Annotated in this window: 49 protein-coding genes and 2 pseudogenes (2 of these 51 only partly in view); 23 read left to right on the top strand and 28 right to left on the bottom strand. The window is 73.6% G+C overall.

Annotated elements, in window-relative coordinates:
* Both NX801_RS30730 and NX801_RS08695 read left to right on the top strand, forming a co-directional pair.
* Positions 1–1065: the 3' portion of a DUF6801 domain-containing protein gene (locus NX801_RS30730; protein WP_309505805.1), read on the top strand. Its footprint begins 339 nt before the window's first position; 1065 of the gene's 1404 nt are visible here — the last part of the coding sequence; its start codon lies beyond the left edge, outside the window; it ends in the stop codon at positions 1063–1065.
* 155 nt (positions 1066–1220) lie between these two features.
* Entirely contained in the window at positions 1221–2390 is a 1170-nt protein-coding gene (locus tag NX801_RS08695; protein ID WP_258786624.1) for a DUF6801 domain-containing protein, read from the top strand.
* A 111-nt stretch (positions 2391–2501) separates the two neighbouring features.
* Here NX801_RS08695 and NX801_RS08690 read toward each other — a convergent pair whose 3' ends face one another.
* From NX801_RS08690 to NX801_RS08610, 17 genes are all read right to left on the bottom strand, one after another.
* Complete coding sequence (locus NX801_RS08690; RefSeq protein ID WP_258786623.1) at positions 2502–3695, bottom strand: HTTM domain-containing protein; 1194 nt, start codon at positions 3693–3695, stop codon at positions 2502–2504.
* Positions 3692–4420: a DUF5819 family protein gene (locus NX801_RS08685; protein ID WP_258786622.1), complete on the bottom strand. Its 729-nt coding sequence runs from the start codon at positions 4418–4420 to the stop codon at positions 3692–3694. Before NX801_RS08685 ends, NX801_RS08690 begins: the two co-directional genes overlap by 4 nt.
* Before the next feature lie 328 nt (positions 4421–4748).
* Entirely contained in the window at positions 4749–5351 is a 603-nt protein-coding gene (locus tag NX801_RS08680; RefSeq protein ID WP_258786621.1) for a hypothetical protein, read from the bottom strand.
* Positions 5352–5422: 71 nt separating this feature from the next.
* Complete coding sequence (locus NX801_RS08675; RefSeq protein ID WP_258786620.1) at positions 5423–6160, bottom strand: hypothetical protein; 738 nt, start codon at positions 6158–6160, stop codon at positions 5423–5425.
* 10 nt (positions 6161–6170) lie between these two features.
* Positions 6171–6773 (bottom strand): nuclear transport factor 2 family protein, encoded by a 603-nt coding sequence (locus tag NX801_RS08670; protein ID WP_258786619.1) that lies wholly within the window; start codon positions 6771–6773, stop codon positions 6171–6173.
* Between the two features lie 13 nt (positions 6774–6786).
* Positions 6787–7353: a hypothetical protein gene (locus tag NX801_RS08665; RefSeq protein ID WP_258786618.1), complete on the bottom strand. Its 567-nt coding sequence runs from the start codon at positions 7351–7353 to the stop codon at positions 6787–6789.
* Positions 7350–7865 carry a hypothetical protein gene (locus NX801_RS08660; protein ID WP_258786616.1) on the bottom strand — a complete coding sequence of 172 codons (516 nt, stop codon included), beginning with the start codon at positions 7863–7865 and terminating at the stop codon, positions 7350–7352. The genes NX801_RS08665 and NX801_RS08660 overlap by 4 nt, the downstream gene beginning before the upstream one ends.
* Positions 7862–9094, bottom strand: a complete 1233-nt coding sequence (locus NX801_RS08655) for an MCE family protein (protein WP_258786615.1) — start codon at positions 9092–9094, stop codon at positions 7862–7864. The genes NX801_RS08660 and NX801_RS08655 overlap by 4 nt, the downstream gene beginning before the upstream one ends.
* Positions 9091–10344, bottom strand: coding sequence for an MlaD family protein (locus NX801_RS08650; protein WP_258786614.1), 1254 nt, complete (start codon positions 10342–10344; stop codon positions 9091–9093). Before NX801_RS08650 ends, NX801_RS08655 begins: the two co-directional genes overlap by 4 nt.
* Positions 10341–11375 carry an MCE family protein gene (locus NX801_RS08645; protein ID WP_258786613.1) on the bottom strand — a complete coding sequence of 345 codons (1035 nt, stop codon included), beginning with the start codon at positions 11373–11375 and terminating at the stop codon, positions 10341–10343. Before NX801_RS08645 ends, NX801_RS08650 begins: the two co-directional genes overlap by 4 nt.
* Positions 11376–11388: 13 nt before the next feature.
* Positions 11389–12336: an MCE family protein gene (locus NX801_RS08640; RefSeq protein ID WP_258786738.1), complete on the bottom strand. Its 948-nt coding sequence runs from the start codon at positions 12334–12336 to the stop codon at positions 11389–11391.
* A 161-nt stretch (positions 12337–12497) separates the two neighbouring features.
* A complete protein-coding gene (locus tag NX801_RS08635; protein WP_258786612.1) occupies positions 12498–13529 on the bottom strand; it encodes an MCE family protein in 1032 nt (343 codons plus the stop codon).
* The gene (locus NX801_RS08630) at positions 13526–14755 is read right to left on the bottom strand and encodes an MCE family protein (RefSeq protein ID WP_258786611.1); all 1230 of its coding nucleotides are present in this window, start codon (positions 14753–14755) and stop codon (positions 13526–13528) included. Before NX801_RS08630 ends, NX801_RS08635 begins: the two co-directional genes overlap by 4 nt.
* A gap of 92 nt (positions 14756–14847) precedes the next feature.
* Positions 14848–15678 (bottom strand): MlaE family ABC transporter permease, encoded by an 831-nt coding sequence (locus NX801_RS08625; RefSeq protein WP_258786610.1) that lies wholly within the window; start codon positions 15676–15678, stop codon positions 14848–14850.
* 3 nt (positions 15679–15681) lie between these two features.
* The gene (locus NX801_RS08620; RefSeq protein WP_258786609.1) at positions 15682–16542 is read right to left on the bottom strand and encodes an MlaE family ABC transporter permease; all 861 of its coding nucleotides are present in this window, start codon (positions 16540–16542) and stop codon (positions 15682–15684) included.
* A complete protein-coding gene (locus NX801_RS08615) occupies positions 16539–17648 on the bottom strand; it encodes an ABC transporter ATP-binding protein (RefSeq protein WP_258786608.1) in 1110 nt (369 codons plus the stop codon). The genes NX801_RS08620 and NX801_RS08615 overlap by 4 nt, the downstream gene beginning before the upstream one ends.
* A gap of 62 nt (positions 17649–17710) precedes the next feature.
* The gene (locus NX801_RS08610; RefSeq protein WP_258786607.1) at positions 17711–19231 is read right to left on the bottom strand and encodes a DUF6801 domain-containing protein; all 1521 of its coding nucleotides are present in this window, start codon (positions 19229–19231) and stop codon (positions 17711–17713) included.
* An 823-nt stretch (positions 19232–20054) separates the two neighbouring features.
* On the opposite strand from NX801_RS08610, the gene NX801_RS08605 reads away from it, so the two are divergent.
* Positions 20055–21290 carry a PucR-like N-terminal domain-containing protein gene (locus NX801_RS08605; protein WP_258786606.1) on the top strand — a complete coding sequence of 412 codons (1236 nt, stop codon included), beginning with the start codon at positions 20055–20057 and terminating at the stop codon, positions 21288–21290.
* Positions 21291–21361: 71 nt separating this feature from the next.
* Here the strand turns inward: NX801_RS08605 and NX801_RS08600 are convergent, their stop codons facing one another.
* On the bottom strand, positions 21362–24250 hold the full coding sequence (locus NX801_RS08600; protein ID WP_258786605.1) for a helix-turn-helix transcriptional regulator: 2889 nt from the start codon (positions 24248–24250) through the stop codon (positions 21362–21364).
* A gap of 400 nt (positions 24251–24650) precedes the next feature.
* On the opposite strand from NX801_RS08600, the gene NX801_RS08595 reads away from it, so the two are divergent.
* Positions 24651–25865 (top strand): S1 family peptidase, encoded by a 1215-nt coding sequence (locus tag NX801_RS08595; protein ID WP_258786604.1) that lies wholly within the window; start codon positions 24651–24653, stop codon positions 25863–25865.
* A gap of 122 nt (positions 25866–25987) precedes the next feature.
* Here the strand turns inward: NX801_RS08595 and NX801_RS08590 are convergent, their stop codons facing one another.
* From NX801_RS08590 to NX801_RS08580, 3 genes and pseudogenes are all read right to left on the bottom strand, one after another.
* Positions 25988–27184: a peptidase C39 family protein gene (locus NX801_RS08590; protein ID WP_428986105.1), complete on the bottom strand. Its 1197-nt coding sequence runs from the start codon at positions 27182–27184 to the stop codon at positions 25988–25990.
* Positions 27185–27462: 278 nt separating this feature from the next.
* Positions 27463–28008, bottom strand: a pseudogene (locus NX801_RS08585) (iron chelate uptake ABC transporter family permease subunit); the annotation flags it as partial.
* A gap of 440 nt (positions 28009–28448) precedes the next feature.
* Complete coding sequence (locus NX801_RS08580) at positions 28449–28871, bottom strand: YjbQ family protein (protein ID WP_258786602.1); 423 nt, start codon at positions 28869–28871, stop codon at positions 28449–28451.
* 368 nt (positions 28872–29239) lie between these two features.
* Between NX801_RS08580 and NX801_RS08575 the strand changes: the two genes are divergently transcribed.
* The 5 genes from NX801_RS08575 (at position 29240) to NX801_RS08555 (ending at position 34508) form a co-directional block, all read left to right on the top strand.
* Positions 29240–30112 (top strand): ABC transporter permease, encoded by an 873-nt coding sequence (locus NX801_RS08575; protein WP_258786601.1) that lies wholly within the window; start codon positions 29240–29242, stop codon positions 30110–30112.
* On the top strand, positions 30085–30861 hold the full coding sequence (locus NX801_RS08570; protein ID WP_428986102.1) for an ABC transporter ATP-binding protein: 777 nt from the start codon (positions 30085–30087) through the stop codon (positions 30859–30861). Before NX801_RS08575 ends, NX801_RS08570 begins: the two co-directional genes overlap by 28 nt.
* Before the next feature lie 125 nt (positions 30862–30986).
* A complete protein-coding gene (locus NX801_RS08565; protein WP_428986104.1) occupies positions 30987–31997 on the top strand; it encodes an ABC transporter substrate-binding protein in 1011 nt (336 codons plus the stop codon).
* The gene (locus tag NX801_RS08560) at positions 31994–33211 is read left to right on the top strand and encodes an LLM class flavin-dependent oxidoreductase (RefSeq protein WP_258786598.1); all 1218 of its coding nucleotides are present in this window, start codon (positions 31994–31996) and stop codon (positions 33209–33211) included. Before NX801_RS08565 ends, NX801_RS08560 begins: the two co-directional genes overlap by 4 nt.
* A gap of 211 nt (positions 33212–33422) precedes the next feature.
* Complete coding sequence (locus NX801_RS08555; RefSeq protein ID WP_258786736.1) at positions 33423–34508, top strand: NAD(P)/FAD-dependent oxidoreductase; 1086 nt, start codon at positions 33423–33425, stop codon at positions 34506–34508.
* Between the two features lie 43 nt (positions 34509–34551).
* On the opposite strand, the gene NX801_RS08550 is transcribed toward NX801_RS08555, so the two are convergent.
* On the bottom strand, positions 34552–36369 hold the full coding sequence (locus NX801_RS08550; protein ID WP_258786596.1) for an ABC transporter ATP-binding protein: 1818 nt from the start codon (positions 36367–36369) through the stop codon (positions 34552–34554).
* Positions 36370–36682: 313 nt separating this feature from the next.
* On the opposite strand from NX801_RS08550, the gene NX801_RS08545 reads away from it, so the two are divergent.
* The 3 genes and pseudogenes from NX801_RS08545 to NX801_RS08535 all read left to right on the top strand — a co-directional run bounded on the left by NX801_RS08545 (position 36683) and on the right by NX801_RS08535 (position 39436).
* A complete protein-coding gene (locus NX801_RS08545) occupies positions 36683–37183 on the top strand; it encodes a MarR family winged helix-turn-helix transcriptional regulator (protein ID WP_428986101.1) in 501 nt (166 codons plus the stop codon).
* 221 nt (positions 37184–37404) lie between these two features.
* Positions 37405–37683, top strand: a pseudogene (locus NX801_RS08540) (hypothetical protein); the annotation flags it as partial.
* Positions 37684–37969: 286 nt separating this feature from the next.
* On the top strand, positions 37970–39436 hold the full coding sequence (locus NX801_RS08535; RefSeq protein ID WP_258786595.1) for a Gfo/Idh/MocA family protein: 1467 nt from the start codon (positions 37970–37972) through the stop codon (positions 39434–39436).
* Positions 39437–39657: 221 nt separating this feature from the next.
* Here the strand turns inward: NX801_RS08535 and NX801_RS08530 are convergent, their stop codons facing one another.
* Positions 39658–40449, bottom strand: a complete 792-nt coding sequence (locus NX801_RS08530; RefSeq protein ID WP_258786593.1) for a metal-dependent hydrolase — start codon at positions 40447–40449, stop codon at positions 39658–39660.
* Positions 40450–40826: 377 nt separating this feature from the next.
* On the opposite strand from NX801_RS08530, the gene NX801_RS08525 reads away from it, so the two are divergent.
* Both NX801_RS08525 and NX801_RS08520 read left to right on the top strand, forming a co-directional pair.
* Entirely contained in the window at positions 40827–43340 is a 2514-nt protein-coding gene (locus NX801_RS08525; RefSeq protein ID WP_258786592.1) for a DEAD/DEAH box helicase, read from the top strand.
* A 232-nt stretch (positions 43341–43572) separates the two neighbouring features.
* Positions 43573–44442 (top strand): acyl-CoA thioesterase, encoded by an 870-nt coding sequence (locus NX801_RS08520; RefSeq protein ID WP_258786591.1) that lies wholly within the window; start codon positions 43573–43575, stop codon positions 44440–44442.
* Positions 44443–44475: 33 nt separating this feature from the next.
* Here NX801_RS08520 and NX801_RS08515 read toward each other — a convergent pair whose 3' ends face one another.
* Positions 44476–44733, bottom strand: coding sequence for a DUF6011 domain-containing protein (locus tag NX801_RS08515; RefSeq protein WP_428986100.1), 258 nt, complete (start codon positions 44731–44733; stop codon positions 44476–44478).
* 99 nt (positions 44734–44832) lie between these two features.
* On the opposite strand from NX801_RS08515, the gene NX801_RS08510 reads away from it, so the two are divergent.
* Complete coding sequence (locus tag NX801_RS08510; protein ID WP_258786590.1) at positions 44833–45318, top strand: glutathione peroxidase; 486 nt, start codon at positions 44833–44835, stop codon at positions 45316–45318.
* Positions 45319–45339: 21 nt separating this feature from the next.
* Positions 45340–45492 carry a hypothetical protein gene (locus NX801_RS08505; protein ID WP_258786589.1) on the top strand — a complete coding sequence of 51 codons (153 nt, stop codon included), beginning with the start codon at positions 45340–45342 and terminating at the stop codon, positions 45490–45492.
* A 99-nt stretch (positions 45493–45591) separates the two neighbouring features.
* Here the strand turns inward: NX801_RS08505 and NX801_RS08500 are convergent, their stop codons facing one another.
* Complete coding sequence (locus NX801_RS08500; protein WP_258786588.1) at positions 45592–46815, bottom strand: acyl-CoA dehydrogenase family protein; 1224 nt, start codon at positions 46813–46815, stop codon at positions 45592–45594.
* 159 nt (positions 46816–46974) lie between these two features.
* On the opposite strand from NX801_RS08500, the gene NX801_RS08495 reads away from it, so the two are divergent.
* A complete protein-coding gene (locus NX801_RS08495; RefSeq protein ID WP_258786587.1) occupies positions 46975–47667 on the top strand; it encodes a TetR/AcrR family transcriptional regulator in 693 nt (230 codons plus the stop codon).
* 281 nt (positions 47668–47948) lie between these two features.
* Here NX801_RS08495 and def read toward each other — a convergent pair whose 3' ends face one another.
* On the bottom strand, positions 47949–48578 hold the full coding sequence (gene def / locus NX801_RS08490) for a peptide deformylase (RefSeq protein WP_258786586.1): 630 nt from the start codon (positions 48576–48578) through the stop codon (positions 47949–47951).
* Positions 48579–48692: 114 nt separating this feature from the next.
* On the opposite strand from def, the gene NX801_RS08485 reads away from it, so the two are divergent.
* The 5 genes from NX801_RS08485 (at position 48693) to NX801_RS08465 (ending at position 53519) form a co-directional block, all read left to right on the top strand.
* The gene (locus NX801_RS08485; RefSeq protein WP_258786585.1) at positions 48693–49931 is read left to right on the top strand and encodes a MurT ligase domain-containing protein; all 1239 of its coding nucleotides are present in this window, start codon (positions 48693–48695) and stop codon (positions 49929–49931) included.
* Positions 49932–49950: 19 nt separating this feature from the next.
* Entirely contained in the window at positions 49951–50679 is a 729-nt protein-coding gene (locus NX801_RS08480; RefSeq protein ID WP_258786583.1) for a type 1 glutamine amidotransferase, read from the top strand.
* A gap of 250 nt (positions 50680–50929) precedes the next feature.
* On the top strand, positions 50930–51955 hold the full coding sequence (locus tag NX801_RS08475; RefSeq protein ID WP_258786581.1) for a 6-phosphofructokinase: 1026 nt from the start codon (positions 50930–50932) through the stop codon (positions 51953–51955).
* Between the two features lie 224 nt (positions 51956–52179).
* Positions 52180–53133 carry a cytochrome c oxidase assembly protein gene (locus tag NX801_RS08470; protein WP_258786580.1) on the top strand — a complete coding sequence of 318 codons (954 nt, stop codon included), beginning with the start codon at positions 52180–52182 and terminating at the stop codon, positions 53131–53133.
* Between the two features lie 230 nt (positions 53134–53363).
* A complete protein-coding gene (locus NX801_RS08465; protein ID WP_258786579.1) occupies positions 53364–53519 on the top strand; it encodes a hypothetical protein in 156 nt (51 codons plus the stop codon).
* 17 nt (positions 53520–53536) lie between these two features.
* Here the strand turns inward: NX801_RS08465 and NX801_RS08460 are convergent, their stop codons facing one another.
* Positions 53537–53959, bottom strand: a complete 423-nt coding sequence (locus NX801_RS08460) for a subtilase-type protease inhibitor (RefSeq protein ID WP_258786578.1) — start codon at positions 53957–53959, stop codon at positions 53537–53539.
* A gap of 476 nt (positions 53960–54435) precedes the next feature.
* On the opposite strand from NX801_RS08460, the gene NX801_RS08455 reads away from it, so the two are divergent.
* Positions 54436–55089 carry a response regulator transcription factor gene (locus NX801_RS08455; RefSeq protein WP_258786576.1) on the top strand — a complete coding sequence of 218 codons (654 nt, stop codon included), beginning with the start codon at positions 54436–54438 and terminating at the stop codon, positions 55087–55089.
* Positions 55090–55167: 78 nt separating this feature from the next.
* Here NX801_RS08455 and NX801_RS08450 read toward each other — a convergent pair whose 3' ends face one another.
* Positions 55168–57011, bottom strand: the 3' portion of a protein-coding gene (locus NX801_RS08450; RefSeq protein WP_428986099.1) for an ATP-binding cassette domain-containing protein. The gene runs 166 nt beyond the window's last position; 1844 of the gene's 2010 nt are visible here — the last part of the coding sequence; its start codon lies beyond the right edge, outside the window — the gene reads right to left on this strand; its stop codon occupies positions 55168–55170.

Raw genomic sequence — 57011 nt, 5'->3', positions numbered from 1 at the left:
GTGAACACCCCGTCGGGCCCGCTCACCGGGATCAAGGTGGAGAACACCTTCGGGAAGACCAACATCCCGAGCCCGGCCGCCGCGTTCACGGTCAGCGCGGCGGGCAGGTCCCCGTCCCTGACGTTCGACAAGGCCGGGGACGGCGACATCCAGGTCAACGGCATCGACCTGCACGGCCTCGTCGCGCGGGACGCCTCCGGCAAGCCGGTCCAACTGGTCAGCGGTCAGGACTCGTTCGACGCGAAGTGCACCCTCACGTCGACGGACAAGGTACTCGCCAGGTTCAAGGTGACGGACGGCGGTTCCACCACCAACCCCACGGGCTCGACCACCAACCCCACCGGATCGACCACCAACCCCACCGGGTCCACCACCAACCCCACGGGCTCCACCACCAACCCCACGGGCTCCACCACCAACCCCACGGGCTCCACCACCAACCCGACCGGATCCACCACCAACCCCACGGGCTCCACCACCAACCCCACCGGCACCACCACCAACCCCACCGGATCCACCACCAACCCCACCGGATCCACCACCGGTCCGGGCGGTCCCGTCCATCTGAGCTACGGCCTCACCGGCAACTCCGCCATCAAGGCGCCCAACGGCACCGTGCCGCTGACCGGCGGGATCGAGGCGGACTACGACATCGACAAGGGCTCGTACGACGCGGACCTGACGCTCAACCCCACCTCCGGCAACTTCGCCATCCTGGGGTTCCTCCCCGTGACCTCGAAGGTCGCCTTCGAGCAGGTCGGCAAGACCACCGGCACCCTGAACACCGCCGGTGACCTCACCACCAAGTCCCGGATGTACGTGAAGCTGCCGAGCGTCTCCGTCTTCGGGCTGCCCATCGGCGGCGGTGACACCTGCAAGACCACCACCCCCGCCGACATCGACCTGAAGTCCGACGGCCCCTTCAAGCCCCTGGAGGGCGGCAAGCTGAAGGGCACGTACACCCTGCCCGCGCTCCAGGGCTGCGGTGGGCTGAACGACATCATCAGCGCCTTCACCGCGGGCCCCGGCAACACGATCGACCTCGCGCTCGCCAAGAAGAGCTGAGCCACGGCACCGCGCACGGTCCCACCCACGACGGCCCCCCGCCCCTGGCGCCGGGGGCCGTCCCCCGTCGCCGTCGCCCGGACCCCGCGTCCCTCCCCTCCCCAGCCCTCCCCTCCCTTGTCGTCCCGCGTGCAGATCCCCCCAGAGAGGCAGCCATGCACATGCGTAAGACCGCGGCCGGACAGACCGCCGTGAGCGGGTTCGCAGCAGCCGGCGCCCTGGCCGGCCTCCTCACGTTCGCCGGCGCCGCCCCGGCCGGCGCGGTGCCGGTGCCGGTGCATCTCAGGCAGACGTACAGCTGTGTCTTCCCCCTCCTCGAAGCCGATCCCGTCACCGTGGACATCTCCACCGAGATGCCCGACACGATTCCGGTGGACACGTCCACCGGCGTCCTGAGGATCCGCTCGGTCTCCACGGTGAGCGCGCGGGCCGCCGAGGGGCTCACCACGGTCGGCGGGGTCACCGTGGAAGGCACCGCGACGGCGGCCGTCACCGTGCGCACCCCCGACGGACCGCTCAGCCTGACGGTCGACAACACCCTGCACAAGACCCGTCTCCCCGACTCGCCCGGACCGTTCACCGTCGACGCGGACGGCCAGACCCCGCCGCTGTCCTTCGGTTCGCCGGGCACCGTGAGCATCGAGGTGACCGGGCTCCAGCTGAGGCTGACGCCACGGGACGCCCAAGGGAACAAGACCGCCATCGACACGTTCGAGTCGGTCTGCACCCTCGATCCGCCCGACCAGAACACGACGCTGCACACGATCAGAGTCGTCCCCGCCACCTCACCGACCGCCCCGCCGACGACCCCGCCCCCCACACCGTTCACCCGCGTCTACTCCGCCGACGGCTCCACCCTGCTCAAGGCGACGGCCGGCGGCGCGCCGGTACGGGGCACGTACAACGCCACGTACACACCCAAGGACGGCAAGGCAGGCAGCACCCGGGGCGAGCTGCGGCTGGACTCCACCGGCGGTCCCCTCACCCTGCTGGGCTTCCTGCCGGCCACCGCCACCTACCGCTTCACCCCGGAGGACAAGGCCTCCGGCTCCTACTCCGACACCGCGGGCGAGACACTGCGCCAGCCGACGACCATGACGGTGCCGCAGGTGACGCTGTTCGGGCTGCCCGTCGGCGGCGGTGAGAGCTGCCGCACGACCGGTCCCTTCGACCTGTCGCTCGCCTCGACGGCCGCCGGCCCCACTCGCTTCAAGGGCACCTACACCCTGCCGCCTCTGACGGGCTGCGGCCTGTTCAACGACGCGATCAGCGCGGCGGTCAGCGGGCCGGACAACACGATGGACCTGACCCTGAAGCAGGGGTGAGCGGCAAGCGGTCCGGTGTACGCGCCGTGGGGCGGGCCCTGTCCGACAGGGCCCGCCCCACGCCTTTCCCGCAGCTGTCCCACGACTCTCCCGCGGCTGTCCCGGGCCGGTTCAGGTCTTGGCCGGTACGCCCCCGGGGTCGCGCCACGGCGGCCCGGACTCACCGGCCGCTTCACCCGCCGGCCGGCGCGGCACCGCCGGCCGGGCCCGGCGCACCGCCCGCCGGCCGTACTCCGCGGCGCCCAGCAGAAAGCCGGTGGGCAGGAAGACCAGGTCCGCCACGATCATCGACAGCGAGAAGTAGAACAGCCCCATCAGCACCCCGATGCCGATGTGCTCGGCGAACATCAGGGCCAGCATGACATTCTTCAGGCGCCGGTTGAACACCCCGAAGGGAAAGGCCACTTGCAGGACGACCGTGCCGTAGGAGAGCGCCAGGACGAGCAGGGCGTGCGAGGTGATCAGCTGGGTGAGGGACGGGAAGGGCGTCAGCCAGTCCAGCCCGAGCCCCCAGTACACCCCGGAGCCGTCCTGCCACTGACGGCCCTGGATCTTGTACCAGCCCGCCGTCGCGTAGACCAGACACACCTGGATCATCAGCATGACGACGGCGGCGTTGTGGACGATGTCCCCGATCAGGTCCAGTGTGCCGCGCGTCCCCTCGTGCCGGTCCCCGATCGCGCGCACCGCGTGCGCCAGCCAGTACAGCCACAGGACGAGCGACCAGCCGCCCGTCAGGATCGCGCCGAGGGTGAGGTACGCCAGCACGAGGCCGCACAGGGCCCAGAGCACCGGGCCGGTCCGGTCGCGGCGGACCGGCCGCCCCGCGCGCCGGGCGTCGAGGGACCACACCCGGCCGGGCCGCATGAACACCAGGTAGACCGCGGTGAGCCGGAAGACGGTGTCACCGGCGTTGAGGACCCATTCGTTGCGGTGGTCGAGCGAGAGGACACAGATCAGGAAGAGGAATGACATGGTGCGGGTGCGCCAGCCCACCAGCAGCGCCGCGGCGACGGCGACGGACAGTGCGTAGAACGCCTCGAACCACAGCTCACCGGGCCACCAGAGCAGCACGCTGAAGGCGTGGGACTCCTCCAGCTGGCGCTGGGCGAGCTGCCAGCTCCAGGCGGCGTCCGGGCCCCAGAGCCGCCCGCGCCGGGGGAATTCGTGCAGCAACAGGATCAGCCAGGTCAGCGCCATGCCGATCCGCACGGCCGCTGCCTGGTACCTCCAGCGGTACGGATCGCAGGCCCAGTCGAGGGCCCGGCGGACCGGTGCGTCCGCGAGGCCGGGTGAACCGCTCATGCCCGGTGCCCTTCCGCGAGATCGGCCGGGCCCACCGGCCACCAGGGCGTGGTCCGCACCGTCGGCTCCGGCACGGCCTGGCTCTGCTGCCACGGCGGCGCGGGCACGGTGGTGACGATGTCCCGGAACTGGAGGCGCACGACGCGGGAGCCCGCCGGCGGTGCGGGGGTCCGGGTGAGGGCCAGCCGCTTGAGGTACTGCTCGCTGTCGAGACCGCGCTGCCCCAGCGGGCGCTGGGCGGCGTCATGGCTGCCGGCGAGGGTGCTCCAGGCGTTGTTGAGCTGCTGGCGGATGCGGCTCGGCATCAGGTTGCCTCGCAGCTCGTCCAGGTCGGCGCCGGTCAGGTCGGTCCAGTCGGTGGTGGTGACCGAGCCGTCCGGGGCGCGCAGTTGGCGGCGCGCGTACACCCGGTCCATGGTGCGGGTGATGTCGGGCGAGAACAGCTGCCAGCTCTGCTTGAACTCGGGTCCCATGTAGGCGCGGACGCGGTCGCCCTGGCCGGCGGTCACCGCGTTGGCGGGGGCGACGGTGAGGAAGGTCGCCACGGTGTGCAGCACGAGCGCGAGGGCGACCAGCACCGTCGCCGTACCGGCGATGACGCGCTGGGCGGGGGTGCGGTCGGACAGGCGGTCGCGGAGCGCGCCGGACGCCGGGACACCCCCTGGTGGCTCTCCCGCCCCCTCCGGCGGGGACCCGGCGGCGTCGGACGGCCCACCACCACCCAACGGCCGACCGTGGTCCGGTTGTTCGGGCGGGGTCCGTGGTGTGGGCCGGGCCGGTTGTACGGGCCGGGCCGGTGGTACGGGCGGGGTCGACCGATCGGGCGGGGTCGGCGCATCGGGCGGGGCCGGTTCCCCGGACCCGTCCGGGGGGCCGGCCCCCTCCACCGGCCGGGCCGCGTCCGGGGGGCCGCCGCCGCTCAACGGCTCGGTCCCGACCGGCGTTTCGGGGGCGTCGGTGCCGGGACGGCCCGCTACGGGGCCAGTCCCGGTACTGGTACTGGTACTGGTACCGGTTCTGACGGGAGTCTCGCGCATGGCCCTGGCCTCCTTCTCAGTCGCCCTGGACGGTCCCGTCGGCCCCGACGCAGTCGGGGTTGCCGGCGAACGCCTTCTTCAGCTCGGGTACCTGGCTCTTCAGGTCGTGCGCGGGCCCCTGGTAGGTGCCGAGGGTGCGCAACGGCGCCCCCGCCGTCCGCAGCGCGCTCCGCAGCGAGGCCGGGTCGGTGACCTCGGCCTTCGCCAGACCGGCGGTGGCGGTGCCGAGCCGGGCCCGGACACCGTCGAGATTCCGCATGGCCTGGTCGAAGGCGGCCTGCCCACCGCTGACGGGCGGGGCACCGTCCCGTTTCATGGCGGCCCGCACGGCGCCGAGCCGCTGGTCGACGGTGGTCAGGAACGTCACCAGCTGCTGCCGTGCCGCGGCGGGCCGTTTCTCGTCCAGCTTCGGCACGGTCAGCCGGGAGCCACTGGTGTCCAGGTGACGGCAGACGCCGGAGGCCCACTTCACCTGGGGCTCGGACCGGTGCCCGGGAGCGGGCGGGGAGCCGCAGCCGGCGGTGGCGAGGAGTCCCGCCAGAAGGGCCAGGCCGCCCAGGGCGGTTCCGGCGCGGGGGGCGGTGCGGGGGGTGGTGCGGGGACGGGATCCGGATGTCATGGCGGTCACTCCTTGTCCTGGCCGGACTGCTTGTCCTGCGATTCGGCCCGAGGCCGGGCCCGCGGCGTGTCCTACGGCGACTGGGGGGTCTGCGGCTGCTCCTGAGGCGGCCCGGTGTCCTGGGCGCGCCGGAAGGTGTCGATGCCGGCGATCCGCCAGGTACTCCCCTGCCGTACGGCGTCCACCGCGAACATGGCCGCCGCGACGGTGTCGCCCCCGTCCTTGCCGGTGCGGGTGCTCACCTGGTCGGCGAAGACGAGGAGCCGCGCCCGGCCACCGTCGAGGACTTCGACCCCGCTGTCGGTGACCGTGGTGGTGAGCACCAGCCGCTGCGCGGGCCCCTGGGCGTGGACCTGCTCCATCAGCGCGGCGTACTGCCGCACGGCCGCCCCGGTGAGCCGGTCCCTGGCGGCGGCCCGGGTACGGTCCGGGTCGGTGTAGCGGTACGAGAAGAGGTCCCGCACCGCCGTGTCGACGAGGCCCTTGACCCGGCTGGTGGCGGCGGTGTCGGTGAGCGCCGTGTTGTGGCGGACGGGCTGGTCGTCCAGGGCGCGGGTCCGTAGACACGCGTAGCCGCCCAGACCGGCGAGCAGTACCACCACGGCTGTCAGTCCGGGCGCCCACCACCCGCCGCGTCCGGAGGACTTGGCGGTCGGGGAGGCAGCGGTCCGGTCGGCCCGGGACCGGGTCGGGGTGGCGGCCCTGGCGGAGGGCCGGTGCGCGGTCGCGTCCGGGCTCCGGCTCACGGGGCGGCCGTCGAGCCGGTCGATACGGCGCCTGCGGTTGACCAGATGGCGGGCGGTCGGCATCGGCGTCTCCTCACTCCGCGTCCGGGGCCGCGTCCGGGCCCGCGGTGCCCGTGTCTCCGACGGGCGCCTGGCCCAGGGCGTTCAGCTTCCAGCCGCCGCCCGTCCGGGTCAGCTCGGCGAGCATGCGGCTGTCCTTGACGGCGGTCTTCCGGTCGGGGGTGCGGACGGTGACGCGGACGGCGACCATCGCCCTCGCCCGGCCCGCCCGGTCGTCGAGTTCGGTGAGCGCGCCGGACAGCACCCGGGCGCTGGTCGTGGTCCGGGCCGACCGGACCTGTCGGCTGAACTGGGCCCTGCTGCGTCTGAGGTCCCCGAGCAGATCGCCGGTGGCCGACTCCTCCCAGAGGGCCAGGCCGTGGTCGAGTTCCGTGTGGTCCAGGGTGTTAAGGTTCCGCACGCCCTGTTCGGCCGCGTCGAGGGCGGCGTCCCGATGCCGGCTGTAGGCGACGTGCTCGTCGTGCGCGGACGCGTACCAGCCGGCGCACGCCCAGGCGGCGAACCCGGCGGCCACGAGGAGTGCCGCGGGCAGCGCGAGCCGGGTGCGCCCACCGCGCGGCTCCGTGGCGCGGGCGGGCCGCCGCCTTCTTCCCGGCAGCCGGTTACGGCCTTTCATGGGAACGCACCGCCTATCGTGTCGTGATCCGGGTGATCCGCCAGTGGCCGCCGTCCAGCCGGGCGGTCACCGACAACTGGGCGGCCACCACGGTGGCCTTGGTGCCGGGGCGGGAGCTGTGCTGGTCGAGGAGGACCAGCACGTCGGCCGTGCCGTGCGTGATGCGCCGCACACCGCTGCGGACGACCCGGGTGGTGAGCGTCACCCGCTGGCCGGCCGCGCGCCGGTCGACCTGGGCGAACAGCGCGGCGTACTGCCGTGCGGCCTCACCGCCCAGCAGGTCGCGTGCCGCGTCGCGGGTGGCGTCGAGGGTGGCCGGGCTGTAGCTGAACACCGTGGTGAGCGTCGACTCCACGGTGTCCCGCACCTGTCCGGTGGTCGTGGCGTCGGTGAGCGCCGTGTCGGCGCGGGCCCCGGCCCCGTACAGGTGCGCGGAGAGCAGCAGCGCGGCGGAGGCGGCGAGCAGGAGCGCCGCCGACACCGGCGCCCACCACCGCCGGGCGCCGTGCCCGCCGGCGGGCGCCGGCCGCTCGCCGGTCGCGCTCCCGGCCGCCACGACCGCCGTTCCCGGTGTGGTCACCGCGGGTCCTCCTGTCCGCCTGCCGCGACGGCGGAGAGCGAGGTGAGCTTCCAGCCGTCGCCGGTCCGGGCCAGGACCGCCTCGAAGCGTTTGCGGTCGGTGCTGCGCCCGCCGCCGCGCGAGGTCGCCTCGACCCGGACGGTGGCGATCAGGCGGGCGGTGCCCGCCCGGTCGTCCAGTGAGGTGAGGGCCGCGTCGGTGACCTGGGCGGACATCGTGGTGCCGGCCTTCGTCAGCTCGGCCGTGTGCTGGGCGCGCAGCCGGTCGTAGTCGTTCCTGAGCGGGCCGGTGGTGGCGTCCAGCCAGGCGTCGATGTCGGCGTCGATCCGGGTGCTGTCGACGGAGTTGAGGCGGGCGATGTGGTCGCGCCCGTCGGCCAGGGCGCTGTCCCGGGCCCGGGCGAACGCCGTGTCCTCGTCGGTCAGGGCCAGGTGGAGGCGCCACGCGGAGAGGCCGCACAGCGCGAGCGCCAGCGTGAGGACCACGGTCCACAGCAGGGAGCGGCGGGTCACCGGCCACCTCCTTCGGCGAGACCGAGCAGACCGCCGAGATCGCTCGGCCCGGGGTGTGCCGCGCCCTGCCGGGGCAGGGGCGCGGCGGAGCCGAGGGGGCCCGGCCCGGCGGGGGCGGGGACGCCGCCGCGCGGGGCGTTGGCCGAGCCGCGCACGTTCTGTCCGCTGCCGGGTGACGCGGTGCAGGCGGCCGAGGTGTTGACGCGTCCGGTGGAGGTGTCGAGGCCGTTGCGGTGGGGCGTACCGCCGTATCCCGCCGTGCACGGCAGTGGCTGGAAGAAGGTGGTGACCAGGCCCAGCCGCACCCCCGCGCCGGTGATCGCGGTGGCGCCCTTGGCGGCCACCCGGGGCAGCCGGACCATCAGTTCGCGGACGCCGTCCTGCCGGGTGACGAACAGCTCGGAGGTGGTGGTGAGGTTGGCGAGCAGGACGCTCAGGCCGGGGTCGGTGTCCTTGAGGAGCGCGGTGACCTGCTCGGCGGCCTCCGGCGCCGCGCCGACGAGCCGGCGCAGATCGGCGTCGGAGGTCTTGAGCGTCCGGGCGATCTGCTGGGCGCCGTCGGCGAACGCCGCGAGTGCCCGGGAGCTGTCCGCCTGGGTGGCGAGCACCGTCCGGGAGTCCACGAGCAGCTCGCGGGTGGCGGGGAAGGCGGTGTCGGCGGCTTCGAGGAAGCGGCTGCCGCTGTCGAGGAGTACCTGGAGGTTCTGGCCCTGGTGGGAGAAGGCCCTGCCGAGTTCGTCGACGGTGGTACGCAGCTCTTCGGCGGGCACGGACGCCGACAGCGAGGTGACACTGGCGAGCAGGTCGGTGATGGGGGCGGGGGTCGTGGTGTCGGTGCGCGGCACACGGGAGCCGTCGCGCAGATAGGGACCGTGGCCGGTGCGCGGGGCGAGGTCGATGTAGTCCTCGCCGACGGCGGACAGGTCGGCCACCTTCGCGGTGAGGTCGGCGGGGATGCGGGGCGTGGCGGTGTCGATGGCCAGTTCCGCCTCGACGCCGTCGTCGGTGAGCCGGACGGTGCGGACGCGTCCGACGTCGACGCCCCGGTAGGTGACGTTGGATCCGTCGAACAGACCTCCGGTCCGGTCGAGTTCGACCAGCACGGTGTACGTCCCCGAGGCCCCGGCCCAGCGGCCGAGGTCGGCGTAGTGGAGGCCGATGTAGGCGAGGACGACGGCGCCGAGGAGGAGGAAGGCGATGTTCTTGAGGTGGGTCAGGCGGGTGATCACGGGGTGTCGTCTCCCTCCGGTGACGCGGACACGGGGGGCAGCGGCAGGATCCCGGCCGCCGGGCCCGGGGCGGCGGCGCCGTGCGCGGGCAGGATCGTGGTGCCGGGCGCGGCGGTGCTCTTGAGGTAGACGTTGAGGTAGTCGCCCCTGACGCCGGAGAGGACCTCGTCGGTGAACGGGTAGGTCACCAGCACCTGGAGGGCGTCGGGCAGCGCCTGTCCGGCGTCCGCGAGGCTCTTCAGGGCCGGTGCGAGGGCCTTGAGGCCGGCCACCGTGTCGGCCTTGCTCCGGTCGATGGTGGTGACGGCCGTCGAGGAGAGGGTGTCGAGCGCCCTGAGCATGGTGACGAGTCCGCCGCGCTGGTCCCGGAGCACCTTGAGCCCGGGGCTGAGCCGGGTGAGGACGGCACCGACCTTCTGGTCACGGGCGGCGAGGGTGGCGGAGAGGGTGTTGAGGTGGTCGAGGGCTTCGGTGATGTCGCCCTTGTGGGCGTCGAGGTTCCTGGCGAGGGCGGAGATCTGCCGGAGCGCGGAGCGCGCCGTGCCCTGCCTGCCGTCCAGGGCCTGGCCGAGCTCCCGGGTGATGGTGTTGAGCTGCCCGACGCCGCCGCCGTTGAGGAGCATCGACAGGGCGCCGAAGACCTCTTCCACCTCCGCGTTGCGGTTGGTGCGCGCCACCGGGATGGTGTCGCCGTCGGAGAGCCGCCCGGCGGCCCGTTCACCCGCGACGGCCCGTTCCCGCGCCGTGACCGGTGCGGTCACCGGCGCCGGGCCGGGGGCCGCCGGGCCGGGGGCGTCCGGGTCGGGGGCGTCCGCGTTGGGCGTATCGCGGCCGGAGACGGCGAGGTCGGGGCGGGTGGCGAGGCTGCCGGGGTCCGACAGTTCGACGTACTTCTCCCCGAGCAGGCTGGACTGTTCCAGGGTGGCGTAGGCGTTCCGGGGCAGCCGGACATCGCCGTTGATCCGCAGGGTGACGCGGGCGAGCCAGTCGTCGTGGCCTGCGGTGATGCGCTCGACGCGGCCCACCGGGACGTCGTTCACCTTGACGGCGGACTGCGGGAACAGGCTGGTGACGTCCCGGAAGACGGCGGTCACGGTGTAGGGGTGCGGCCCGAGGTCGGCGCCACCGGGCAGGGGGACGGTGCCGATGCCGGGGAGGCCGGGCAGGCCGGCCCGGGCGGTGAACACCAGGCCGGTGGCGACGGCGGCGCCGCACACCGCGAAGGCGATCCGGGCGGCTCGGGGGCTCATGGGCGCCGCCCGGTCGGTGGCGGTCCGAAGGTCTCGGCGGCCGGCAGCGGCAGGGCGCTCACCTCCCGCAGGTTCGCCCGGCCGTCGATGGTGCGGGTGGCGGGGTTGTAGGCGTTCTCCACATTGCCGGCCGCCAGGGGCAGGGTGTCGAGGGCCTCGGCGAGGGAGACGCGCTGGTCGACCAGCGATTGGGTGAGTGTGGCCAGTTTGGTCACGTCCTTGGCGAGACGGCCGCGGTTTTCGCGGAGGAAGCCCGAGACGGTGGAGAGCGCGGAGCCCAGTTCCCGCAAGGCGGCGGCCAGATCGGCCTTCTCCCCCGCCAGGAAGCCGGTGACATCCGCGAGTTGCCGTTCCACGGTGCGTACGGTGGAGTCGTTGTCCTTCAGGACGGAGACGACCGAGGCGAGTTGGCGCACGGTCCGCGCCAGGTCGCCGCCGGAGTCCCCGAGGACCTTGGAGGCACCGCCGAGCTGCTGGATGGTGGTGCCGAGGTCGGCCCCGTTGCCCTTGAGGTTCTTCGCGCCGGTGGTGACGAGCCCGGACAGGGCGCCGTCCTTGTTGGCCCCCCGGGGGCCGAGCGCGTCGGAGAGCTGGGTGAGACTCCTGGCGAGTTCGTCGACCTCCAGGGGGGTCGATGTGCGCGAGACGGGAATCACCCCGCCGTCGCCCGCGGTGGGTCCGCTGCCGCTGTAGGCGGGGGCGAGCTGGACGAACCGGCCGGAGACCACGCTGGGCGCGACGACGACGGCCCGGACGAGCCGCGGGATCTTCACGCCCCGGTCCACTTCCAGGGTGACCCTGACACGTTCGGCCTCCGGGCGGACGGAGGTGACGCCGCCGACCCGTACGCCGAGGACGCGTACGTCGGAGCCGGGGTGCACACCGACCGTCCGCTCGAAGTAGGCGGTGATCCGGGTGGTGTCGTCCCCGAGGACCCGCACCGCGGTGAGCACCGACGCGGTGAGGACGGCGGCGAGTCCGAGCACCAGCAGGGCGAGGGGGTGTGAGAGGTGTGGTCGTGGCGATTTCAAGGCCCCGCTCCCTTCAGGACGTGGTCGGCGGCAGACAGCCGCGAGCGGGCGGTGTGCCCGCGGGCAGATAGGACTTCGGGACGAGGCCGCACAGATAGCTGTCCATCCAGTGGCCGTTGCCGAGGGCGTTGCCGACGAGGCGGTAGTACGGGCCCGCCTTCGCGAGGATCCGGTCGAGTCCCTTCTTGTTCTCGACGAGCACACCGGTGACGCGGTCCAGCGCGTCCAGGGCCGGTCCGAGCGTGGCGTCGTTGTCCCGCACCAGGCCCTTCAGTTCGGTGCCGAGGCCGGTGGCGCCCCGGAGCAGGGTCGCGATGGCCGCGCGCCGGTCCTGGACCTCGGCGAGCAGCAGCCGTCCGTTGCCGAGCAGGGACGCGAGGCGGGTCTTCTTCGCGTCGAGGGTCCTGGTGACGGAGTCGCTGTTCTTCAGCAGCTCGCTGATCTGGGCGTCCCGGCTGCCGATGGTCATCGACAGGTCGGCCAGCCCCTTGACGGCCGTGCCGACGCTCGGCGGGGTGTCCCGGAAGGCTCCGGAGACGGCGGTGAAGCTCTCGGCCAGCCGCGCGCTGTCGAGCTGTCCGACCGTCGTGCCCAGGCCGCCCAGGGCGTCCAGGACGTCGTACGGGGAGGTGGTGCGGCTGATCGGGATGCGCCGGCCGGGGTCCTGCGCCCGGGCTCCCCGGGGGTCGACCGCCAGGTACTTGGAGCCGAGCAGGGTCTTGATGCCGATGGCGACGGTGCTGTCCTCACCGATCCAGGCACCCTTGACGGTGAACGAGACCTTCACCTTGGGCCCATCGAGCCCGACCGCGTCGACCGTGCCGACCTCGACGCCGGCGATGCGTACGTCGTCACCGGGGTTGAGGCCGGACGACTCTCCGAAGTCGGCGGTGTAGGTGGTGCCGCCGCCGGTGAACGGGAGAGCGTCCGCGTGGTAGACGCCGAGTCCGACGAGGGCCATCAGGGCGAGGCCCACGACGGCGATGGCGGCGGGGTGCCGCTCGACGAGCGGCCGGGTGCCGTGCCGCCGCTCGCGGCTCCCCCGGCTCTTCCAACTGCCCCGGCTCCCCCGGTTTCTCCGGTCCTCCGGGCCTTCCCGGTGCTTCCGGCTCCGGTGCGTGCTCATCGCAGACACCTCTGGTCCTTGAGGGCGAGGCCGGTCGGGGGCCTGCTGCCGTCGTCGGTGGCCACGCCGGTGACACGGGCCTCGCACAGATAGAGGTTGAGCCACGATCCGTAGGACACGAGCCGGGTGAGGGCGTCCAGCTTGCCCGGGGTGCGCCGGAGGAAGCGCTCGACGACCGGCGCGTTGTCGGCGAGGTTGGCGGAGACGCGGCCGAGCTGGTCGATGCTCTGCTTGAGCGGCGCGCGGCCCTCGTGGAGCAGGGCGGTGGTACTGGTGGTCAGCGCGGCCAGGCCGCTGACGGCGTCCCCGATGGGTTCGCGGTCCTGGGCGAGTCCGGCGACGAGCTGGTCGAGGGTGTCGACCAGGTCGGTGAAGCCGGTCTCGTGCGAAGTGACGGTGTTCAGCACGGCGTTGAGGTTGTCGATGACCTGGCCGATGACGGTGTCCTTGGCGGCCAGGGTGCCGGCGAGCGACCCGATCGTGCTCACCAGGCTCTCAACGGTGGGCCCTTCGCCCTGGAGCACCTGGACGACGGAGGCGGCGAGCTTGTTGGTGTCGGACGGGGACAGTCCCCGGAACAGCGGCTGGAATCCGTTGAACAGCTGGGTGATGTCCACGGCCGGCCGGGTGCGCCGCAGCGGGATGGTCGCGCCGGGGCTCAGCGCCGGGCCGCCGGTGCCGGCGGCGCGGTCCAGGGAGACGTACCGCTGCCCCATCATGCTGAGGTACTTGATGGCGGCGGTGGTGGTGCCGGGCAGCGTGCGGCCCCGTTCGACGTGGAACTCGACCTGGGCGTACCGGTGCTGGACGATCTCGATCGAGTCGACCTGTCCCACCGCGACCCCGGCGACGCGCACCGAGTCACCGGCGACGAGTCCGGTGGCGTCGGTGAACCACGCCTTGTAGGTGTCGCCAGGGCCCACGCCGGAGTTGCTGACGCTGACGGCGAGGGTGCCGGTGGCGAGGACCGTGACGAGGACGAAGAGCGCCGACTTGACGAGCGGTCCGGTCAGACGGGCCCGGTTCACTTGAGCCTCACCTCCGTGCCGCGCAGCACGGGGCCGGCGAGCAGGCTGGACCAGTCGGGCAGGGCGGCCTCGCGCGAGGTCCCTGCCCCGAGGAGTTCGTTCACAAGGGTGTTCTCCTGGGGCGAGTTGGGGGTGCCGAGGCCGTCCCGCAGGGTGGTGACCGCCGGCGCGGCGCTCGGGGGCGTACCACCCCCGCTGTACGGCACGGGGTAGCAGGCCGGGCCGCCCCGGGCGTCGTAGCGCGGGGTGTCGGTGCCGGGCCGGTAGGCGCCACGGCCGTGGACGACCGTCACCTCGACGTGCAGACCGGGCCGGCCGGTGCCCTTGCCCAGCGCCCGGTCCATCACCGGCACGAAGTCGGCCAGGGTCTTGAGGGTGCAGGGGAACTCCGGGGCGTACCGGCTCAGGAGTTCCAGGGTGGGCCGGCCGGTGGCGGTGAGCCGGATCAGGTTGGCCTGGTTCCGCCGCAGCCAGGTGGTCAGGGTCTGCGACGAGGCGGTCACCGAGGTGGTGAGGGCGGAGAGCCGCCGCCGTTCGTCCGCGAGGGTGGCGCTGGTGGTGGTCGCGTCGTACAGGGCGTCGACGACGCCGGGCAGGGAGGCGGAGTACGACCTGCTGACCTTCACGAACTCCTTGAGGTCGGCGTTCAGGTGCGGCAGTTCCGGGTTGAGCCGGCGCAGGTATCCGTCGAGCCGGGTGAGCGTCGCGCCGAGCTGGGTGCCGCGGCCGTCCAGGGCCTGCGAGACGGCGGTCAGGGTCGCGGAGAGCCGGTCGGGCCGGACGGCCGTCAGCAGCGGCAGCAGGTTGTTCAGCGCCTGCTGCAGTTCCACCGCGTTGCGGCTGCGGTCGGGCGGGATGACCGCTCCCGGCCGCAGCGGCCGGGCGGACGGACGGGCCGGCGGCACCAGGGCCACGTACCGCTGTCCGAACAGGGTGGTGGGCAGCAGTTGCGCCGTGACGTCGGAGGGGATGCGCCGGATGACGCCCGGCCGCAGGGCGAGGGTCAGGCGGGCCCCGGAGCCCCGGGTGTCGATCCGCTCGACGCGCCCCACCACGACACCGCGCAGCTTGACGTCGGCCTGCGGGTGCATCTCATTGCCGGCCGTGCCGCTCTCCACGACGACGCGGTCGCTGCGCTCGAAGTCGCGGTGGTAGACGGCGAGGGACAGCCAGATCAGGGCCGCCGGAAGGATCAGGTAGAGCGCCCCGGCCAGTCGGCGGCGCACCCGGACACCGGCCTCCGACGGCCGCGTGCGCAAGGCCGGCGGGACCGGCGGAGCCGGCGGCGCGGGGTGCGGCGGGGTTGTGACGGGCGGGTTCATCCGGCCACCTTCACCGTGGTGGTGGCGCCCCACAGGGCCAGACTGAGGAAGAAGTCGGTCACACTGATCAGCACGATCGCGGTGCGCACCGACCGGCCGACGGCGAGTCCCACCCCGGCGGGTCCGCCGGCGGCGCGGAAGCCGTAGTAGCAGTGGGCCATGATGACGAGCACCGAGAAGATGACGATCTTCAGGAAGGAGAGGAGGACGTCGGTCGGCACCAGGAACAGCGCGAAGTAGTGGTCGTAGGTGCCGGTGGACTGGTTGTTGAACGCCACGGTGACCAGGCGCGAGGCGAGGTAGGAGCCGAGCAGGCCGATGCCGTACAGCGGCACGATCGCCACGGTGGCGGCGACGATACGGGTGGAGACGAGGTAGGGGACGGCGCGGATGCCCATGGACTCCAGCGCGTCGACCTCCTCGTTGACGCGCATCGCGCCGAGCTGTGCGGTGAAACCGGCGCCGACCGTGGTCGACAGGGACAGCGCGGCCACCAGCGGGGCGATCTCCCGGGTGTTGAAGTAGGCGGAGACGAAGCCCGTGAAGGCGTCGGTGCCGATCTGGCTGAGGGCCGCGTACCCCTGGAGGCCGACGACGGTGCCGGTGAAGACGGTGATGCCGATCATCACGCCCACGGTGCCGCCGATGACACTCAGTCCGCCCGACCCGAGGGCGACCTCGGAGAGCAGCCGCTGGATCTCCCTGGGATAGCGGCGCACGGCCCGGGGGACCCACAGCAGTGCGCGGAGATAGAAGGTGAACTCGTCACCGGCCCGGTCCAGCCAGGTGAACAGGCGGCCGGGGGCCAGGCGTTCGGTCAGGGCCATGGCTCAGAGCCCCTTCGCCGGCACGAGGCGCAGATACAGGGCGGTCAGCACCATGTTGACGAAGAACAGGATGAGGAAGGTGAAGACGACCGACTGGTTCACCGCGTCGCCCACGCCCTTGGGTCCGCCCCGGGGGTTGAGGCCGCGGTGGGCGGCGACGACGCCGGCGATGAAGCCGAAGATCAGGGCCTTGATCTCGCTGATGACCAGGTCGGGGAGCTGGGCGAGCGCGGAGAAGCTCGCGACATGCGCGCCCGGGGTGCCGTCCTGCATGATCACGTTGAAGAAGTAGCCGCCCGCCGTGCCGACGACCGAGACGAGTCCGTTGAGCAGGACGCCGACGGCGGTGACGGCGAGCACCCGGGGCACCACCAGCCGGTGCACGGGCGAGACGCCCATGATCTCCATGGCCTGGAGTTCCTCGCGGATGGTGCGCGCGCCGAGGTCCGCGCAGATCGCGGAGCCGGCGACACCGGAGATGAGCAGCGAGACGATCAGCGGGCTCGCCTGCTGGATGATGACCAGCACACTGGCACCGCCGGTGAACGACTGGGCGCCGAACTGCTGGAGCAGCGAGCCGACCTGGAGGGCGATGACGGCGCCGAAGGGGATCGTCACCAGCATCGCGGGCAGGATGGTGACACTGGCGATGAACCAGAACTGCTCCACGAACTCCCGCAAATGGTACGGGCGTTTGCCCATCAGTCGCAGCACCCGGGCGCCGAGGGCGAACAGCCGGCCGGTCTCCCGGAGGGGTTCGAGCGCCTTCAGCGGCGGCCGGGGCGGGGGCGGTTCGGCCGCGGTGCGGGGCCCGGGCGGGGTGCGCGGGCCGGGCGCGGTGCGGGGTTCGGTGGGCGCGCTCATGACCGCCGCCTTCCGAACCGGGGCAGCAGAAGGGTGGGGGCCTCGGGCCGGGTGTCCACGCGGGCCGGGTCGGGCGCGGGGCCGGTGGTCCCCCCGCCCGCCGGACCGTCCGGGACGGTGTACGCCGCGGTGTCCCGGTCACCGTGCCGCAGGTCGGCCTCGACGGCGGCGCGGGCCGCGGGCGGCAGGGTGTGGAGCAACTCCCGTACGCGCTCCCGCCGGCGCCGCACAGCCCGGCGCTCGGGCAGCCCGGCGCTGGGCCGCATCTGCGGGACGACCTCGCGGGTCCCGGCGCGCTCGGGGACCGGGCCCGCCAGGGCCTCCCGGTCGAGGGCGGCCTGGTCCTTCTCCTCGGACATGCCGATCGGCCCGGCCATGCGCCCGCCCAGGAACTGCTCCACGACCGGCTCGTCGCTGGTGAGCAGCACCTCCCGGGGGCCGAAGGTGACCAGGCGGCGCAGGAAGAGCATCCCCATGTTGTCGGGCACGGTCCTGGCGATCTCCAGGTTGTGCGTGACGATCAGGATGGTCGCGTCGAGTTCGGCGTTGAGGTCGACGAGCAGCTGCGAGAGGAACGTGGTGCGCACCGGGTCGAGCCCCGAGTCCGGCTCGTCGCAGAGGATGATCTGCGGGTCGAGCACGAGCGCGCGTGCCAGTCCGGCCCGCTTGCGCATGCCGCCGGAGATCTCACCGGGCAGCTTGCGCTCCGCGCCGACCAGTCCGACGAGTTCGATGCGCTCCATGACGATGCGCCGTATCTCCGATTCCTTCTTCTTGGTGTGCTCCCGCAGCGGGAAGGCGATGTTGTCGAAGAGGCTCATCGAGCCGAACAGCGCGCCGTCCTGGAAGAGCAGCCCGAACAGCTTGCGGGCCTCGAAGATGTCGCGTTCGGGGCTGTTCGCCATGTCGACGCCGTTCACCAGGACCCGGCCCCGGTCGGGGCGGAGCAGACCCACGACGGCCTTGAGGAAGACGGTCTTGCCCGTCCCGGAAGGACCGAGCATGACGCTGATCTCGCCCGGCGGCAGAGTGAGCGTCACGTCCTGCCAGATCGTCTGCCGGCCGAAGGCCTTGGTGAGCCCTTCGACGACCACTTCGATTCCCATCTGCTCTCCTGATTCGGCTCTCTTCCGGTTCCGTCGGCCGTGCCTCCGGCACCGGCTTCCGGTCACCGGCCGGGCAGCGGCGGCACGGGGGGCGACGCGCCTCCTCCCGCGAGGCCGCCCTGCTGGATGCGCAGGGCGTTGCCGGGACCCGAGATGGCGGCGGTGAACAGCCGCGAGAGGTCCTCGCCCGAGGCCGAGCGGCAGCCGGTGAACGGCGGGACGGTGATCTGCCCGGTCAGCAGCCCACCGGTGATGAAGGGGTACGCGCCCGAGAGTCTGGTGTCGATCCTGCGTGCGGTACGGCAGTGTGAACCCACGTCCAGCGGCACGCCGTTGAGACGCACATGGTGGATACGCAGATGCTGCCAGTAGCCCACGGTGGTGGACTGCTCGCCGTCGCGGAGGACATTGACGACGGTCACCGGGCCCGGTTCGAAGGTGACCCTGGCGGACACGGGCTGGAAGCCGAAGGTGAGAAAGGTGGAGTCGGCGTCGGGCAGGTGCAGGACACCGAGGGAGTCCGACTCGGTGTAGCCGCCGTCGGCGCTGCTCACGGTGCGGCGGCCGAGGTCGAGGTGCATCAGCCCCGGTGTCCGCCGGGGGTCGTTGACGATCATCGCGGCGTTCTGCTTGCGCACGGTGGCATACCCCACGGCGACGGTGCACAGTGAGCCGCCGATGCTGCCTTCGACGGCCCCCGGCGGGGGCTTCGGCAGCCGCGCCGGGTCGAGCTCACCCCTGGGCCGGTCCGTGGGGCAGACGGGTGCCTGCCCCCGGGGCGCCCGCGCGGTGCGGACCGGTGGCTCGCCGGCGGGTGTGTCCGGACCCGCGGGACCGGTTCCGGACGAACTCAGCGGATCGGGCGGTGTGTCGCCGCTGCCGGGGACCCCGGCCCCGGCCGTGGGGGATCCGGACGGTGTCCCGCTGGACGCGGTGACCTCCCAGGAGACGAGACGCGGCCCCGGTGGCCGCAGCGGTCCGCACCGCACCTCGACGGGGGCGCCCGCCAGGGACCGCGCGCGCGCCCCCGGCCCGGCCGGGACTCCGGGCGCCGTCGCGCCACCCGGCCCCGCCTGCCCTGCCGGTCCGCTCGGTCCGGTCGGCTCGGTCGGCTCGGCCGGCCCGGGCGGCTCCGCCGGTCCGGTCCACAGTGTCAGGGACAACTCGCCCCCGGTGACGGTGAGTCGGCCTGCCCGGGTGGCGGTCGTCTCCGGCACCGCGCCGGTGAAGACCGGGGCCAGGCCGCCGCCGGCGTCCGGGGCGGTCCGTGCGGCGACGAGTCCGGACCAGTCGGCCCGGACTCCCCGGCCGTCGAGCGCGATGTCCGCCGCGAGCCGCGCCGTGCCGGACACGACCGCGGTGCCGGCCGGCAGCAGTTCCCGCACGGCCGCACGCGTCAGCCCCGGGCGTATGGTGAAGTCCGCCACGCGCACGGCCGATCCGGCCCGCCCCCGGTCCGGGAACCGGCCGCCGAAGACGACTTCCACCCGCACCCGGCGGTCACTCACGGCACCATTCACGGCGGCGCAGGAATAATCCGCCGCGATGACCTGCTCCCGCCCCTTCGTGGCAGATGCCGACATGGGCGACAGGGACGTGGCGAGCACGAGAGCACCCAGCGCGACGCCCTTTGTCACGGCACGCGAAACGGATGCAGCCTTCATTACCCCACTCCTGACCCGATGCGGTGTCGGACCGTTCACCGACGACGCCCGAACGGCCGCGACATTACGTGCGAGTAGCCTCGCGCCGCAATACGGAGAACACACCGAACCGGTAGCCGGAAACACCGAGGCGAAAGCCTGTCACCGGAATGACAGAACGGCCTTCACAATTTGTCACACGACGCTTCGCGCGCCGCCTCATCAGCCGCCGGACCGCCCTGGCCTCCAGGTGTGGACCAATGGCCGAGCGATGCAGCCCAGCCGTTCTTACCGCCCGGTAAGGCTCCGCCGGGAATCCGGCAGGGGAACACCCGGACGATTCCCCGGCCGCCGGACACCCGATCCTGCGCGGAATTGACCACATGCGACAAACCGGATCCCCCTCATTCATAAGCGATTGAGCACGGCACGGGAGACGCGACGCCCATTACCGATGACCGACCTGCGGTGATCGCCTTTCACCTGCGGCTTTTCCCGAAGTGCTCACGGCGCTCACAAAATCCCCGGCCGAAACGGTGCCCCCGGAGTACACCTGGTCTATCTTTCCTGTACTGTCCGTCGGCACATCTCCACGGAGCGGCAGCGCGCCACCCCCACCACTGCGGTCACCCCCGCAAGGCATCAGGGATTTCCCCACCTTCGGAGGCGGGGGATTCCCCGCCCTCAGGAGTGCCGGCCGGACCGATAGAGTTCCGCGTCTTCCGGCGGGCCCCGACACCGCCGGCCAGAAAGGGACAGCACCATGCCCGACTCCTCGCCCCCCTCAGCCGTCTCCGATCCGCTGGAGCCCGTACCCAGGGAGTTCGCCGCGATCATGAGGCCGGAGCTTCCCGGTCTCCTCCAGGAGATCAAGGACGAAGTCACCCGCACCTACCCGGAGTTCGTACCGGCCTTCACCGGCCCGCAGGGCACGTACGTCCACGCGGCGATCGAGCAGAGTCTGACCATTTTCGTCGATCAGGTGGCCCACCCCTCGCTGCCCTCGCCACTGCGCGACGAGATGTTCCGCCAGCTCGGCCGGACGAGCGCCGAGGAGGGCTACTCGCTCGACGCGCTGCGCGGAACCTGCCGGGTGGGAGCCCAACTCGCCCTGCGCCGCGCCAGAAAGGTCGGCAGGCACTACGACCTCTCACCGGTGTTCATGCTCTCGTTCGCCGACACCCTCTTCGCCTACATCAACCAGCTCGAAGGACTGGCGATCGAGGGCTACATGGAGGGCAGCGGCACCACTCAGGCCGACCAGGACGGGCAGCGGCGCCGGATACTGCGGCTCATCGCCTCGGGGAACACCGCGTTCGCCTCGATCGGGGAGCTCGCCGAGCGCGCGGGCTGGCGGCTCCCCGAGGAGGTCAGCCTCGTCGCCCTCTCCCCGGACGCACGCCCGGCGCGCACCGCCCTGGCCCCCGACGTCCTGGTCGACCTCACCGACCCGCAGCCCGTCCTGCTGCTGCCCGGCCCGCTCGACGCGGTGCGCCGGGAGTCCCTCGTACACGCCCTGTCCGGCACCCTGGCCGCCGTCGGCCCGACCGTTCCGCTCGCGGCGGCGGCCGACTCGATGCGCTGGGCCCGCCAGTGTCTGACCCTGGCCGAGGCCGGAATCGTCCGTGACGGCCCGGTCGTGTACTGCGACGACCATCTGGTCACACTCTGGCTGGAGAGCGATCCCGCCCTGGTCGAGCAGCTCGCCCGGCGCGAACTCGCCCCGCTGGACGGCCAGCCGGCGACCCGCCGCGCCCGCCTCATCGAGACCCTGCGCGTATGGCTAGCCACCCGGGGCACCGCCGCGCAGATCGGCGAGGTCCTGCACATTCACCCGCAGACCGTCCGCTACCGCATGCGGAGCCTGGACGCGACATTCGGCACCCAACTCACCGACCCCGACCACTGTTTCGCGACCGAGGCCGCCCTGCGCGCGCTCCATCTGCGCCAGGCGGCCGCCGCCCCCGTCCGGAGACGGGCCTCGCGCGCCCACCGGTGACGACCAGCGCGTCTCCCGCCGGTGACGACTGCCGTTCTCCCACCGGTGACGGCAGCCGTCCCGGTGGGTGCTCAGCCGGGCGCGGCGCCGTGGTCCTGGAGGGGTGCGGCGCCCGGCGGGCCGTCCTCCGTGAGGAGGGGTGCGAGCGTGGAGGTGAGCTGCGTGCGGTTGCGCACCCGGAGCTTGCGGTAGATGCGGCTGAGGGTGGCCTCCACGGTCTTCGGGGAGACGAACATCTGTTGCGCGGCTTCCCTGTTCGTGGCCCCGGCGCAGATCAGTGAGGCGAGGCGGAGTTCGTTCCCGGTCAGCGCGTCGGCCGGCCGGTCGTCGGCGGCGGTGGCGGCGGCGGGGTGGCCGGCGAGGTGCGCCAGATGGTGTTCGGTGAGCGTGAGCCACGGCCGGGCCCCGGCGCCCGCGAAGGCGGTACGGGCGGCCTGCCAGGCGGTGCGGGCGGCGGCGGCCCTTCGGCGGCGGCGTTCCATGCGGCCCTGGGCCAGCCGGGTACGGCCCTCCTCCACCGCGCGGCCCAGCGCGGCGAAGACCTGTGCGGCTTCGTCCAGGAGTCCGACGGCTTCGTCGGCGTGGCCGTCCTGGTCGAGGCAGACCGCTCGGGCGCGGCTGAGGGCGGCCCGCAGCGCGGCATCGGCGGTGGTGTCGTCCAGGTGCCGGTGTGCCCGGTCCAGCAGGGCGTGCGCGGCCGTGGTCCGGCCCGTGGCGGCGAGGGCCTCCGCCGCGTCGGCCTGCCAGCGCAGCACGGACGGGTCGGCCGCTCCCTGGCGCCCTTCGAGGACGGCGACCTCGGCCAGTGCGGTCGCGGCGAGGTCGGTGTGACCGCGGTGCAGGTGCACGGCGCCGAGGATCCACAGGCTGCGGGTGGTGTGCAGGGTGTCGCTCTCCTCGCGTGAGGCCCGGAGCCCTTGTTCGGCGTGGCGCAGGGCCCGCGCGAAGGAGCCGCCGTGGCTCTGGGCCAGAGCGGCCGTGTAGTGGGCGGGTCCGGGAGAGAGCCCGGCGGAGGCGGTGAGAGCGAGGGCGTCGGACGCCCAGTCCACGGCGTGCGCGCAGGAGCCGAGTCCGGCGTCGACCTCGGCGAGGCTGCGCCAGAGATCGACCAGGTCTTCCGGTTCTCCGGAGGCGCGGGCCGCCGGGAGAAGGTCCATCAGGGCGCGGTGGGCCTCTTCGAGCCGCCCGTCGAAGACGGCGTGGCGGGCGGCCACGTATTCGGGGCTGTTGCGGATGCCGATGCGGGTGGGTGGTACGGCGAGCGCGAGGGCGGCGGACAGTGTGGCCGGGGCCGCCCGCACCTGTCCGAGGACGCGTTGCATACGGGCCGTCATGGCCAGGGCGGCTGCCTGGAGGGTGGTGTCGCCGCCCTGGTGGGCCAGCGCGGCCGCTTCCGTCGCGTGACGCAGGGCCCGGGCGGTGTCGCCGGTGGTGATGTTGGCCTGGACGGCGGCCCGCAGTTCGGTCGCGGCCAGCAGGGCGGGTTCCCCGGCGGCGGCGGTGCGGGCGGCGTCGAGCAGGGGCTCGGCGTCCGACAGGTCCTGCCCCTGGGCGTCGATGACGGCGAGCAGGCTGTGCACGCGCTGGGCGTCGCTGCCTCGTTCCCGGGCGATCAGGGTGGCGGCGTGCCGGGTGAGGTCGGCGCGGCCGGCGGCGGCGGCTTCCCGAGCCGCCCGGGTGAGGTGTTCGAGCCGGGGCGCGGGCCGGTCGGCGGGGGTGAGGCGGGCGGCCAGCAGCAGCAGCTCGGCGGCGAGCCCGCGTTCGCCCGCCTCGTGCGCCGTGGTCGCGGCCTCGGCGGTGTCCTCCGCCGTGGACCGGTCGGTGCCGTCCTGGGCCAGCGCCCGGTGCCGGGCACGCTGCAGCGGGTCCCGCGCGGCGCGGGCGAAGGCCGCGTGCGCGCGGCGGCGGGCGCCGGCCGTCGCCGTCCGGGCCGCGGCCAGGGACAGCGCCTCGGCGGTGAAGCGTACGGGTACGGGCAGGGTGCCGGCCGCGTGCTCCTCCGGTCGGGCCGGCGCCAGGACGCCCGCGCGGACGGCGTGGTCGAGGTGGTCCTCGGCCTCGGCGTGGCCGGCTTGCCGCAACAGATCGGTGTCGGGGTGGTGGGCCAGGGCGGCGGCCCGCACGGTGGCCCGGACTCCGGCGGGAAGGGTGTGCAGCCACACCGAGGCCAACTCGGTGACTTCGCGCGGGATCCCGGGCAGATGGCCCCCCGCGCTGGAGTGCCCGCCGCCCGCCGTGGACAGGGCCCGGCAGCAGGCGGCGAGCAGCGAGCGATGACCGCCGCACAGCCGGTGCACCGGCGCGGCCCACCGTACGGGCAGGCCCTGTTGGTGTAACAGCTCCGCCGTCTCCTCCGCGTCGGCGGGTGCCAGGGGGACGACGGCCGGATGGCCGCCGAGCAGTCGCGCGGCGGCGCGCGGGTACGCGGCGGTGCGCTCGGCGGCCACCACGCGCAGCCGACCGGGTGGCAGGGCGCGGACGCAGTGGGCGAGGACGTCGGCGGTGGCGGCGTCCACCCACTGGGCGTCGTCGATCAGCAGCAGACCCGGCCCGCCGCGCGCGAGGAGCCGGGCGGTGACGCGCCGGGCATCCGTGCGGGTGAGCGCCCGGGCCTCCCGTGCGCTGTCGGGGTCCACGCCGTCGAGGAGCTGAACGAGCGTCGCATAGGGGCGGTGCTGGTCGCCGTCCTGGGCGTGCGTCCGCAGGCAGCGGCCCTCCGCCGCCCGGGCCAGTTCGTCGAGCACGGTGGTCTTGCCCGAGCCCCACGGCCCGTGCACCGCCAACCGGCCCTGGTCCGGCAGAAGTTCACGAGCACGACCGATCAGTGCGGACCAGCCGCCCCGGTCGTGGTCGCGGTCCTGACGCGTCCCCGGCACAGGGGTGCCGGGAGCCGCGACGGCATGGTCGCCCGGCTCGCGTGGAGCCGGGTCGGGGCGCGTGTGCCGCCGGGGTCCGTTCACACCGCGCACCGTAAGGGTGCGACCGGCGCGGGCCAAGGGTGCGGGGCCATACGCCGTCGGAACAAGGGATTCCCCGGATCCCCCCGACCACCCGGAGAACACCAGGAGGGCAGCCGGGGGATGTCCGCCGCCGGCTTCCCCGGGCGTGGCCGAACGGTGTCCGGCCGGGCGGCCGCACGGGTGGCGCGGCCCCCGGGGACGGGGCCCGGAGGGCGGGCCCCGCGGCCGGAGGTGCGAGGGATTCACCGGCTACCGCTCGGCGCCCGGCGCCGAGACGCTGGCGCCCTTCCCCTTCGAGACCCGTCCGGCACATCCGGTGAGCCCCGGGCCGGGCGCCCTCGGGGAAGCGCGCGCATCCGCCGGTGACGCCTGTCGCCGCCTCCCGCCGAAAGGACCCCCCATGTCCCCCGCGATATCCCGGTCGTTGGCCTCCGGTCTGCTGGCCGCCGCCACTCTCACCGCGCTGACCGCCGCCTCCGCCCACGCCACCCCGCCGCCGTCGCCGGAGGCCCCCACGCCGTCGGTGCCCGCCGATGTCCGGGCGGCCATGGCCCGCGACCTCGGTCTCACCGCCGACGGCGTCCGCGAGCGCATCGCGGCCGAGCAGCGGGCGGAACGCGTCGCCGCCGCCGTCCGTGCCGCCGTCGGAGACCGGGTCGCCGCGCTGTGGTTCGACTCCGCCGACGGCCGGCTGCACGCCACCGTGCGCGGCACGGCCGACGCCGCCGCCGTCGAACGGGCCGGAGCCGTCGCCCACCGGGCGCCGCTCGACCGCGCCCGGCTCGCCGCCGCGACGGCCGCCGCCGGCCGACTGGCCCGGGGTGTGCCCGGGGTCGCTTCCTGGGGACCCGCCACCGCCGGCGACCGCGTCGAGGTGGCCGTCGACCCGGCCCGTGCCACCGCTGCGACGGCCGCGCTCCGCGAACGTCTCGCGGCCGAACTGGGCGACCTGGTCCGGGTGGTCGAGGTGGCGGGCGCACCGCGCCAGCAGGGCGGCGACGTGGTCGGCGGGCAGAAGTGGGTCCCCGGCAGTGAGGGCGCCTGCTCGATCGGCTTCCCCGTCACCCGCTCCGGCGGCGGCCGGGCCTTCCTGACGGCCGGGCACTGCACCAATGACGCCAACCAGGCCGCGTACGGCAAGGACGGCAGCCGTATCGGCACGTCGAATCGCGGCGGCACCGGCAGCGTCAACTCCGGCGAGGGGGACTTCGGCATTGTGGAGGTCGACCAGTCCGCCTGGCGGCTGGTGCCGAAGGTGGCCGGCTGGGGCCAGGGCGACATCGCGGTGACGGGGTCGGCCGAGGCCGTCGTCGGCACCTCGATCTGCCGCTCCGGACAGACCACCGGCCTGCGCTGCGGTCAGGTGACCAAGGTCAACCAGACCGTCGACTACGGCAATGTGGTCATCGGCGGCCTGTCCTTCTCCAGCGCCTGTTCCGCCGGCGGCGACTCCGGCGGCAGCTATGTCACCGCCTCCGGGGGCAAGGCGGTCGGCCTGCACTCCGGCGGGGGCAGCGCCACCTGCTCCGGCGGCGGCGGGCAGAAGTACACCATCTTCCAGCCCGTCAACGAGGCCCTGCGGAAGTTCCGCACCACCCTGCTGACCACGTCGTAACACTCGCGGTCACCGCCGGGGCCCTCGCCACGGGGGCGTGGGGACGTCCCAGGACATCGGGCGTCCCCACGCCCTCGATGAGCCGCTGCCGACGGGCCCGGCGGTGATCCTCCCCGGCCCGGTCACCCCGGTACGGACTGCCGGACCTCGCCGCCCCCGGCCGGCTCCGGAGAAGGCGAGCCGCGCCGCGGGGGCGGGCCGATGACCACGGCGCCGCGGAAGGGGCCCGGTGAGATCAGCGACATCGCGTCGAGCGACGAGTCGGGGACGGGCAGCAGATGGGCGTCCACCCAGGTGTCCCCCGCCGCGGCTTCGGCCCAGGGGTCCTCGATCAGCACGGCGCCCGGCACGGCACCGTGGCAGAGCACCCAGTGCGGCACGTCGAACCCCTGCATCCCGGCGAGCGAGACCAGGAGCAGCACCTGCTCGCGCCGGCCGATCGCGCTCCGGACCGCGGCCAGGGACAGGCGACCCGGACGGATCGGGACACCGAGCCGTCCGGCGTCCGTCCGGGAGGTCTGCTGGAGTATGGCGCGCCACTCCCGCTCGCCGTCCGGGTAGTGGTCGAGCAGGACGGGCCGGTCCGTGTCGAGATGGACCTCCACCGGGGACGACGGCCACGCCCGGCGCACGGCGACACCCAGTCCGACCGGTTCGCACGCGGGGAAGTTCGTCGCCTCGCGCCACAGCGCCAGCTCCGCCGGGCGGTCGAGGGACCCCCGTGGCAGCGTCCCCGCGTGCGCCTGTGCGACCAGGGCGGTGACGGCACCACAGGTGAAGTGCGTCGTCTGTCCGTAGTACGGCGGTTCGGCGTACGGCGGTTCGGCGTACGGCGGTTCGGCAGACGGCCGTTCGGCGTACGGCGGTTCGGCCACCGCGCCGCCACGCAGCCGGCGCACATAGCCGGAGCCGGGTCCGCTCGCGTCGTTCGCCCGGTTCAGCGGCACGGTCAGTGGGGTGAAGCCGGTGGCGGCGGCGACCCCGGGATCGGCCGTCCACCCTTCCCACTTGACCTGCGCGAGCTCCAGGCGGCGTGCGTGGGAGACCACGGCTTCGACGGCTGCCGGCACGTCACCGACGGCGTCGACGATCTTCAGATAGGCCGTGTGCGGGCGCGCCGTCACCAGCGCGGCGGCAGCCCAGTGCTCGCCGTCGTCCGCCGGGACGGCCACGAGGTGCGGGGCGTGGACGGAGCGGTCGGCCGCGCGCCAGCGCGCCAGCACGTCGTCGCGCAGCAGCCGCCTCAGCGGGTCCGGCGGCGCGGCGGGCTCGAACGGGACGACGGCGCAGTGGGTCGAGGGAGCGGTACGGGGCGGGATTCCGGCGCTCCTGACGGACGGCCGGAAGGGCCGGGGGGCGGGGTTGTGCACGGAGGTCTCCATGACGGCGCGGAAGGGGGGAGGGTCCGGAGCATGCGGGCGGTCGCGGGCCCGGGGGCGGCGGCCATCCACCGGTGCGCCCCCGGGTCGGGCCGACGACGGGCCGGGCCGCGAGTCAGCCCGCGCGGCGCCCGGCCCGGGCCGGCGGGCCGGGCGGCGCACTCCGGGCCGGTGACGGTGGCGGGCCGGCCCGGCGGGGGAAGTGCCGCCGCCCGGCGTCACGCGCGGGAGCGCCGGAGCACCCAGACGACGTACGGCGCTCCGACCAGGGCGATCATGAGGCCCGCCGGCAGCTGGGCCGGTGCGACGAGCGTACGGCCGAGGGCGTCGGCCACGCAGACCAGCAGTCCGCCGAGCGGCAACGCGACCGGGATCACCCGGCCGTGCCGGGCGCCCACCAGCGACCGGGCGAGGTGCGGGGCGACGAGTCCCACGAAGCCGACGACACCGACGGCGATCACACTGAGTGCCGCGAGCACCGCGGCGATCGCCGGCGCGGTGAAGCGGGTGCGTTCCAGCCGGACGCCGACCACGCGCGGGGTGTCCTCGTCGACCGCGAGCAGGCCGAGTCGGCGGCGCATGCCGAGCAGCAGCGGAAGCGCGAGGGCCAGCGCCACCGCGACCGGCACGATGTCGGGAAGCGTGCGCCCGCAGGTCGTACCGGAGAGCCAGGTGAAGATCCGGGGCGTGTTGTACGGGTCGGCGCGCAGCAGCAGGAAGGTGGTGACGGAACTGAGGCCGTACCCGCAGCCGACGCCGATCAGCCCAGACGAGTTCGTGCAGGGGGTGCGCGTGCGGCTCCCACCCGGTGGGCTCGAGGGGAACCTGTGATGCGGCGCGGATGACGAAGGGTGCCGCCGTACGCTCCGGAAGCCCCTCGGCCTGTCGCACCTCGGTGCCGCTCTCGCGCCGCCACATCCCGGGGCCCGCACCATGAGGGGGCGAATGGGCCATACCGGGGAGTGTATCCAGGCCCCACAGACCTCGCCCGCGCCCCTGCCTCCGGTGATGAGGAGCTTGCCCTCGTCACGCATCGTGCGGCCGGCATACAGGCAGTCGACCACAGCGGCCACGGGCCGTCACAGGAGCCGTTCTCGTCGTGGAGCCACGGTCCTGGCTTCGGTCGGGTCATCGGGTCGGTGGCGCCCGAGCCCGGGCACGCGGGGGTACGGAGTTCCGGTAGTGACGCCCTGGCCGGTCTCGCTCAGCCCAGGAAGCTCAGCCGGACCTTGCGCTCCGGGTTGTCCCGGTTCGTGTCGACGACGCAGACGGACTGCCAGGTGCCGAGGGCGAGCCGGCCGTCGATGACGGGGAGCGTCGCGTGCGGGGGGACCAGGGCGGGGAGGACGTGGTCGCGGCCGTGGCCCGGGGAGCCGTGGCGGTGCTGCCAGCGGTCGTCGGCGGGGAGCAGGGTGTGCAGGGCGGCCAGCAGGTCGTCGTCGCTGCCGGCGCCGGTCTCCAGGACCGCGACGCCGGTCGTGGCGTGCGGGGTGAAGACGTTCAGCAGGCCGTCCCGGCCGGCGGCCACCTCGCGGAGGAAGGCGGCGCAGTCCTCGGTCAGGTCGTGCACGACCTCGCTGGTTCCGGTGGTGATGTGCAGCGTACGGGTGGTGAAGACGTCACTCATCCCTCCATGGTGGCGCATCCGGGCGGTGCGGCGGGGACCGCCTCGCGGGACGGGCGGTCCAGTTGCCGAGACGCCATTGACCGGGCCGGGGGCGGTGGCTACGTTCTCGGGCATGTCACGTTCAGCCCTGCTCACCACGCGCGGTCACATCGACCTGCTGCGGGTGGCCTCCGCCGCCTGTCCCTGCGGCCGCTGACGTTTTCTCCCGCTTCTCCCGCTTCTCCCGCCGTGGCGCCGTCCCGCGCCGTGCGGCGTTCTCGCTGAACTTCTCGCGTATGTCTCGTCGTTGACGTGTGGTGACCGGTGGTCCCGGCGCCGGCGGATGCGAGGTGCGCGGTTCCTCTCCCCTCCTGGTGCCTGGAGTCGTCATGGCCGTTGACCATGCCCCGCCGGATGTCTCCGGCCTTTCCGATGATGGTGTTGTCGCAGGTGTCGAGGTGGAGGCGGTGCTGCCGGCGACCGCCGGGCGCCGCCGGGTCGCGCCGCCGCGGTGGGCGCGCCGCACCGTGGGTCCGCTGCTGCTGCTCGGCGTCTGGCAGGTCCTGAGCGCCACGGGGTACCTCCACCCGGACGTGCTGGCCTCGCCCGGCACCATCGCCCGGGCCGCGGGCGGTCTGGTCGCGGACGGGACGCTGCCGGCGGCCATGGGCGTGTCGCTCCAACGGGTCGCCGTGGGGCTGCTGTCGGGCGGGGTGGCGGGGATCGCGCTGGCCCTGGTGTCGGGGCTCTCCCGGCTCGGCGAGGACCTGGTCGACGCGACGGTGCAGATGCTCCGGACGGTGCCCTGGGTCGGTCTGATCCCGCTCCTCATCATCTGGCTGGGCATCGGGGAGGCACCGAAGGTGGCGCTGATCGCGCTCGGGGTGGCCTTCCATCTGTACCTGAACGTCTACGCCGGGATCCGGGGCGTGGACGCCCAACTGGTCGAGGCCGGGCAGTCGCTGGGGCTGGGGCGCTGGGGGCTCATCCGCCATGTGGTGCTGCCCGGCGCGCTTCCGGGGGCGATGACCGGACTGCGGTACTCGCTCGCCACCGCCTGGCTGGCCCTGGTCTTCGGGGAGTCCATCAACGCCGATGCCGGCATCGGCTTCCTGATGAACCAGGCCCGGGAGTTCTTCCGGACCGATGTGATCGTGGTCTGCCTGGTGGTCTACGCCCTGCTGGGGCTGCTCGCCGACGCCGTCGTCCGCACTCTCGAAAGGCTGCTGCTCCAGTGGCGACCGACCTTCACCGGCCAGTGACCGCGACCGTGGCCGACGCGGCCGTACGCGTCCGGGGACTGACCCGCTCGTTCGGCGGGCGGCCGGTCATCGACGGGCTCGATCTGACGCTGCGCCCGGGCGAGTTCACCGCCCTGCTGGGGCAGAGCGGCTGCGGCAAGTCCACGCTGCTGCGGGTGCTGGCGGGGCTCGACCGGGAGATCGAGGGCACCGTCCTCGTGCCCCGGCGGCGGGCCGTGGCGTTCCAGGCGCCCCGCCTGATGCCCTGGAAGCGGGTGTGGCGCAATGTCCTGCTCGGGCTGGACGGCCGGCCGGGCCGCCCGGTGGCCGAACGGGCCTTGGCGGAGGTGGGGTTGGGGCACCGGTCGGGCGCCTGGCCCAAGACGCTCTCCGGCGGCGAGGCCCAGCGTGCCTCACTCGCCCGCGCCCTGGTGCGCGAGCCGGACCTGTTGCTGCTGGACGAGCCGTTCGGCGCCCTGGACGCGCTCACCCGGCTCCGGGCACAGCGGCTGGTGGCCGAGGTGTGGCAGCGGCGCGGCTGCGCGGTGCTGCTGGTCACCCATGACGTGGACGAGGCGCTGCTGCTCGCGGACCGGGCGCTGGTGATGCGGGACGGGGTCATCGCGTACGAGACACCGGTGGCCCTGGACCGGCCCCGCTCCCCCGCCGACCCCGGCCTCGCGGCCCTGCGCGGCCGGCTGCTGACCGAGCTGGGCGTCGACGAGCACCCGGGCGACCGCCCCGAGAAGACAAGGACCGCCGCCCGATGACCCCGAAGAGCCCGAAGAGCCCGAAGGAACTGAAGACCCCGGTGATCCCGGAGACGGCGGAGACGGTGCCGGCGGCGAAGGCGGCGTCGGCGGCACCCGGGCCGTCGCTGAGACCTCCGGCGCCGCTGCGGCGTCTGCTGTCGGGGGCGCTGCTGCCGCTGCTGCTGTTCGCCGCCGGCTGCTCGGGCAGCTCGTCCGCGGCCGACGACCACCGGCCGGTGCTCCGGGTCGGGGACCAGAAGGGCGGGGCGGAGGCCGTGCTGCGGGCCGCCGGGGAGCTGGACGACCTGCCGTACCGGATCACCTGGTCCACCTTCACCTCCGGTCCACCGCTGCTGGAGGCGGTGGACGCCGGGGCGATCGACATCGGCGGGGTCGGCAACACCCCGCCGGTCTTCGCGGCCGGGGCCGGCTCGAAGATCGCGGTGGTGTCCGCCAGCCATGGCGCCGCGGCCGGTGAGGCGGTCCTGGTGCCGGAGGACTCGCCGTTGCGGCGGACGGCCGACCTCAAGGGGAAGCGGGTCGCCGTCGCCCAGGGCAGCTCGGCCCACTACCAGTTGCTGGCCTCGCTGCGGAAGGCCGGGCTCTCGCTGAAGGACGTGGACCTCACCCTGCTCCAGCCGGCCGACGCGCTCGCCGCGTTCACCAGCGGCAAGGTGGACGCCTGGGCGGTGTGGGACCCGTACACCTCGCAGGTGCTCCAGTCCGGCCGGGGGCGGATCCTCACCACCGGCGACGGGGTGGTGAACGGACTCAGCTTCCAGGTGGCCGCGCCCGCCGCGCTGGCCGACCGGACGAAGGCCGGGGCCGTCGGGGACTTCGTGGAGCGGCTGCGGCGGGCCCAGGACTGGGTGTTCCGGCACCCGGAGGAGTGGGCGAAGGTCTGGGCGAAGGAGACCGGGCTGCCGTACGAGGTGGCGCTCGCCGCCGTCCGGCGCAGCCACGGCACCCGGATCGCGGTGGCGCTCGACCGGGCGGCGATCGCCTCGGAGCAGGAGATAGCCGACACCTTCGCGGGGCTGGGGCTCATTCCGCGCCGCTTCGACTTCGCCGACTACGTGGACACCCGCTTCAACAAGAATCTGCCGCCGTCGACCACTCCGGCACGCACCTATGGAAAGGACTCCCCCCGATGACCGTTCATCTGCACTGGTTCCTGCCGACCGGCGGCGACGGCCGCACCCTGGTCGACCGGCACGCCTACACCGACGGCGGGATCAAGCGCTCCCGGATCACCCCGGCCGGCGGGGTGCGGGCGCCGGACATCGACTATCTGGCGCAGATCGCCAAGGCCGCCGAGCGGCTGGGGTTCGAGGCGGTGCTGACGCCCACCGGCACCTGGTGCGAGGACGCCTGGCTCACCACGGCGGCGCTCGCCCAGCACACCGAGCGGCTGAAGTTCCTGGTGGCGTTCCGACCCGGGGTGCTGTCGCCGGTGCTGGCGGCGCAGATGGCGGCGACGTACCAGCGGATCACCCGGGGGCGGCTGCTGCTCAATGTGGTGACGGGCGGCGACGCCACCGAGCAGCGGCGGTTCGGTGACCATCTCGACCACGACCGGCGGTACGCCCGCACGGCGGAGTTCCTGTCGGTGGTGCGGAAGGCGTGGGACGGGCACCCCTTCGACCACGACGGGGAGTACTACCAGGTGGAGGGCGGGCTGACCGCGCTGCCGCCGGACCCGCTGCCGGAGATCTTCTTCGGCGGTTCGTCGGCCGCAGCCGGGCCGGTGGCCGCCACCCACGCCGATGTCTATCTGACCTGGGGCGAACCGCCGTGGCAGGTCAAGGAGAAGATCGACTGGATCCGCGGTCTCGCGGGGCGGGAGGGCCGGGAGGTCCGGTTCGGGATCCGGCTGCACACCATCTCCCGGGACTCGGCCCGGGAGGCGTGGGCCACCGCCGACCGGCTGCTGGCCGATCTGGACCCGGACACCGTCGCCGCCGCCCAGCAGGCGCTGGGCCGCAGCGAGTCGGAGGGCCAGCGCCGGATGCTGGCCCTGCACGGCGGCGGCACCCTGGACCGCGACCGGCTGGAGGTCTCGCCCAATCTCTGGGCCGGGGTCGGGCTGGTCCGGGGCGGGGCCGGCACCGCGCTGGTCGGCAGCCACGCCGATGTGGCCGACCGGATCGAGGAGTACCACGATCTGGGCGTGGAGCACTTCGTGCTGTCGGGTTATCCGCATCTGGAGGAGGCGTACTGGTTCGGGGAGGGCGTCACTCCCGAGCTGGCCGCGCGCGGGCTGCTGGCCGCCGCTCCCCCGGCACCGCTGCTGGGCGTCCCGGCGGCCAACGGGCGCCCGGCCTCCGCTCCGGGCGGGGCACCGCTGCTGGTGGCGGGCGGCCGGTAGCCGTCCCGGGCCCGGGAGCGGGCGGCAGCCGTCCGAACCAGGGGCCCGGGCGGGCACCGGAGGCAATGGGCGGGGCGCCGGGGGCGGGAAGATCCCGGCCCCGGTGCTGGTTGCCGCAGGCATGAGCGACATGGCCGCAGGCATGAGCGACATGGTGGCGGCGCCCCGCCCCGGCCTCCCGCGCCCGGTGCTGCCAGGCGACGCCGTACCGGTGCGGGAGCGGGACGTGGTGGTGATCGGCGCCGGGCAGGCCGGGCTGTCGGCCGCCTACCACCTGCGCCGGGCCGGACTGGAGCCGGAGCGGGACTTCGTGGTGCTGGACCACGCCCCGCGCCCGGGCGGCGCCTGGCAGTTCCGCTGGCCCTCGCTGACGTACGGCAAGGTGCACGGGATGCACGCGCTGCCCGGCAGGGAGCTGACCGGCGCGGACACCGGCCGGCCCTCGTCCGAGGTGATCGGCGGCTACTTCGCCCGGTACGAGGAGGAGTTCGGGCTCCGGGTGCACCGGCCCGTCGAGGTGACGGCGGTCCGGGAGGGCCCGGCCGGGCGGCTGCTGGTGGAGTCCTCGGAGGGGACGTACGCCACCCGGGCGCTGATCAGCGCGACCGGCACCTGGGACCGGCCGTTCTGGCCGCGCTACCCGGGGCAGGAACGCTTCCGCGGGCGGCAGCTGCACACGGCCGGCTATCCCGGGCCGGAGCCGTTCGCCGGGCTGCGGGTGATCGTGGTGGGCGGCGGGGCGTCGGGCACCCAGCACCTGATGGAGATCGCGGAAGTGGCGGCGGAGACCATCTGGGTGACCCGGCGGGAACCGGTCTGGCGGGAGGGGCCGTTCGACGAGGCGGCGGGCCGGGCGGCGGTCGCGCTGGTGGAGGAGCGGGTACGGCGCGGACTGCCGCCCCGGAGCGTGGTGAGCGTCACCGGGCTGCCGCTGACCGACGCGGTGCGGAGCGCCCGGGAGCGGGGGGTGCTGGACCGGCTGCCGATGTTCGACCGGCTCACTCCGACCGGGGTGGCCTGGGACGACGGGCGCACGGTGGACGCCGATGTGATCCTCTGGGCGACCGGCTTCCGCCCGGCGGTCGCCCATCTGGCCCCGCTGCGGCTGCGGGAGCCGGGCGGCGGCATCCGGCTGGCGGGGACCAGGGTGGTGCGGGACGAGCGGATCCACCTGGTCGGGTACGGCCCCTCGGCGTCCACCGTCGGCGCCAACCGGGCGGGCCGGGCGGCGGTCCGGGAGGTCGTCCGGCTGCTGGCGGCGCCCGGGACGCGGCAGCGCGAGCCGCTCACGGCCTGAGGGGCCCGCCCGCCCGAGCCCCGTCGCCCCCGTGCCCCCGCTGTCAGGGCAGTACGGGGGCGAGCCGGGCGTCGCCGCGGACCAGGGCGGCGTACCGGCCGTCCCGCTCCAGCAGGGTGGCGTGCCGGCCGCGCTCGACGATGCGGCCGCCGTCCAGGACCACGATCTCGTCGGCGTCCCGGATGGTGGAGAGCCGGTGGGCGATGGTGATGGTGGTCCGGCCTGCCGAGAGCGCGTCGATGGCCTGCTGCACGGCCTGCTCGGTGTGAGTGTCGAGGGCGCTGGTCGCCTCGTCCAGGATGAGTACCGGCGGGTCGCGCAGGATGGTGCGGGCGATCGCGAGGCGCTGCTTCTCACCGCCCGAGAAGCGGTGGCCGCGCTCACCGACCAGGGTGTCGTACCCGTCCGGCAGCCCGGCGATGTGGTCGTGGATCTGGGCGGCACGGGCGGCGGCCACGATCTCCTCCTCGGTGGCGTCGGGCCGGGCGAAGCGGAGATTGTCCGCGACCGAGGCATGGAAGAGGTAGGTCTCCTGGGAGACCACGCCGACCGCCCGGGCCAGGCTGTCGAAGTCCAGGTCCCGGACGTCCACGCCGTCGATGGTGACCCGGCCCGCGGTGACGTCGTAGAGCCGGGGCACCAGATGGCCGAGGGTGGTCTTGCCGGATCCGGTGGGCCCGACCACGGCGAGACTGCCACCCGCCGGCACGGTCAGGTCGATGGCGTGCAGCGTGGGTGCCACCCGCTCGTCGCGCTCGTCATAGCGGAAGTCGACCCGCTCGAAGCGGACCTCCCCCTTGATCTTCTCCAACCGTACCGGTTCGGCCGGCTCGGTGATGTCCACGGGCAGGTCGAGGTACTCGAAGACCCGCTGGAAGAGGGCGAGCGAGCTCTGGATGTCGACACCGGTGGAGAGCAGGCTGACGGTGGGCCGGAAAAGACCCTGCTGAAGCGAGACGAAGGCGACCAGGGTGCCGATGGATATCGCGGGGCCGCCCGTCTGGAGGGCCAGCCCGGCGGCCCAGTAGAGCAGGGCGGGCATGATGGACATGACCATGCCGATGGTGGAGAGCCGCCAGCGGCCGGCCATCGAGGAGCGCACCTCCAGATCGACCAGCCGCTCGGACTCGGTGGCGAAGGACCGGGTGAGCGAGTCGGCACGGCCCATGGTGCGGCCCAGCAGGATGCCGCTGACGGAGAGCGACTCGGTGACGGTGGCCGCCATCGAGGCCAGCTGGCCCTGCCGCTCGGCGGCGATCCGCTTGCGCTCGCGGCCGACCCGGCGGCTGATCCAGACGAACAGCGGCAGCAGAAGCAGGGAGACGACGGTCAGCCGCCAGTCCAGGGCGAGCATCGCGACGACCGTGGCGGTCACCGAGGTCAGATTGGAGACGAGCGAGGTCGCGGTGGAGGTCACGGTGGCCTGCATGCCGCCGATGTCGTTGGCGATGCGGGACTGCACCTCGCCGGTCCGGGTCCGGGTGAAGAAGGCCAGGGGCATCTCCTGGAGCCGGGCGTAGACGGCGGTGCGCAGATCGTGCATGACGCGCTGGCCGACCGTGGTGGAGATCAGCGTCTGCAGCACATTGAAGACGCTGGTCACCACCGCGGTGAGGATCATGCCGAGGGCGAGCAGGCTGAGCAGTCCGGTCCGGCCCTGCGGGATGGCGGTGTCGAGTATCTCGCGGAGCAGGAACGGCGAGGCGACCGAGACCAGCGAGGAGGCGGCGACGAGCAGTCCGACCAGACCCAGGCGGGCCCGGTAGGGACGGAAGAGCCGGAGGATCCGCCGGATCTGCGCCGACGGCCGGTCGGGTTCGGGCGGGGGCGGGGTCCAGGTGGGTTCGGTGGCGGCGGGCATGGGCTCCTTCGGAGGACGCACGAGGGGTCGAGGGGTGTCGAGGAATGTGAAGGGAGGTGAGGGGCGTACGGGACGGGGCCGGGGTGGCCCCGCCCCCAGGCTGCGACGGACGGCGGGGCACCGCTACCCCGACCGGGACGGGGCATGACGGACACGGCGGCATGACGGCATTGCTACATGGCGGCATGGGCGGCATGACGCGACGGACTCTCCGGTGACGGCCCGCCGGAGCGGGCCCTCACCGGCACACTTGGTGAGCATAGCTCATCGTTACCTACCTTCACAATGACCATTTTCCTGATACCGTACGGTCATGTCCCCCCGGCCACCGCACCCGCCCGGTCCCCCCTGCCCGTCCGGCCCGCCCGGCCCGTCCCGCCCGGACGCCGATCCCGACGGGATGCTGGCCGAACAGCTGCTGCGGCTCACCCGCCGGCTCCACCGCAGCCAGCAGCGCCTGCTGGACTCGGCCGACATCGCGATCACCCCCGCCCAGTCCCGGTTGCTGCGGACCGTGGCGCACTACGAGCGCCCGCCCCGGATGGCGGATCTGGCCGCGCGGCTGGAGGTCGTACCCCGGGCGGTGACCAGCCTGGTCGACGGGCTGGAGGCGAGCGGGCGGGTGCGCCGGGCGCCGGACCCGGACAACCGGCGGGTGATCCGGATCGAGCTCACCGAGACCGGGCGCGACACGCTGCGGCGGCTGCGCGTCGCCCGCCGGGCCGCCGTGGAGGACATCCTTTCCCCACTGACCGCCGATCAGCGCCGGACCCTCGGCGAGCTGCTGGCCACCCTGGTCGACGGGGGGCCGTAGCGCCGCCGCCGGGCCGCGGCGCGCCCGCGCACCCCGCCGGGCACCACGCGAGGGACCGTGACACGCCGCTGCCGGAGCCCGGGCCGGAGGCCCTCCGCCCCTCTCCCGACCGCGCCCCCTCGCCCGATCGGGTGGCGGATCCGCTGGCGACCGGCTCCCCCGGCCGGCTCCGCGACGACCTGGGCGCGCTGCCCGGGCCCGGCGGGGTGCCCTTGCTCCGTCTCGGGGACGCGGAGCGGCTGACCGCGCTCGCGGCGGCCTGCGCCGAGGAGGTGGTGGTGCCGGCCGACACGGGCCGCTGCGCCTTCGCGGGCGACCGGGGCATGCTCCACCCGGAGCCGACCGCCGCCGCGACCGCGCGGGAGGCGACCGAGGTGTCGGGCCGGGAGTTCGACGCGTACCTTTCCGCCAATCGCATGTGCGAGATCGGTATGGACCGGGCCACCGGCCGTCCCTACCGCTCGGTGCTGCTGGAACTGGAGCGCGCCACCCGGCCCTGACACCTGCCCCCGGCGCGTGACAACCGCCGCTGCCCGCGAGGCCGGTGGCCGGGGCGTACGACCGCGGGCCCGGGACGTACAACCGCAGGGCCGCTGCCGTACGGCCATGGGTACGGGAGTCCAACATCCCGGCACCGGAGTCCAATCCGCGCTCTTGCGCATCAACTGCCTCGCCCGACAAGGTCCTTCCCGGAGTTCACGGGCCGGACACGCGCCCGGCGTACCCGCACGGCACGGCGCACGGCACGCAGTACACGGCATGACACCGGACATACGGGAGGCTTCGATGAGCGAGACCGCATCCGCGCCCCAGGATCCCACCGACCACCCCGAAGGCACGCCGAGCCGCCGCACGGTGCTGCGGACCACGGCGGGCGCGGCGGGTGCGGTGGGGGCCGGACTGGGGCTCGGAGCCCTGGGCACCACCCCCGCCGCGGCGGCCGGGCCGAACACCGGCACGGACACGGCACCGGACGGAACGGCGGCCGGGGAGGCACCGCCCCGGCAGGGCCGGACGATGGCGGGGGTGCCGTTCGACCGGCGCTCCACCGTCCGGGTGGGCATCGTCGGCCTCGGCAACCGGGGCGGCAGCATGATCGATCTGTTTCTGGCCCTGCCGGGCGTACGGGTGGTCGCCGTCTGCGACCCGGTGAAGGCCAAGACCGAGGCGGCGGCCGCCAAGGTGGTGGCGGCCGGGCAGCCCGCGCCGGCCGTCTACGCCAAGGGCGAGAACGACTACGTACAGCTCTGCCGGCGCGGGGACGTCGACCTCGTCTATGTGGCCACCCCCTGGGACTTCCACTTCGAGATGGCGAGAACGGCGCTGGTCAACGGGAAGCACGTCGGGGTGGAGTGTCCGATCGCCATGCGGCTGGACGAGCTGTGGACCCTGGTCGACCTCTCCGAGCGCACCCGGCGCCACTGCATGCAGCTGGAGAACTGCTGCTACGGCCGGAACGAGATGCGGGTGCTGCGGATGGCGCACGCGGGGAAGTTCGGCGAGCTGCTGCACGGGGCGGGCGCGTACAACCACGATCTGCGCGGGCTGATGTTCGACCCGAAGTACTACGAGGGCCCCTGGCGGCGGCTCTGGCACACCCGGCTGCGCGGCGATCTCTACCCCAACCACGGCTTCGGCCCGGTCGCCAACTACATGGACGTCAACCGGGGCGACCGGGCCGTCGCCATCAGCAGCTTCGGCTCCCCGGCGCTCGGTCTGGCCGAGTACCGGGCCGCCCATATGCCGCCCGGCGACCCGAGTTGGAAGGAGACGTACATCGAGAGCGACCGCACCATCAGCGTCGTACGGACCGCCCGGGGCCGGATCATCCGGCTGGAGCACGATGTGTCGACCCCGCACCCGTACAGCAGGATCAACAGCCTGGGCGGCACCAAGGGCGTCTTCGAGGACTACCCCGAGCGGATCTATCTGGAGCCGGACCACCAGGACGACGAGTGGGGCGACTTCTCGCGGTACGCGGACGAGTTCGACCACTGGCTCTGGAAGGAGCACGCCAACCCGCCGGGCGGCCACGGCGGTATGGACTACCTGATGCTCTTCCGGCTGATCCAGTGCATGCGGCTGGGACTGGTCCCGGACTTCGACGTGTACGACGCCGCCACCTGGACGGCCCCGGTGCCGCTGAGCCACGCGTCGATCAGGGCGGGCGGCGCGCCGCAGCCGATCCCCGACTTCACCCGGGGCGAGTGGCAGCGGTCCCGGCCGGGGGTGGACTCGGTCCGGCCCGGCTGAGCGTCCGGAACGGGGGAAGGTTCCCGCCCGGCCGAGTTCCCGGATCGGGGAAGGTTCCCGCCCGGCCGACGGTTCCGCCCGGTGCTGCCCGGCAGAGGGCCCGGGCCCGGGGGTGGACCCGGCCCGGGCGGGGATACGGGCCGGGCGGGGATACGGGCCGGGCGGGGATACGGGCCGGGCGGGAGCGCCTCGCCGGGCTGAGGGCCCCGGACTCGGCCCGGTCAGATCAGGTTCAGCGCGGCGGCCCCGCCCAGGCCGCCCAGCAGCATGAAGACGGGCATCAGCACCTTGAGCTCCACCCAGCTGCCGGCCCGGAAGCGCATCGCCTTCGGCGGGCCCAGCGGATACCAGCGCTTCCGGCCTATCGGGATGGGCCAGAGGATCGGGCAGCCGGAGACGGTCAGGGCGTCCCCGATGTCGTGGACCAGGGCGCCGAGCACGATCGGCAGCCCCAGCCACAGGTACTCCTGGCCCGGTTCGGCGAAGAGCCACCCGGCGCCGTTGCCCGGCTGGTCCAGGACGCCCGCGAGGATCCAGGCGCTGGTCGCCCCGAGCAGCCAGACCAGGACGTCGCTGGAGACCCGGGCGGCCCGCCAGAGCAGGCCCTCCACCGCCAGCACCAGATGGACGAAGAGGATGCCCAGCACCGCCCACCGGCCGCCGGTGATCGCCAGCGCGGAGCAGCCGGCGCCGACCAGCACCGCCCAGACCCAGGTGTGGGTGAGCGTCCGGTGGCCGCCCGAGCGGCGCGGGTCGCCCTTGGACCTGGTCGCCTTGTAGACGGCGTACGAGAGGACGTCGACGATCTCGCAGAGCCAGCGGGACACCGGTCCGAAGGCCCGGGAGATGGTCGCCGCCTTGTGGTCGAGGTCGGGCGCGAGCGCGGCGCCCGCGCAGATCAGGGCCCCGACCACCAGCACCGGCCAGGGCATCGGATACCCGGCGGCCGCCGTGGCGGCGCCGACGCCCAGCCAGGCGGCGGCCCCGGAGAGTGAGTGCGCCGGTCCCATCATCGGTCTGCCCCGCCCCGTTTCCCTTGTCTCGCGGTCTCGCGCGTGTCCGGCCGGCCGCCGGCGGCCGGTGGCCACGGGCGTCCCCCGGCACCTTCCGGGCCCGGCCGCCGGGCCAGCCTAACGGTCATGATCTTGGGCCCGGTGACCGGTTCCGGCCACGGCGGACGCCGGGTGCGGAGACGACCGGCCGTCCGGGGCCCGGTCCCGGCCCCGGCGGCGCCGGCCGCCGCGGGAGCGTTCCCGCCCGGCCTTCCGGCCGGCCACGCGGACCGCTCACGTCCGCGCCCGGCAGCCGGACGGGCCGGGCGGCGGGCCCGTCGGGGGCGGGCCGTCCGGCCGGTTCCCGCTTCCGGACGGAAGGCAGGCAAGATGGGGGCGTGACCCTCATCGATCAGCTCCCGCCGAACGCCGACCCCGACACCCTCTTCGAGACCTTCTCGTCCTGGGCCGAGGGACGGGGCATCTCGCTCTATCCGGCCCAGGAGGAAGCGCTGATCGAGGTGGTGTCGGGGGCGAATGTGATCCTTTCCACCCCCACCGGCTCCGGGAAGAGCCTGGTGGCGGCGGGCGCCCACTTCACCGCCCTCGCCAATGACCAGGTGACCTTCTACACCGCGCCGATCAAGGCACTGGTGTCGGAGAAGTTCTTCGACCTCTGCAAGATCTTCGGCACCGAGAACGTCGGCATGCTGACCGGCGACGCCTCGGTCAACGCCGACGCCCCGGTGATCTGCTGCACGGCCGAGGTGCTGGCCTCGATCGCGCTGCGGGACGGCGCCCAGGCCGACATCGGCCAGGTCGTGATGGACGAGTTCCACTTCTACGCCGAGCCGGACCGCGGCTGGGCCTGGCAGATCCCGCTGCTCGAACTCCCGCAGGCGCAGTTCGTCCTGATGTCGGCCACCCTCGGCGACGTGTCGATGTTCGAGAAGGACCTCACCCGGCGCACCGGCCGCCCCACCGCGGTGGTGCGTTCCGCGACCCGCCCGGTGCCGCTCTCGTACGAGTACGCGCTGACGCCCATCACCGAGACGCTCACCGAACTGCTCGACACCAAGCAGGCGCCGGTCTACATCGTGCACTTCACCCAGGCGCAGGCGGTGGAGCGGGCGCAGTCGCTGATGAGCATCAACATGTGCACCCGGGAGGAGAAGGACCGGATCGCGGAGCTGATCGGCAACTTCCGGTTCACCACCAAGTTCGGCAAGAACCTCTCCCGCTATGTGCGGCACGGCATCGGGGTGCACCACGCGGGAATGCTGCCCAAGTACCGGCGGCTGGTGGAGAAGCTGGCCCAGGCCGGTCTGCTGAAGGTGATCTGCGGGACCGACACCCTGGGCGTGGGCGTCAACGTGCCCATCCGTACGGTGCTGTTCACCGCGCTCACCAAGTACGACGGCAGCCGGGTGCGCACGCTGCGGGCACGGGAGTTCCACCAGATCGCCGGGCGGGCCGGGCGGGCGGGCTTCGACACGGCGGGGTTCGTGGTGGCACAGGCGCCGGAGCACGTCATCGAGAACGAGAAGGCGCTCGCCAAGGCGGGCGACGACCCCAAGAAGCGCCGCAAGGTGGTGCGGAAGAAGGCGCCGGAGGGGTTCGTCGCCTGGGGCCAGAACACCTTCGAGAAGCTGATCGCCTCCGAACCCGAGCCGCTCACCTCGCGGTTCCGGGTCACCCACACCATGCTGCTCTCGGTGATCGCCCGGCCGGGCGACGCCTTCGTGGCGATGCGGAAGCTGCTGGAGGACAACCACGAGCCGCGCAAGGCGCAGCTGCGGCACATCCGCCGGGCCATCGCCATCTACCGCTCGCTGCTGGACGGCGGGGTGGTGGAGCGGCTGGACGAGCCGGACGCCGAGGGCCGTACCGTACGGCTGACCGTCGATCTCCAGCAGGACTTCGCGCTCAACCAGCCGCTCTCCACCTTCGCGCTGGCCGCCTACGAGCTGCTGGACCCGGAGTCGCCGTCGTACGCCCTGGACATGGTGTCGGTGGTGGAGTCCACGCTCGACGACCCGCGCCAGATCCTCGCCGCCCAGCAGAACAAGGCGCGCGGGGAGGCGGTGGCCGCGATGAAGGCGGACGGCGTCGAGTACGAGGAGCGGATGGAGCGGCTCCAGGAGGTGTCGTACCCGAAGCCGCTGGAGGAGCTGCTGTGGCACGCGTACAACCTCTACCGCAAGTCCCACCCGTGGGTCGGTGACCACCCGGTCTCGCCCAAGTCGGTGATCCGGGACATGTACGAACGGGCGCTGTCCTTCACGGAGTTCACCTCCTTCTACGAGCTGGCCCGGACCGAGGGCATCGTGCTCCGCTATCTGGCGAGCGCCTACAAGGCGCTGGACCACACCATTCCGGACGACCTGAAGACCGAGGACCTGGAGGATCTGATCGCCTGGCTGGGCGAGATGGTGCGCCAGGTGGACTCCAGTCTGCTGGACGAGTGGGAGCAACTGGCCAACCCCGAGGTGGAGTCCGCCGAGGAGGCGCAGGAGAAGGCCGACCAGGTCAAGCCGGTCACCGCCAACGCCCGCGCCTTCCGGGTGCTGGTGCGCAACGCGCTGTTCCGCCGGGTGGAGCTGGCCGCGCTGGACGACGTGGCGGCGCTGGGCGAGCTGGACGCCGAGTCCGGCTGGGACGCGGACGCCTGGGGCGAGGCGCTGGACGGCTACTGGGCCGAGTACGACGAGCTGGGCACCGGCCCGGACGCGCGCGGCCCCCGGCTGCTCGCCATCGAGGAGGACCCGGACCACGGCCTGTGGCGGGTGCGCCAGACCTTCCACGATCCGAACGGCGACCACGACTGGGGCATCAGCGCCGAGGTGGACCTGGCGGCCTCCGACGAGGAGGGCCGCGCGGTGGTCCGGGTGACCTCCGTGGGCACGCTGTGACATCGTGGCACGGCACCGTCCGGGGATCGTGACGCGGCGCCACCGCCGTACCCGTGACACCGCGGCTCCCGCCACATCGCCGTACCGTGACACCGCGGGCCGCCCGGCACACCGTCGTACCGTGACACCGCCACGACCGCACCGGAACGGTGACACCGCGGCGCCCGTCACACCCCCATACCGTGACACTCCCACCCCCCGACACCGACATGAACGAGCGAGGACCGGAGCGATGAGCAGCAACCCCGCCGACAGACTTGTCGATCTGCTCGACCTGGAGCGGATCGAGGTGAACATCTTCCGTGGCGTCAGCCCCGAGGAGTCCTTCCAGCGGGTCTTCGGGGGGCAGGTCGCCGGGCAGGCGCTGGTGGCCGCCGGGCGGACCACGGAGAACGACCGCCCGGTGCACTCGCTGCACGCGTACTTCCTGCGTCCCGGGGTCCCCGGGGTACCGATCGTCTACCAGGTGGAGCGGGTGCGGGACGGCCGCTCCTTCACCACCCGCCGGGTCACCGCCGTCCAGCACGGCAAGACGATCTTCAATCTGACCGCTTCCTTCCACCACCCGGAGGAGACCGGGTTCGACCACCAGCTCCCGCCGCGGCTGGACTTCCCGGCTCCCGAGACCCTCCCCCGGGTCGCCGACGAGGTGCGGGAGCACCTGGGCGCGCTGCCGGAGGCGATGGAGCGGATGGCCCGGCGGATGCCGTTCGACATCCGCTACGCCGACCGGCTGCGCTGGACCCGGGAGGAGGTCGAGCGGGCCGATCCGCGCAGCGCCGTCTGGATGCGCGCGACCGGGCCGCTGGGCGACGACCCGCTGGTGCACACCTGCGCGCTCACCTACGCCTCCGACATGACCCTGCTGGACGCGGTGCGGATCCCGGTCGAACCGCTCTGGGGGCCGCGTGGTTTCGACATGGCCTCGCTGGACCACGCCATGTGGTTCCACCGGCCGTTCCGCGCCGACGAGTGGTTCCTGTACGACCAGGAGTCCCCGATCGCCACCGGCGGGCGCGGGCTGGCACGCGGCCGGATCTACGACCGCGAGGGCCGGCTGCTGGTCTCGGTGGTGCAGGAGGGCCTGTTCCGCCGCCACTGAGCCGTCCGGCCGGGGCGCGGCCGGGATCAGAGCTCAGAGTCCCGGCAGGGTGTCCTGCTCGACCTCGTGGCGGCGGGTCCTGATGTCCGGCCCGGTCGGGTGGAGTTTGGCGTCGCAGTCGGGGCCGAGGCCGGTACGCCGGGAGTCGGCGCCGGTCAGCGGCCGGTGACAGAGCCGGCAGCGCACCGGATTCCGGGTACCGGTGCCGGTACCGCCCCGGCCGTCCGGGCCCGCCGGTGCTTCGGGCTCGGTCCCGGGCAGCGGCTCGCGGGTGGGTTCCTGTTCGTACACCCTTGCTGTCTACCAGGCCCACCGTGCTTTGATCGACCCGCCCCAAGATCCGTACCGTCGTCCGTACCGCCGCCGGTACCACCGCAGAAGGAGCTCTCGATGAGCCTGTACGACATCCCGCTGCGCACCCTCGCCGGTGAGCCGACCAGCCTGGCCGGCCACCGCGGCGAGGCCGTGCTGATCGTCAATGTGGCGTCCCGGTGCGGACTGACGCCGCAGTACGCGGGCCTGGAGCGGCTCCAGCAGCGGTACGCCGACCGGGGCTTCACGGTGCTGGGCGTGCCCTGCAACCAGTTCGCCGGGCAGGAGCCGGGCACGGCCGAGGAGATCGGCACCTTCTGCTCGGCGACGTACGGGGTGACCTTCCCGCTCCTGGAGAAGACGGAGGTCAACGGGGACGGCCGCCACCCGCTCTACGCGGAGCTGACCCGGACGGCGGACGCGGCGGGCGAGGCCGGGGACGTGCAGTGGAACTTCGAGAAGTTCCTGCTCTCGCCGGAGGGCGAGGTCACCCGCTTCCGGCCGCGCACCGAGCCGGAGTCGGACGAGCTGGTCGCCGCCATCGAGTCCCGGCTCCCCGCCTGACCGCCCGCCGGGTTCGTCACCATGGAGTCACTCGGCACCCTGATCGCGCTGCTGGTCTTCGGCAGCCCGGTGGTGGCCCTGCTGGCCACCGTACTGGTCTGCTTCTGGGTCACCCGCTGGCGCAAGCGGATGATGTCGGAGCCGGAGCAGGATACGGAGTCGCTGCCCCGGTAGCCCCGGGCCGCCTCGGACCGGTACACGGACCGCCTGTTCCCCGCGCGGGAGCAGGCGGTCCGTTCGGCATGGACCGGACCACCGCGTCCGGCACCCCGGTCAGCGGATGGGTACGCCGCCGAGGGTGCGGGCGATGACCAGGCGCTGGATCTCGCTGGTGCCCTCGAAGATGGTGTAGATCGCCGCGTCCCGGTGCATCCGCTCCACCGGGTACTCGCGGGTGTAGCCGTTGCCGCCGAGGATCTGGACGGCGCGGGCGGTGACGTCCTTGGCGACCTCGCTGGCGTACAGCTTGGACATGGACCCCTCGGCGGAGGTGAACCGCTTGCCGGTGGTGGCCATCCAGGAGGCGCGCCACACCAGCAGCCGGGCGGCGTCGATCCGGGTACGCATGTCCGCGAGCTGGAAGGCGACGCCCTGGTTGTCGATGATCGGGCGGCCGAACTGCTGCCGGGTCTTCGCGTAGTCGAGCGCCACCTCGTACGCGGCCCGGGCGGTGCCCACCGCCATGGCGCCGACCGCCGGGCGGGACGCCTCGAAGGTGGCCATGGCGGCGTTCTTGATCTGCTCCCCGGCGCGGGAGCGCTCACGGGCGCGGGCGAGCCGCTCGTCCAGCTTCTCCTTGCCGCCGAGCAGGCAGCCGCCGGGCACCCGGACGTCCTCCAGGACCACTTCGGCGGTGTGCGAGGCGCGGATGCCGTGCTTCTTGAACTTCTGGCCCTGGGAGAGCCCGCGGGTGCCGGGCGGCACGATGAAGGAGGCGTGCCCCTTGGAACCCAGCTCGGGGTCGACCACGGCCACCACCACATGGACGTTGGCGATGCCGCCGTTGGTGGCCCAGGTCTTGGTGCCGTTCAGCACCCACTCGTCCCTGGCCTCGTCGTAGACGGCCCGGGTGCGCATGGCGGCCACGTCGGAGCCGGCGTCGGGCTCGGATGAGCAGAAGGCGGCGACCTTGACGTCGGCGGCGTCGCCGTACATCTGCGGGATCCAGGTGCCGATCTGCTCCTCGGTGCCGTTGGCGAGCACCCCGACGGCGGCCAGACCGGTGCCGACGATGGAGAGCGCGATCCCGGCGTCGCCCCAGAACAGCTCCTCCATGGTGAGCGGGATGCCGAGGCCGGTCGGGTCGAAGGCCTGCTGGGCGTAGAAGTCCAGCGAGTAGATGCCGACCTTGGCCGCCTCCTGGATGATCGGCCAGGGGGTCTCCTCGCGCTCGTCCCACTCCGCGGCGGCCGGCCGCATCACGTTCTCCGCGAAGCCGTGCAGCCAGTCACGGACCTGCTTCTGGTCGTCGTTGAGGTCGAGTGTGAAATCCGCCATGGTTCCCTCCCGGCACGCCCGGCGTGTTACTTGCGGTAACTGCAGTCTGTTACCGGCAAGTAGCCCCTGTCAACCGGCGGCCTGTCAGAGGTCGGTGCCGGTCGGTGTTACGTTGCGCAGGCCTTACGGACCAATCGCACGGGCGGGGAGACAACCACCATGGCCAGCACACACCGCGACGACCAGCAGCGCGCGGCCGACCGCAGACGGCGCGAACTCCTGGAGGCGGCCGACCGGGTGGTGCTCCGGGACGGACCGGGGGCGTCGATGAACGCCATCGCCGCCGAGGCGGGCATCACCAAGCCGATCCTCTACCGCCACTTCGGGGACAAGAGCGGGCTCTACCGGGCGCTGGCCACCCGGCACACGGACGCTCTGCTCGCGGCCCTGCGGGACGCCCTGGACGCTCCGGCCGACCGCCGGCGGCGGGTCGAGTCCACACTCGACACCTATCTGGCCGCGATCGAGGCCCGGCCGCAGGTGTACCGGTTCCTGATGCATCCCGCTGACGGTACTGCCGGTACTGCCGGCGCCGATGGCACCGACAGCACCGGCGGCACGGAAGGTACGGAGCGCGGCTTCGACATAGGCCGCCACTCGGCACCGGTACTGCGCCGGATGGGAGAGGAGCTGGGGCAGGTCATCGCGGAGCGGGTGGATCCGGGGTCCGGCGGAGAAGCGCTGGCCCGGGTCTGGGGCCATGGCATCGTCGGCATGATGCACGCGGCGGGCGACTGGTGGCTCGGTGAACGACCCTGCTCACGTGCGGAGTTGGTCCGGGCGCTGGCCGATCTGCTGTGGGGCCGGCTGGCGGTGGTGGACGACCGCGCGGCGGACGGCCCGGCATTCTGAGGCCGCCCGACGGTACGGGCCCGGGGCCGGGTCGTACGGACGGGTACGGGTACGAGTGCGGGGCCCGGGCGGCGCGTACGGGTACAGGTGCGGGGCCGGGTCGTACGGGCGCCGGCCCCGGGGGCGTACGGACAGGTACGGGCCCCGGCTCCCTCCGGTCCGGCCGCCCCCGCCCCGACCCCCGGGCGGTACGGACACGTACCGGACCGCCCCGGCCCCCGGGCCACCCGGCCGCCCGGCCAGGCGCGGGCCCGGACCCGCGCCGGTCCCGCGCCGTCCGGCTACCGCCCCCGCTCCGGCCGGGCGGGCGGCCGGTTCCCCGGGTCGGCCGCCAGGGCGCGGGCCCGGGTCCCGGAGCGGTACCAGGAGGTGCGGCGGGCCTGCCGGAGCGCCTTGGAGCGGCGCCGGCCGGCGAGGCGGTCGGTGTAGAGGATCCCGTCCAGATGGTCGCACTCGTGCTGGAGGCAGCGGGCGAAGAAGCCGGTGCCCTCCACCCGCACCGGGGCGCCCAGCCGGTCGACGCCCTCCACCACCGCGCGGTCGAAGCGCGGCGTGCCCGCCTCGATGCCGGGCAGCGAGAGGCACCCTTCGGGCCCCCGGACGACCACTCCGTCCGCCTCCACCAGCCGGGGGTTGACGACATGGCCCACATGACGGACGTCCTCGTCGTCGGGGCAGTCGTAGACGAAGACCCGGGCGTTCACGCCGATCTGGTTCGCCGCCAGACCGACGCCCCCGTTCGCGTACATCGTGGCGAAGAGGTCCTCGACGAACGCGGAGAGGCCCCCCGCCCAGCCCGGCGCGGCGGTGAAGTCGGTGACGGTCTCGCAGGGCTCGTGGAGCACCGGTTCGCCCAGCAGGGAGAGCTCCTGGAGCCGGCCGGAGGTGCCGGGGAGGGGTCGGTTTCGCATGGCCGAAGCGTACGTTCCGGGCGTCCGGCCGGGTTCCGGCAGGTGGCGCGGTTCGGGCGTCCGGCCGGATCTCGATAGGCTGAGCCCGGACCCACGCTAGGAGGAACAAGGACGATGGCAGGCAACTCGGAGCCGCTGTCGCCGCGCGCCAAGCTGGCCGTGACGGCGGGCAAGGCCGCGGCGGCGGTGTCTCGCGCGGCGGGACGCGGCAGCGGATCGGTGATCGGCGGCCGGGTGGCGCTCAAGCTCGACCCCGACCTGCTGGGGCGGCTCGCGCATCACCTGGACGTCGTTCTGGTGTCCGCGACCAACGGCAAGACGACCACCACCCGGCTCATCGCGGAGGCCCTGCGGGCCAGCGGCCCGGTGGTGTCGAACGCGCTCGGCGCCAATATGCCGGCGGGCATCACCTCGGCCCTCGCGGGCGGCTCGGACGCCAAGTTCGGCGTCATCGAGGTGGACGAGAAGTACCTGGCGGGCGTGGCCCGCGATGTGACGCCCAAGGCGATCGCGCTGCTCAACCTCTCCCGCGACCAGCTCGACCGGGCGGCCGAGACCCGGATGCTCGCGGAGAAGTGGCGCGAGGGTCTGTCCGGCACCAAGGCGGTCGTGGTGGCCAACGCCGACGACCCCCTGGTCGTGTGGGCCGCCTCCTCCTCGCAGAACGTGGTCTGGGTGGCCGCCGGGCAGGAGTGGAAGGACGACGCCTGGTCGTGCCCCGCCTGCGGCGGTGTGATGCAGCGTCCGGGCGACGACTGGTTCTGCGGCGAGTGCGGCTTCCGCCGCCCCGCGCCCAGCTGGGTGCTCCACGGCGACCATGTGCTGGACCCGCACGGCTCCGCCTGGCCGATCCACCTCCAGCTGCCGGGCCGCGCCAACAAGGCGAACGCCACCTCGTCGGCCGCCGTCGCCGCCGTGTTCGGGGTGCCGCCGCAGGTCGCCCTGGAGCGGATGTACCAGGTGCAGGCGGTGGCCGGCCGGTACGACACCGTGACCTGGCTGGAGCGCGAGCTGCGGCTGCTGCTGGCGAAGAACCCGGCGGGCTGGCTCGAAACGTTCTCCCTCATCGACCCGCCGCCGACGCCGGTGATCCTCTCGGTCAACGCCCGGGGCGCGGACGGCACGGACACCTCCTGGCTGTGGGACGTCGACTACACCCGGCTGGCCGGGCACCCGATCTTCGTGATCGGTGACCGCCGGCTCGACCTGGCGGTGCGGCTGGAGGTCGCGGGCCTGGACTTCCGGGTGTGCGACACCCTGGACGAGGCGGTGCGGCAGGCCCCGCCGGGACGGATCGAGCTGATCGCCAACTACACCGCGTTCCAGGACGTACGCCGCCGCGTCGGCAACTGACCCCCCGAAGGACATGAGCATGAGCGACAACAGTCTGCGGCTGGTGTGGGTCTACCCGGACCTGCTCAGCACGTACGGAGACCAGGGCAACGCCCTGGTGGTGGAGCGCCGGGCGCGGCAGCGCGGGCTGGACGTCCAGCGGGTCGACGTCCGCAGCGACCAGCCGATCCCGACCTCCGGTGACATCTACCTCATCGGCGGCGGCGAGGACCGGCCGCAGCGGCTGGCGGCCGAGCGGCTGCGCCGGGACGGCGGGCTGAACCGGGCCGCCGAGAACGGCGCGATCATCTTCTCGGTCTGCGCGGGTTACCAGATCCTGGGCCATGAGTTCATCAACGACCTGGGCGAGCGCGAGCCCGGCCTCGGCCTGATCGACGTGATCTCCACCCGCGGCGAGGGCGACCGGTGCGTGGGCGACGTGCTGGCCGACATCGACCCCCGGCTGGGCCTGCCCCAGCTGACCGGGTTCGAGAACCACCAGGGCGTCACCCATCTCGGCCCGACCGCCCGGCCGTTCGCCCGTACCGTCTTCGGCAACGGGAACGGCACCGGGGACGGCACCGAGGGCGCGTACAACGACACGGTCTTCGGCACGTACATGCACGGCCCGGTGATGGCCCGCAACCCGCAGATCGCGGACCTGCTGCTGAAGCTGGCCCTCGATGTGAACGCGCTGCCGCCCACCGACGACCGCTGGTACGAGGCGCTGCGCGCCGAGCGCATCGCCGCCGCCTCCCAGCCGGCCTGACGCGCCGGTCCGGGCCCCCCGGGAGGGCCGGCGGACGGACAGACGGGCGGGCGGAGAGTCCCGGGCGGCCGGGTCCCTCCGCCCGCCCTTCCGCTTCGTCTCTCTCGCCTGTCCCGTCTGTTCATCCGAAGTGCGTCCGGGGTCCGGACGCACGGTTCGGCCCCGTCGTCCGCGCCGGTAGGGTGGCGGAGATCCAGCCGGACGACGTGGTCCGGGAGTCGGCCCACGTTGAGAAGGTGTATTTCGGGCTATGCGCATTGGTGTGCTCACTTCCGGCGGCGACTGCCCCGGCCTGAACGCCGTCATCCGTTCCGTCGTGCACCGTGCCGTCGTGGATCACGGCGACGAGGTCATCGGCTTCCACGACGGCTGGAAGGGCCTGCTGGAGTGCGACTACCGCAAGCTCGATCTGGACGCGGTGGGCGGCATCCTGGCGACGGGCGGCACCATCCTCGGCTCCTCCCGGGTGCAGCCCGACCGTCTGCGGGACGGTGTGGAGCGGGCCCGGGGGTACGTGGCCGACCTGGGGCTCGACGTGATCATTCCGATCGGCGGTGAGGGCACCCTCAAGGCGGCGCACCTGATGTCGGAGGCGGGACTGCCGGTCGTCGGTGTGCCGAAGACCATCGACAACGACATCGCCGCGACCGATGTCACCTTCGGCTTCGACACGGCGGTGGGCGTCGCCACCGAGGCGCTCGACCGGCTGAAGACCACCGCCGAGTCGCATCAGCGGGTGCTGGTGGTGGAGGTCATGGGCCGTCACACCGGCTGGATCGCGCTGCACTCCGGAATGGCGGCCGGCGCCCACGCGGTCGTGGTGCCCGAGCGCCCCTTCGACATCGACGAGCTCACGGCCCGGGTCGGGGCGCGCTTCGAGGCGGGCAAGCGGTTCGCCATCGTGGTGGTGGCCGAGGGCGCCAAGCCGCGCCCCGGCTCCATGAAGTTCGACGAGGGCGGCACCGACGTCTACGGCCATGAGCGGTTCGCCGGGGTGGCCCGGCAGCTCTCGGTGGAACTGGAGCGGCGGCTCGGCAAGGAGGCGCGCCCGGTGATCCTCGGCCACGTCCAGCGGGGCGGCACTCCGACCGCGTACGACCGGGTGCTGGCCACCCGCTTCGGCTGGCACGCGGTGGAGGCGGCGCACCGGGGCGAGTTCGGGATGCTGACCGCGCTGCGCGGCACGGACATCGAGATGGTGCCGCTGGCCCGGGCCGTCGAGACGCTGAAGACGGTGCCGGCTCAGCGGTACGAGGAGGCCGAGACCGTCCTCTGAGCCCGGCACCGCGAGCCGGGCGGAGCCGCCCACTCCCCCGGGAGAGGTTCCGCCGCCGCCGGGACGGGCCCGCCCGCCCCGGCGGCGGCCCCGGGGATGGTTTCGTCGCTCCTACGAGGACCGTTCCGCCGTTCAACCATCCGCCCCCGGTCGCGAGCGCGTCCGGGGGCGGTTCTACTCTGGACCGGCAAGCGGACGATCCCGTACGAATCAGGAGCCGGCGGATGGATCACAGCGGCCACGGCATGACCATGGACCTGCCGCCGTTCACCCTGGGCCGGGGGCTGGAGTTCTCCCCCGACACCTTCTTCCTGGTCGGCAGTGTGCTGGCCCTGGTGCTCTACGGGTGGGGGGTCGTCCGGCTGCTCCGGCGCGGCGACGCCTGGCCGGCCGGCCGCACGGTCTTCTTCGCGGTCGGCGTGCTGAGCGTGGCGCTGGTGATGTGCACCAAGCTGAACGACTACGGCATGGTCATGTTCAGCGTGCACATGGTGCAGCACATGGTGATCAGCATGGTCTCGCCGATTCTGGTGCTGCTGGGCGCCCCGGTGACGCTGGCGCTGCGGGCGCTGCCGGTGGCCTCGCGGCGGGGGGCCAAGGGGCCGCGCGAACTGCTGCTCGCGCTGCTGCACAGCCGCTATATGCGGGTGATCACTCACCCGGCGTTCACCATCCCGATGTTCATCGCCAGCCTCTACGGGCTGTACTTCACCCCGCTCTTCGACACCCTGATGGGCTCGAAGGCGGGTCATATCGCGATGATGGTGCACTTCCTCGCCGTCGGCCTGGTCTTCTTCTGGCCGATCATGGGCGTGGACCCGGGCCCGCACCGGCCCGGTTATGTGATGCGGATGCTGGAGCTGTTCGCCGGCATGCCGTTCCACGCCTTCTTCGGTATCGCGCTGATGATGGCGAGCCAGCCGATGATCAAGGTGTACGACAGCCCGCCCGCCTCCCTCGGGATCGAGGCGCTGGCGGACCAGACGGCGGCCGGCGGCATCGCCTGGGGGTTCAGTGAGATCCCCTCGGTGCTGGTGCTGATCGCGCTGGTCTACCAGTGGTACCGGTCCGAGCAGCGGACGGCGAAGCGCGCCGACCGGGCGGCCGACCGGGACGGTGACAAGGAGCTGGCGGCGTACAACGCCTACCTCGCGTCCCTCCAGGCGCGCGGCCGGTAGGACCGGGCGCCGGGCCGGGCGTACCGGCCGGGTACATCGGCCGGGCGTACCGGACGGGCGCGTCGCACCGGGACGGCCACCGCCGGCAGGCTCGTACGGCGGCTCGTGCGCGACTGGTCTCACCGGCCGGTCGCGCACGGTCAGATCTCGCCGGGGCGGGCCCGGACAGTGGCGCGATGCCCTCCGTCCGGGTGACCATGGCCGTACGGTCCGGCCGGGAGGAGGGCGCGATGTCCGCTGCCACGAAGACCATGACCGCACTGACCTTCGGAGCCCTGGTGGTGACGAGCGCCTATACGGTGGCGCTCGGCAGCAACGGCTGGCTCTGGTTCGGCTGGGTGGTGCTCGGCATGCTCACCATCGGAACCGCCGCCGCCGACACCTGAGCGGCGGCGGCTCGCCGTCAGAACCGGAAGACGGGGCCGGTCGCCGCGTCGAGCAGGCACGCGTTGGGGTAGGTCTTGCGCCAGCCGACGGTACGGCCGTGCCAGCTGCCGGTGGCACCGACCTCGATCGGCTCGGACCGTTTGGTGCAGGCCTTGGAGCGCCCGGCCAGCCGGTCGAAGTCCCCGTCGGCGGCGTCCAGCGCGGCGCAGGCACCGGCGGCTTCCGGGTGGACGCCCTCGGGCTCGGGCATGCAGCGCAGTCGTACGCCCCGGATCCAGCTCTGGTCGGCCCCCGAGACAGTGAGGAAGAGCCCCCGGTCGGGCCCCTGCGCCCGGACGGGCCCGGCGGACACGGCGGCGGCGGGCGCGGTGGAGGCGACGAGGGCGAGCAGCGCGGCCGCGACAGCGGCGCGGCGGGTCGGCCGGGGCGGAAAGTTCATCCGGTACTCCTGTGCTTCTGTGCTTCTGTGCTTCGGAAAGGGCGCGGGAACGGCTCCTGGACGCTGGGAGGCACGGGCCAGGCCACCCCCGGCGAACCGGGTCCGGCAAGCCGACGCGCCGCTCCGTCCCGCGTACGCCGTCCGATTCCGCCCGGTCGGCGGGGTGGCGGCCGGCTCATGGGGGCGGCGGGGCGGCGAGCGGGCCGGGTCGGGGGCACCGGAACGGGCGAGCGGACCGCCTTTATCACGCGAGAGGCGTCGTAGTGGGCCATACGCAAAAATGACTCGACCGGATGATGGATATACCGAAGCGCAGTGGGCGCACTTTTGCAGGAGGGGCGCTCGTTCGAATGTGCTACGCGCCCCTGTCACCTCCCAAAAGCATGTTCTTCTCCGGAATGGCGGGGAAACCGCTTGGATGGCTTATGCGCACGCCCCCGGGCGTGCCGAGTCGGACGAGTGGGAGGGGAAACCGCATGACGAGGGTTCTCGTGCTGCACAGCGTCAGTCTGCTGAGGTCCGCGCTGGCCGCGCTGCTCACCAAGGAGGGGGCGTTCGACGTGTCCGCCTGCGGCTGGGGGACCGCCGCGCGTCTGTCGCAGACCTTACGGCCGGACGTGTGCGTCGTGGACCTGGACTGTCCGGGCGCGACCGCGCTGCTCGAAGGCGACACCGAGGGTGCTGTGAGCACCGGCACCACCGACATCACCGGCACCACTGGTCCCACGGGGCCCATTCTGACCCCGCGCATGGCTCTGCTCGTGCTCGCCTCGGCGGGCCGGCCCGGGGCGCTGCGCAGAGCCTTCGAGGCTCGGGCACTGGGCTATGTGGACAAGAACGGCTCCACACACCGCCTGGTACGGGCCATCCGAAAGGTCGCCGAAGGCGAGCGGTTCATCGACGAATCGCTCGCCTTCGGCTTTCTGGAGGCGGCCCGGATGCCGCTCACCCAGCGCGAGCTGAGCGTGCTGTCCCGGGCGGCCGAGGGTGAGTCCATCGCCGAGATAGCGCGTGGCCTGCATCTCTCCAATGGGACCGTGCGCAATTACATGGCCTCCGCGACGCGCAAGGTCGGCGCGCGCAACCGAATAGACGCCATCCGGATATCCCAGGGCGCCGGCTGGGTCTGAGGCACCCGGAGGCGCCCGAGCCGACCCGCGCCCGGGACCGCCGCACCGGCGGGCCCGGGCGCCTTTCCGTGCCGTCCGTCAGCCGGTCTCCCAGAGGCCGGCCAGATCGCGGTAGAGCGCCGACCGGGCCAGCAGCTCGTCGTGCGGGGCGCAGAGAGCGCGGTCACCGTCGAGGAGCAGCACCCGGTCGGCCCGCAGCGCGGACGAGATCCGGTGGGCGACCACCACCAGAGTGGTGCCGGGCCGGGCGGCGAGGGCCCGCTCGGCCCGCTCCTCGGTGTCCGGGTCCAGATGACAGGTGGCCTCGTCCAGCAGCAGCAGCGGCGCCCGCGAGAGGTGGGCACGGCCGAGGGCCAGGCGCTGCCGCTCCCCCGCCGACAGCCGCTCCGGGCCGACGGTCGCTTCCAGGCCACCGAGCCGGTCGATCAGCGGATCGAGCTCCAGTGCCGCTACGGCCCGCCGGAGGTCGGCGGCTGAGGCGTCCGGGGACAGATAGCGGAGGTTCTCGCGGACGGTTCCGGAGAAGACGTACGCCTGTTGGGGGAGGAGCGTCCGGCGCTGGAGCGGAGCCCGCCCGGACGGGTCCCGGGCGAGTGCGCCCCCCAGGGTGACCGTGCCCCGGTCCGGCGCGAGCAGGCCGGCGAGCAGCGCGGTGAGCGTGGACTTGCCGATGCCGCTCGGGCCGACCACCGCCAGCCACTCCCCCGGCCGGACGGTGAGGTCGAGCCGGTCCAGTACGGGGCGGGCGCCGGGGCCGTACGCGAAGGTGACCCCGCGCAGTTCGGCGGCGGGCGGGCCCGGGTCCTCCGGCGCGGCCGGCCCGGTCGGGGCGGGCGCGGCTCCCGGCGGGCCCGGGCGCGGGCACACGGGCACCGCCTCCGGCGCCGTTGGCTCAGGAACAGCGGGCGCGGACTCCGACAGGACCCGGGCGGGAAGCGGGGGCGCGGCCCCGAGGGCGACCCGGTCGGGCGCGGCGGACGCGGCCCCCGGCGGGCCCGGGTCCGGAAGCGCGGACGCGGCCCCCGGCGGCCCCGGGTCCGGAAACGCGGACGCGGCCTCCGGGGCGGCCGAGTCCGGGAGGGCGGGGTCGGCGCGGAACCGTTCGAGGACCACCAGCAGCCGGCTGCCGGCCGCCCCGAAGGCGGTCATCAGGGCGTGCAGCGCGGGCAGCAGCGCCTGGAGCAGATAGGTCAGCGCGCCGAGCAGCGCCCCGGCCGTGGCGCCGCCGCGCAGCAGCCAGGGGATGGCCAGCAGCAGCGCCACCACCGGCAGCCGGCCGGCCGCGCCCAGGGCCAGGGTGCGCACCCCGGCCCAGCGGGCGAGGCGGCGGGCGAGCCGGGCCTCGGCGGCGATCAGCCGGTCCAGTTCGGCGCCGATCACCCCTTGGCCGCCGCACGCCACCACGTCCCGGAATCCCGCGCCGACCGCGCCCACCCGGTCCGAGAGGGCCTCGTCGGCGTCGAGGAAGGCCCGCTGGGCGGCGGCCATCGGGGCGAGGGTGGAGAGGAACAGCGCCAGGCCGAGCAGCAGCGGGGGCAGCACCACCGGCAGCAGCGCCGGGTCCAGCGAGGCCAGGCCCACCAGGGCCCCGACGCCGGTGAAGACGAAGGAACGGGCGGTCAGCACCAGACCGGCGAAGCTGTCCCGGGCGATCTCGCTCTGGTGGGTGAGCCGGGAGACCGCCGAGTTGTCCGCCCGGGCCGGGTCCGCGATCGCCGCGGCCAGCGCGCCCGAGACGGCCCGGCGGACCAGTCCGTCGCGGAACGGCTCGACCAGTCCGGCGAGGGCGGTGAAGACCCCGCGCACCGCGAGCCCGCCGAGCAGGGTGCCGGCGGCGGCCACCGCGAGCCAGAGCAGTCCGGTGCCGGTGCGCCCGGCGAGGAAGCCGTCGTCCAGGGCCTTGGCCACCCCGTAGCCGCTGA

The sequence above is a fragment of the Streptomyces pyxinae genome, assembly GCF_024756275.1.
Lineage (GTDB): Bacteria > Actinomycetota > Actinomycetes > Streptomycetales > Streptomycetaceae > Streptomyces > Streptomyces pyxinae.
Note: the sequence above shows the minus strand (reverse complement) of the source record. Positions and strands in the feature narration are given on the sequence as shown.

Excerpts from the sequence above, each read along its gene's own strand:
- NX801_RS08560 (WP_258786598.1), top strand. The coding sequence starts at position 31,994 with ATGACCGTTCATCTGCACTGGTTCCTGCCGACCGGCGGCGACGGCCGC.
- NX801_RS08485 (WP_258786585.1), top strand. The coding sequence starts at position 48,693 with ATGGCAGGCAACTCGGAGCCGCTGTCGCCGCGCGCCAAGCTGGCCGTG.
- NX801_RS08470 (WP_258786580.1), top strand. The coding sequence starts at position 52,180 with ATGGATCACAGCGGCCACGGCATGACCATGGACCTGCCGCCGTTCACC.
- NX801_RS08650 (WP_258786614.1), bottom strand. The coding sequence starts at position 10,344 with ATGAGCCCCCGAGCCGCCCGGATCGCCTTCGCGGTGTGCGGCGCCGCC.
- NX801_RS08505 (WP_258786589.1), top strand. The coding sequence starts at position 45,340 with ATGGAGTCACTCGGCACCCTGATCGCGCTGCTGGTCTTCGGCAGCCCG.
- NX801_RS08620 (WP_258786609.1), bottom strand. The coding sequence starts at position 16,542 with ATGAGCGCGCCCACCGAACCCCGCACCGCGCCCGGCCCGCGCACCCCG.
- NX801_RS08500 (WP_258786588.1), bottom strand. The coding sequence starts at position 46,815 with ATGGCGGATTTCACACTCGACCTCAACGACGACCAGAAGCAGGTCCGT.
- NX801_RS08675 (WP_258786620.1), bottom strand. The coding sequence starts at position 6,160 with ATGCCGACCGCCCGCCATCTGGTCAACCGCAGGCGCCGTATCGACCGG.
- NX801_RS08530 (WP_258786593.1), bottom strand. The coding sequence starts at position 40,449 with ATGATGGGACCGGCGCACTCACTCTCCGGGGCCGCCGCCTGGCTGGGC.
- NX801_RS08465 (WP_258786579.1), top strand. The coding sequence starts at position 53,364 with ATGTCCGCTGCCACGAAGACCATGACCGCACTGACCTTCGGAGCCCTG.
- NX801_RS08520 (WP_258786591.1), top strand. The coding sequence starts at position 43,573 with ATGAGCAGCAACCCCGCCGACAGACTTGTCGATCTGCTCGACCTGGAG.
- NX801_RS08695 (WP_258786624.1), top strand. The coding sequence starts at position 1,221 with ATGCACATGCGTAAGACCGCGGCCGGACAGACCGCCGTGAGCGGGTTC.
- NX801_RS08580 (WP_258786602.1), bottom strand. The coding sequence starts at position 28,871 with ATGAGTGACGTCTTCACCACCCGTACGCTGCACATCACCACCGGAACC.
- NX801_RS08670 (WP_258786619.1), bottom strand. The coding sequence starts at position 6,773 with ATGAAAGGCCGTAACCGGCTGCCGGGAAGAAGGCGGCGGCCCGCCCGC.
- NX801_RS08545 (WP_428986101.1), top strand. The coding sequence starts at position 36,683 with ATGTCCCCCCGGCCACCGCACCCGCCCGGTCCCCCCTGCCCGTCCGGC.
- NX801_RS08460 (WP_258786578.1), bottom strand. The coding sequence starts at position 53,959 with ATGAACTTTCCGCCCCGGCCGACCCGCCGCGCCGCTGTCGCGGCCGCG.
- NX801_RS08595 (WP_258786604.1), top strand. The coding sequence starts at position 24,651 with ATGTCCCCCGCGATATCCCGGTCGTTGGCCTCCGGTCTGCTGGCCGCC.
- NX801_RS08610 (WP_258786607.1), bottom strand. The coding sequence starts at position 19,231 with ATGTCGGCATCTGCCACGAAGGGGCGGGAGCAGGTCATCGCGGCGGAT.
- NX801_RS08680 (WP_258786621.1), bottom strand. The coding sequence starts at position 5,351 with ATGACATCCGGATCCCGTCCCCGCACCACCCCCCGCACCGCCCCCCGC.
- NX801_RS08550 (WP_258786596.1), bottom strand. The coding sequence starts at position 36,369 with ATGCCCGCCGCCACCGAACCCACCTGGACCCCGCCCCCGCCCGAACCC.
- def (WP_258786586.1), bottom strand. The coding sequence starts at position 48,578 with ATGCGAAACCGACCCCTCCCCGGCACCTCCGGCCGGCTCCAGGAGCTC.
- NX801_RS08480 (WP_258786583.1), top strand. The coding sequence starts at position 49,951 with ATGAGCGACAACAGTCTGCGGCTGGTGTGGGTCTACCCGGACCTGCTC.
- NX801_RS08495 (WP_258786587.1), top strand. The coding sequence starts at position 46,975 with ATGGCCAGCACACACCGCGACGACCAGCAGCGCGCGGCCGACCGCAGA.
- NX801_RS08475 (WP_258786581.1), top strand. The coding sequence starts at position 50,930 with ATGCGCATTGGTGTGCTCACTTCCGGCGGCGACTGCCCCGGCCTGAAC.
- NX801_RS08615 (WP_258786608.1), bottom strand. The coding sequence starts at position 17,648 with ATGGGAATCGAAGTGGTCGTCGAAGGGCTCACCAAGGCCTTCGGCCGG.
- NX801_RS08455 (WP_258786576.1), top strand. The coding sequence starts at position 54,436 with ATGACGAGGGTTCTCGTGCTGCACAGCGTCAGTCTGCTGAGGTCCGCG.
- NX801_RS08690 (WP_258786623.1), bottom strand. The coding sequence starts at position 3,695 with ATGAGCGGTTCACCCGGCCTCGCGGACGCACCGGTCCGCCGGGCCCTC.
- NX801_RS08605 (WP_258786606.1), top strand. The coding sequence starts at position 20,055 with ATGCCCGACTCCTCGCCCCCCTCAGCCGTCTCCGATCCGCTGGAGCCC.
- NX801_RS08625 (WP_258786610.1), bottom strand. The coding sequence starts at position 15,678 with ATGGCCCTGACCGAACGCCTGGCCCCCGGCCGCCTGTTCACCTGGCTG.
- NX801_RS08640 (WP_258786738.1), bottom strand. The coding sequence starts at position 12,336 with ATGGCCCTCGTCGGACTCGGCGTCTACCACGCGGACGCTCTCCCGTTC.
- NX801_RS08535 (WP_258786595.1), top strand. The coding sequence starts at position 37,970 with ATGAGCGAGACCGCATCCGCGCCCCAGGATCCCACCGACCACCCCGAA.
- NX801_RS08575 (WP_258786601.1), top strand. The coding sequence starts at position 29,240 with ATGGCCGTTGACCATGCCCCGCCGGATGTCTCCGGCCTTTCCGATGAT.
- NX801_RS08510 (WP_258786590.1), top strand. The coding sequence starts at position 44,833 with ATGAGCCTGTACGACATCCCGCTGCGCACCCTCGCCGGTGAGCCGACC.